Source organism: Prevotella scopos JCM 17725 (assembly GCF_018127785.1).
In the GTDB taxonomy this organism is placed as follows: domain Bacteria; phylum Bacteroidota; class Bacteroidia; order Bacteroidales; family Bacteroidaceae; genus Prevotella; species Prevotella scopos.
In genome coordinates this window covers 403,700-461,370 of sequence record NZ_CP072390.1, presented here as the reverse complement: position 1 = coordinate 461,370, position 57,671 = coordinate 403,700, and the positions used below count along the sequence as shown (strand labels likewise).

At 40.6% G+C, this 57,671-nt stretch carries 51 protein-coding genes, 1 tRNA gene and 1 pseudogene (2 of these 53 running past the window's edge); 19 read left to right on the top strand and 34 right to left on the bottom strand.

Going from position 1 to position 57,671, the window contains the following annotated elements:
• Together J4856_RS07295 and J4856_RS07290 are read right to left on the bottom strand one after the other, a co-directional pair.
• Window positions 1-704 carry the 5' end (the start) of an LptF/LptG family permease gene (locus J4856_RS07295; protein WP_025837925.1) on the bottom strand. The gene continues 1,219 nt to the left of window position 1, outside the view, so 704 of the gene's 1,923 nt are visible here — the first part of the coding sequence; its start codon is at window positions 702-704; the stop codon falls past the left edge of the window.
• Window positions 705-1,092: 388 nt separating this feature from the next.
• Window positions 1,093-1,485, bottom strand: coding sequence for an START-like domain-containing protein (locus J4856_RS07290; RefSeq protein WP_025837923.1), 393 nt, complete (start codon window positions 1,483-1,485; stop codon window positions 1,093-1,095).
• A 438-nt stretch (window positions 1,486-1,923) separates the two neighbouring features.
• Here J4856_RS07290 and J4856_RS07285 point away from each other — a divergent pair.
• Window positions 1,924-1,997, top strand: a tRNA-Met gene (locus J4856_RS07285).
• Between the two features lie 656 nt (window positions 1,998-2,653).
• On the opposite strand, the gene J4856_RS07280 is transcribed toward J4856_RS07285, so the two are convergent.
• A complete protein-coding gene (locus J4856_RS07280; RefSeq protein WP_025837921.1) occupies window positions 2,654-2,821 on the bottom strand; it encodes a 4Fe-4S binding protein in 168 nt (55 codons plus the stop codon).
• A 353-nt stretch (window positions 2,822-3,174) separates the two neighbouring features.
• Here J4856_RS07280 and porT point away from each other — a divergent pair, with 353 nt between their 5' ends.
• From porT to J4856_RS07265, 3 genes are all read left to right on the top strand, one after another.
• Window positions 3,175-3,921, top strand: coding sequence for a type IX secretion/gliding motility protein PorT/SprT (porT, locus tag J4856_RS07275; protein WP_065367851.1), 747 nt, complete (start codon window positions 3,175-3,177; stop codon window positions 3,919-3,921).
• Between the two features lie 199 nt (window positions 3,922-4,120).
• Window positions 4,121-5,284 carry an ATP-binding protein gene (locus J4856_RS07270; RefSeq protein WP_065367850.1) on the top strand — a complete coding sequence of 388 codons (1,164 nt, stop codon included), beginning with the start codon at window positions 4,121-4,123 and terminating at the stop codon, window positions 5,282-5,284.
• A 171-nt stretch (window positions 5,285-5,455) separates the two neighbouring features.
• Window positions 5,456-5,788, top strand: coding sequence for a hypothetical protein (locus J4856_RS07265; protein ID WP_025837919.1), 333 nt, complete (start codon window positions 5,456-5,458; stop codon window positions 5,786-5,788).
• Between the two features lie 599 nt (window positions 5,789-6,387).
• On the opposite strand, the gene J4856_RS07260 is transcribed toward J4856_RS07265, so the two are convergent.
• The 4 genes from J4856_RS07260 to J4856_RS07245 all read right to left on the bottom strand — a co-directional run bounded on the left by J4856_RS07260 (window position 6,388) and on the right by J4856_RS07245 (window position 9,653).
• Window positions 6,388-7,209 (bottom strand): IS3 family transposase, encoded by an 822-nt coding sequence (locus J4856_RS07260; protein ID WP_262503085.1) that lies wholly within the window; start codon window positions 7,207-7,209, stop codon window positions 6,388-6,390.
• A 38-nt stretch (window positions 7,210-7,247) separates the two neighbouring features.
• On the bottom strand, window positions 7,248-7,646 hold the full coding sequence (locus J4856_RS07255) for a transposase (protein ID WP_065368028.1): 399 nt from the start codon (window positions 7,644-7,646) through the stop codon (window positions 7,248-7,250).
• Window positions 7,647-8,028: 382 nt separating this feature from the next.
• Entirely contained in the window at window positions 8,029-8,868 is an 840-nt protein-coding gene (locus tag J4856_RS07250; RefSeq protein WP_025837593.1) for a bifunctional metallophosphatase/5'-nucleotidase, read from the bottom strand.
• Between the two features lie 20 nt (window positions 8,869-8,888).
• A complete protein-coding gene (locus J4856_RS07245) occupies window positions 8,889-9,653 on the bottom strand; it encodes a 5'-nucleotidase C-terminal domain-containing protein (protein WP_013263849.1) in 765 nt (254 codons plus the stop codon).
• 316 nt (window positions 9,654-9,969) lie between these two features.
• Here J4856_RS07245 and J4856_RS07240 point away from each other — a divergent pair, with 316 nt between their 5' ends.
• The gene (locus J4856_RS07240; RefSeq protein WP_065367849.1) at window positions 9,970-12,105 is read left to right on the top strand and encodes a TonB-dependent receptor; all 2,136 of its coding nucleotides are present in this window, start codon (window positions 9,970-9,972) and stop codon (window positions 12,103-12,105) included.
• A gap of 376 nt (window positions 12,106-12,481) precedes the next feature.
• Window positions 12,482-12,841 carry a 50S ribosomal protein L19 gene (rplS, locus tag J4856_RS07235; RefSeq protein WP_025837591.1) on the top strand — a complete coding sequence of 120 codons (360 nt, stop codon included), beginning with the start codon at window positions 12,482-12,484 and terminating at the stop codon, window positions 12,839-12,841.
• A gap of 226 nt (window positions 12,842-13,067) precedes the next feature.
• Here the strand turns inward: rplS and J4856_RS07230 are convergent, their stop codons facing one another.
• Window positions 13,068-13,352, bottom strand: a complete 285-nt coding sequence (locus J4856_RS07230) for a hypothetical protein (RefSeq protein WP_025837589.1) — start codon at window positions 13,350-13,352, stop codon at window positions 13,068-13,070.
• Between the two features lie 426 nt (window positions 13,353-13,778).
• The gene (locus J4856_RS07225) at window positions 13,779-14,153 is read right to left on the bottom strand and encodes a RidA family protein (protein WP_025837588.1); all 375 of its coding nucleotides are present in this window, start codon (window positions 14,151-14,153) and stop codon (window positions 13,779-13,781) included.
• Between the two features lie 220 nt (window positions 14,154-14,373).
• On the opposite strand from J4856_RS07225, the gene J4856_RS07220 reads away from it, so the two are divergent.
• Both J4856_RS07220 and J4856_RS07215 read left to right on the top strand, forming a co-directional pair.
• Window positions 14,374-15,564, top strand: a complete 1,191-nt coding sequence (locus J4856_RS07220) for a phosphoribosylaminoimidazolecarboxamide formyltransferase (RefSeq protein WP_394365378.1) — start codon at window positions 14,374-14,376, stop codon at window positions 15,562-15,564.
• Window positions 15,565-15,575: 11 nt separating this feature from the next.
• The gene (locus tag J4856_RS07215) at window positions 15,576-15,761 is read left to right on the top strand and encodes a hypothetical protein (RefSeq protein ID WP_065367847.1); all 186 of its coding nucleotides are present in this window, start codon (window positions 15,576-15,578) and stop codon (window positions 15,759-15,761) included.
• A gap of 110 nt (window positions 15,762-15,871) precedes the next feature.
• Here J4856_RS07215 and J4856_RS07210 read toward each other — a convergent pair whose 3' ends face one another.
• The 6 genes and pseudogenes from J4856_RS07210 to hpt form a co-directional block, all read right to left on the bottom strand.
• Window positions 15,872-16,939, bottom strand: coding sequence for a hypothetical protein (locus tag J4856_RS07210; protein ID WP_234967237.1), 1,068 nt, complete (start codon window positions 16,937-16,939; stop codon window positions 15,872-15,874).
• Window positions 16,940-17,203: 264 nt separating this feature from the next.
• The gene (pgeF, locus tag J4856_RS07205) at window positions 17,204-17,983 is read right to left on the bottom strand and encodes a peptidoglycan editing factor PgeF (protein WP_065367846.1); all 780 of its coding nucleotides are present in this window, start codon (window positions 17,981-17,983) and stop codon (window positions 17,204-17,206) included.
• Window positions 17,976-19,145, bottom strand: a complete 1,170-nt coding sequence (gene obgE, locus J4856_RS07200; protein ID WP_025837584.1) for a GTPase ObgE — start codon at window positions 19,143-19,145, stop codon at window positions 17,976-17,978. Before obgE ends, pgeF begins: the two co-directional genes overlap by 8 nt.
• A 56-nt stretch (window positions 19,146-19,201) precedes the next feature.
• Window positions 19,202-19,576: pseudogene (locus tag J4856_RS07195) on the bottom strand (four helix bundle protein).
• Window positions 19,577-19,624: 48 nt separating this feature from the next.
• Window positions 19,625-20,197, bottom strand: coding sequence for an adenylate kinase (locus J4856_RS07190; protein ID WP_025837582.1), 573 nt, complete (start codon window positions 20,195-20,197; stop codon window positions 19,625-19,627).
• Window positions 20,197-20,736 carry a hypoxanthine phosphoribosyltransferase gene (gene hpt / locus J4856_RS07185; protein ID WP_025837580.1) on the bottom strand — a complete coding sequence of 180 codons (540 nt, stop codon included), beginning with the start codon at window positions 20,734-20,736 and terminating at the stop codon, window positions 20,197-20,199. Before hpt ends, J4856_RS07190 begins: the two co-directional genes overlap by 1 nt.
• An 81-nt stretch (window positions 20,737-20,817) precedes the next feature.
• Here hpt and J4856_RS07180 point away from each other — a divergent pair, with 81 nt between their 5' ends.
• On the top strand, window positions 20,818-22,335 hold the full coding sequence (locus J4856_RS07180) for a bifunctional ADP-dependent NAD(P)H-hydrate dehydratase/NAD(P)H-hydrate epimerase (protein ID WP_025837578.1): 1,518 nt from the start codon (window positions 20,818-20,820) through the stop codon (window positions 22,333-22,335).
• Window positions 22,336-22,535: 200 nt separating this feature from the next.
• On the opposite strand, the gene J4856_RS07175 is transcribed toward J4856_RS07180, so the two are convergent.
• Entirely contained in the window at window positions 22,536-23,549 is a 1,014-nt protein-coding gene (locus J4856_RS07175; protein ID WP_025837575.1) for a class II fructose-bisphosphate aldolase, read from the bottom strand.
• A gap of 495 nt (window positions 23,550-24,044) precedes the next feature.
• Here J4856_RS07175 and J4856_RS07170 point away from each other — a divergent pair, with 495 nt between their 5' ends.
• Window positions 24,045-24,869 carry a Cof-type HAD-IIB family hydrolase gene (locus J4856_RS07170; RefSeq protein ID WP_025837573.1) on the top strand — a complete coding sequence of 275 codons (825 nt, stop codon included), beginning with the start codon at window positions 24,045-24,047 and terminating at the stop codon, window positions 24,867-24,869.
• Between the two features lie 330 nt (window positions 24,870-25,199).
• Here J4856_RS07170 and J4856_RS07165 read toward each other — a convergent pair whose 3' ends face one another.
• The 13 genes from J4856_RS07165 to J4856_RS07105 form a co-directional block, all read right to left on the bottom strand.
• A complete protein-coding gene (locus tag J4856_RS07165) occupies window positions 25,200-27,017 on the bottom strand; it encodes a MutS-related protein (RefSeq protein WP_025837572.1) in 1,818 nt (605 codons plus the stop codon).
• A 29-nt stretch (window positions 27,018-27,046) separates the two neighbouring features.
• Window positions 27,047-28,369, bottom strand: a complete 1,323-nt coding sequence (locus tag J4856_RS07160; RefSeq protein WP_025837571.1) for a thioredoxin domain-containing protein — start codon at window positions 28,367-28,369, stop codon at window positions 27,047-27,049.
• 498 nt (window positions 28,370-28,867) lie between these two features.
• Window positions 28,868-29,740, bottom strand: coding sequence for a hypothetical protein (locus J4856_RS07155; RefSeq protein WP_025837570.1), 873 nt, complete (start codon window positions 29,738-29,740; stop codon window positions 28,868-28,870).
• A gap of 23 nt (window positions 29,741-29,763) precedes the next feature.
• On the bottom strand, window positions 29,764-31,734 hold the full coding sequence (locus tag J4856_RS07150; protein WP_025837569.1) for a TonB-dependent receptor plug domain-containing protein: 1,971 nt from the start codon (window positions 31,732-31,734) through the stop codon (window positions 29,764-29,766).
• A 74-nt stretch (window positions 31,735-31,808) separates the two neighbouring features.
• Window positions 31,809-32,603, bottom strand: coding sequence for an HmuY family protein (locus J4856_RS07145; protein WP_025837568.1), 795 nt, complete (start codon window positions 32,601-32,603; stop codon window positions 31,809-31,811).
• 14 nt (window positions 32,604-32,617) lie between these two features.
• Entirely contained in the window at window positions 32,618-33,559 is a 942-nt protein-coding gene (locus J4856_RS07140; RefSeq protein ID WP_025837566.1) for a calycin-like domain-containing protein, read from the bottom strand.
• On the bottom strand, window positions 33,556-34,038 hold the full coding sequence (locus J4856_RS07135) for a hypothetical protein (protein WP_025837565.1): 483 nt from the start codon (window positions 34,036-34,038) through the stop codon (window positions 33,556-33,558). Before J4856_RS07135 ends, J4856_RS07140 begins: the two co-directional genes overlap by 4 nt.
• A 393-nt stretch (window positions 34,039-34,431) precedes the next feature.
• Entirely contained in the window at window positions 34,432-35,745 is a 1,314-nt protein-coding gene (locus tag J4856_RS07130) for a DUF58 domain-containing protein (protein ID WP_025837563.1), read from the bottom strand.
• Window positions 35,746-35,781: 36 nt separating this feature from the next.
• Window positions 35,782-36,756: an AAA family ATPase gene (locus J4856_RS07125; RefSeq protein ID WP_025837560.1), complete on the bottom strand. Its 975-nt coding sequence runs from the start codon at window positions 36,754-36,756 to the stop codon at window positions 35,782-35,784.
• A gap of 53 nt (window positions 36,757-36,809) precedes the next feature.
• Window positions 36,810-38,060, bottom strand: a complete 1,251-nt coding sequence (locus tag J4856_RS07120) for a DUF4350 domain-containing protein (RefSeq protein WP_025837559.1) — start codon at window positions 38,058-38,060, stop codon at window positions 36,810-36,812.
• Window positions 38,057-38,668 carry a DUF4129 domain-containing protein gene (locus J4856_RS07115; RefSeq protein WP_025837557.1) on the bottom strand — a complete coding sequence of 204 codons (612 nt, stop codon included), beginning with the start codon at window positions 38,666-38,668 and terminating at the stop codon, window positions 38,057-38,059. Before J4856_RS07115 ends, J4856_RS07120 begins: the two co-directional genes overlap by 4 nt.
• A 12-nt stretch (window positions 38,669-38,680) precedes the next feature.
• Window positions 38,681-39,673: a hypothetical protein gene (locus tag J4856_RS07110; protein ID WP_025837556.1), complete on the bottom strand. Its 993-nt coding sequence runs from the start codon at window positions 39,671-39,673 to the stop codon at window positions 38,681-38,683.
• Entirely contained in the window at window positions 39,648-40,628 is a 981-nt protein-coding gene (locus tag J4856_RS07105; RefSeq protein WP_025837555.1) for a stage II sporulation protein M, read from the bottom strand. Before J4856_RS07105 ends, J4856_RS07110 begins: the two co-directional genes overlap by 26 nt.
• A 101-nt stretch (window positions 40,629-40,729) precedes the next feature.
• On the opposite strand from J4856_RS07105, the gene J4856_RS07100 reads away from it, so the two are divergent.
• The 3 genes from J4856_RS07100 to J4856_RS07090 all read left to right on the top strand — a co-directional run bounded on the left by J4856_RS07100 (window position 40,730) and on the right by J4856_RS07090 (window position 44,057).
• Entirely contained in the window at window positions 40,730-41,455 is a 726-nt protein-coding gene (locus tag J4856_RS07100; protein ID WP_025837554.1) for an RDD family protein, read from the top strand.
• A 224-nt stretch (window positions 41,456-41,679) separates the two neighbouring features.
• Window positions 41,680-42,525, top strand: a complete 846-nt coding sequence (locus J4856_RS07095; RefSeq protein ID WP_044081028.1) for an SDR family NAD(P)-dependent oxidoreductase — start codon at window positions 41,680-41,682, stop codon at window positions 42,523-42,525.
• On the top strand, window positions 42,522-44,057 hold the full coding sequence (locus tag J4856_RS07090; protein ID WP_025837552.1) for a class I adenylate-forming enzyme family protein: 1,536 nt from the start codon (window positions 42,522-42,524) through the stop codon (window positions 44,055-44,057). The genes J4856_RS07095 and J4856_RS07090 overlap by 4 nt, the downstream gene beginning before the upstream one ends.
• Here the strand turns inward: J4856_RS07090 and J4856_RS07085 are convergent.
• The 3 genes from J4856_RS07085 to J4856_RS07075 all read right to left on the bottom strand — a co-directional run bounded on the left by J4856_RS07085 (window position 44,040) and on the right by J4856_RS07075 (window position 49,022).
• On the bottom strand, window positions 44,040-45,314 hold the full coding sequence (locus J4856_RS07085; RefSeq protein WP_025837551.1) for a type II toxin-antitoxin system HipA family toxin: 1,275 nt from the start codon (window positions 45,312-45,314) through the stop codon (window positions 44,040-44,042). The genes J4856_RS07090 and J4856_RS07085 overlap by 18 nt on opposite strands.
• A gap of 3 nt (window positions 45,315-45,317) precedes the next feature.
• Window positions 45,318-45,635, bottom strand: a complete 318-nt coding sequence (locus tag J4856_RS07080; RefSeq protein WP_025837550.1) for a helix-turn-helix domain-containing protein — start codon at window positions 45,633-45,635, stop codon at window positions 45,318-45,320.
• A 363-nt stretch (window positions 45,636-45,998) separates the two neighbouring features.
• Window positions 45,999-49,022, bottom strand: a complete 3,024-nt coding sequence (locus tag J4856_RS07075) for a PEP/pyruvate-binding domain-containing protein (RefSeq protein WP_025837548.1) — start codon at window positions 49,020-49,022, stop codon at window positions 45,999-46,001.
• A 256-nt stretch (window positions 49,023-49,278) separates the two neighbouring features.
• Between J4856_RS07075 and gdhA the strand changes: the two genes are divergently transcribed.
• Together gdhA and J4856_RS07065 are read left to right on the top strand one after the other, a co-directional pair.
• Entirely contained in the window at window positions 49,279-50,616 is a 1,338-nt protein-coding gene (gene gdhA, locus J4856_RS07070; protein ID WP_025837546.1) for an NADP-specific glutamate dehydrogenase, read from the top strand.
• A 158-nt stretch (window positions 50,617-50,774) separates the two neighbouring features.
• Window positions 50,775-51,569 carry a septal ring lytic transglycosylase RlpA family protein gene (locus J4856_RS07065; protein ID WP_065367845.1) on the top strand — a complete coding sequence of 265 codons (795 nt, stop codon included), beginning with the start codon at window positions 50,775-50,777 and terminating at the stop codon, window positions 51,567-51,569.
• Between the two features lie 866 nt (window positions 51,570-52,435).
• Here the strand turns inward: J4856_RS07065 and J4856_RS07060 are convergent.
• Together J4856_RS07060 and J4856_RS07055 are read right to left on the bottom strand one after the other, a co-directional pair.
• On the bottom strand, window positions 52,436-53,284 hold the full coding sequence (locus J4856_RS07060; protein WP_025837543.1) for a hypothetical protein: 849 nt from the start codon (window positions 53,282-53,284) through the stop codon (window positions 52,436-52,438).
• A 147-nt stretch (window positions 53,285-53,431) separates the two neighbouring features.
• The gene (locus J4856_RS07055; RefSeq protein WP_234967235.1) at window positions 53,432-54,865 is read right to left on the bottom strand and encodes a hypothetical protein; all 1,434 of its coding nucleotides are present in this window, start codon (window positions 54,863-54,865) and stop codon (window positions 53,432-53,434) included.
• Window positions 54,866-55,438: 573 nt separating this feature from the next.
• On the opposite strand from J4856_RS07055, the gene J4856_RS07050 reads away from it, so the two are divergent.
• The 4 genes from J4856_RS07050 to J4856_RS07035 all read left to right on the top strand — a co-directional run.
• Entirely contained in the window at window positions 55,439-55,675 is a 237-nt protein-coding gene (locus J4856_RS07050; RefSeq protein WP_025837541.1) for a hypothetical protein, read from the top strand.
• A gap of 673 nt (window positions 55,676-56,348) precedes the next feature.
• Window positions 56,349-56,582 (top strand): hypothetical protein, encoded by a 234-nt coding sequence (locus J4856_RS07045; protein WP_025837538.1) that lies wholly within the window; start codon window positions 56,349-56,351, stop codon window positions 56,580-56,582.
• Window positions 56,583-56,808: 226 nt separating this feature from the next.
• Window positions 56,809-57,030, top strand: coding sequence for a DUF6140 family protein (locus tag J4856_RS07040; RefSeq protein ID WP_025837536.1), 222 nt, complete (start codon window positions 56,809-56,811; stop codon window positions 57,028-57,030).
• A gap of 31 nt (window positions 57,031-57,061) precedes the next feature.
• Window positions 57,062-57,671 carry the 5' portion of a GTPase domain-containing protein gene (locus J4856_RS07035; protein WP_025837534.1) on the top strand. The gene runs 53 nt beyond the window's last position, so only the first 610 of its 663 coding nucleotides appear in the window; its start codon is at window positions 57,062-57,064; the stop codon falls past the right edge of the window.

Genomic DNA, 57,671 nt, shown 5'->3' with positions numbered 1-57,671 from the left:
CGATAAGGTACACTGGCACTATTACCCATTTCTTGCGAACGCATGTTCTCAAACCACTCTCCACTCCAGAGGTTAAGTACAAGGTGTTTCTTATCTACTGTTGACTGCAACATGCCCGAGTCGGCGAGGATAATAGCTTGATCTTCATAGCTATCCGTCATTCGATACACCATAATATTATATAGGTGTCCTGTCTTCAAGTCTTTCTTCTCTACGTAGAGATTTGTTTGTGGAATACCATCATAGAAGATTCCTTCTGGGATTTCCAGTTCAGGACTCTTCTGTTTCATAGAGATAAGTAGCTGGGCTATGTGTTTATGCGCGATTGGTCCTACATTATTCTGGAAGTAAAAAGAACCAAAAGCAATAAAAATACTAATAACTATCAGTCCTCTAAACGACTGAATCAACGAGATACCAGCAGCCTTAATAGCTGTCAACTCTGAACTCTCGCCAAGGTTACCATAGGAAATAAGCGATGAAAGAAGAATCGCCAAAGGAAGTGCTTGTGGCACCATCATCAAGCTCATATACCAAAAGAATTGTCCAAGAACGTCCATTGACAATCCTTTTCCAATCAAGTCGTCAACATATCGCCACAAGAACTGCATCATCAACACAAACAAGCTGATGAAGAATGTTCCCATGAAAAGCATGCCAAACTGCTTGGCAATGAAGATATCTAACTTCTTGATTCGAAACATGATATAAAAAACGAGACGTTTTCTCTCTTATTTTATGCGTAAAGCTATAACAAATAAAAACAAAGAAATCTTGTTTTCAATTTGTAAACTGCATCTTACCTTTTGCAAAATTACATAAAAATATCAGAGTAATGGTCTTTTTTAGTATTTTTATTCTTTAACCTGAGTCTTTCCTCTAAGAATACAAACCTGCATCAGATATTTTATTCTCATTTTACTCTTCTGTCTTATTACGAAGAAGAAAATTTAAAAAGAGACTCTTTTAGCATGCATGCATTATAAAACCCGATAACGCACATGCTGTCAGAACTACTGCATGGCATACATGAGCAACCGCATCAACAACGCACCACGCATGCTAATTTTCGCAAAGTTTTTTTAGACCACACTACATACCCGTGATACGATGTAGGCGGTCGATCTTCTTATTCCAAAACTGTTCCAATCCTTCTACATCATCGTCCTCTACAAAATCAGTAACTAAGAGATGATAGTTGCCAGCTATCTCACTATGAAACATCTTTATCTCCCAAAAAGAATCACTCTCTGAAGAATCCCAATGAAAACGTATGTAATTGTTTTTCACCATATCAACAATCGTTGCAGTATGGGTATCATGTTCGCGAAGCGGATCTCCCCAAATAAAAGTTGCCGAATCTTCCTCTATCGTTACATCATCTGCCAACCACTTCTTTAAACCAATTGGTGTACTTATCAATGCCCACACAGCACTGCCCGACCGCGTTTTCAATTCGTATTCTAGTTCTATCTTATTACTCATTTCAAATATTACGTTTAATATTATTCTATTCTTAACTCACCTTTTTGTGCCAGCAAACTTATTGTGACATCAAAACTAAAAGTCGTTCGTCATACAAGTTAGTTGCTATAAGCAGCAAAATAGCCACTTCCATTTCATCACGTACATCATGTCATATCTCTACCCGATAAGACTGAAAGACAACCTTTATAGGAGTAAAGTTCCTGTTTTATTCTCTTAATCTGTTGCGCTAAGCTAAATCTACAGATATTATTTGACCTACGTAATACTGATTTTATACAAAGCTACAACTTGTTATACAACCATACTCCCCCTCTTTTCAAATGCAAATATAAAACTTTTTCTCGGATATCCATTAAAAAATTGACGTAATATTTGCATGTATGACATTTTCTTCATACCTTTGCACCCGCTTTCAAGAACGAAAGTCAAATGGACGGCGGGATAGCTCAGTTGGTTAGAGCGTCGGATTCATAATCCGGAGGTCCGGGGATCGTAGCCCCGTCCCGCTACAGAAAGGTTGATAATCATAATGATTACCAACCTTTTTTGTTTATATATGAAGTTACGGGCAATCTGTCATATCAGGATTTCTCAATTAGAGCAATGAGCCCATTAGTTCTCTCAATATTGAAATTTATGTATGTAGTAAGTGTCATTATGTAATCATCGATTTTACTCACCTAACACCAATCGCTCATCACCTAACACTCGTCATACCAAATACTTCAAGACCCTTCTTTTTCCATGGTACAAATGGAAGAAAATATATCAATTAAAGAATTGTCCGTACCTTTTTCCAACATAGCCTATGCATCGTTTAATGGATGGAAGTCCCGAATTTAGTCAACTATAAACTCCCAACACCTTGTTAGGCCAAATACGGAACTGGGTGTCTAGTAAACTTTTGCGGGATTATGCGTATATAAAGAGAGATTAAGCACCCGCACCATTTGTGCTAAGCACCCGCACCAAACTACAAGAAATCTGTATAACAGCGAATGATGATAATCATTCACAACAGACAAGCAGTTAAAATACATAACTTTTGTTCATAAATGCAGAGGACATTTGGGAATTCAAACCATCCATAGGAATCGTTATAGAATAAAAAAAGCGAGCCTTACGACTCGCCTTGTGATTTTAATCAGTAACAGGTTATTAAACCTTATGGGAGGGAGATAGCCTCACTTGGACAAACAGATGCACAAGTACCACACTCAGTGCAAGCATCTGCATCAATATTGTAGATTTCACCCTCAGAGATAGCCTCTACTGGGCACTCATCGATACATGTACCACAAGCGATACAATCATTACCAATTACGTAAGCCATAATATAAAAATTATAATGTTAATAATGTTCTTGTATTACAAATAGGCCTCAATACCTAGATTTGATGATGCAAAGGTAGAAATAAATTCTTAAATACCTAAACATAATAGTAGAAATTACAAATATTTAGACAGCATAAAAATAGAAATGAACGAAAAACAAAACGTACAAAATACTGAAACAAAGACACCTAACTAAACATATACTTCTCAACATGGCGACCATTAAGGTCTCATTTAATAATAAAATTATTCTCAACGCCTACCTAAAAAGGATGAGTAGCCAGAAAAGGCGGATGATAACTTCATTTATATAGACAATAAAACAAGAACTTATACGTTTGAAGATTAATTATGAAAAGAACATTATTAGCCCTCACCCTATTGGCTTCCGTGCTGACAAGCCATGCACAGGAACGAAAAGTGCAGAATCGCCCTTATACGGATCTGCGTGATTTCCATTTCGGTGTGCTCGTTGGTACACATCTACAAGACCTTGAACTCAATAATATTGGACCGCAGATGGTCGATCTCGACGATGGTAATGGTTTGGTACAGAAAGTCGTTTCGGCGGATCAAGACCGCTGGGACGCTGGATTTACAGTGGGAGTATTGGGTGAGTTACGACTCAATTCTACCTTTCAGTTGCGTATGGCTCCTGCCATGTACTTTGGTACACGACATCTGACCTTTCGAAATATCACAGACCTTAATGCGCAAGGAGAGCCTACGGAGCAGGTGCAAGACCTCAAAACAGCATACGTCTCTTGTGCTTTCGACCTCATTGCAGCTGCTCCACGCTTTAATAATCATCGCCCTTACGTGATGTTAGGACTAAATCCTATGCTCAATCTCTCAGGTAAGAACAATGATTATATCAAACTCAAACGGGGCGATGTCTTCGTAGAAGTAGGACTTGGATGTGACTTCTACCTCCCTTACTTTAAACTACGCCCAGAGTTAAAGTTCATGTACAGTCTTATGAACAGTCTTGATAAGAGTCATGCAAAGAATCTCCAAGACAAGAATATGCTCATGTACACCAACTCTGTCAACGAAACTCGCGCAAAGATGATAGCGCTCACTTTCTACTTCGAGTAAATCCTTTATTTGTCAAGCAAATAGACATGGCATAAAAGATTTATAACGAAGAAAGACTTATCAAAAGCAAACAGAATCTATGCAATTTTGAAGTTGAACTCCAAAATTGCATAGTTTTTTTATTAAAACACACTTTTCGCTTGTACACATGCTTTTTTTTATGTAATTTTGGAGTTGAACTTCAAATTTACATAAACTTATGACCGATTATATACATCGCAAAATAGAGGAAACGATACTTGAGGCATCAAAATACTTCTCCGTGATAGCTGTCTCTGGACCACGTCAATCAGGCAAGAGTACATTGTTAACTCAATTATTCCCACTCTACGAGAAATACAGTCTAAAGGATCTCAACATTCTTGATTACGCAAAGAATGATCCCATAGCCTTCCTTAATCAGACAGATGAAGGAATGTTTATTGACGAGATACAAAGGTGTCCTCAACTATTAGACTACATACAAGGCATTGTAGATAACAATTCCAAGAGACATTTCGCATTGTCAGGAAGTTCGAATTTCGAGGTAATGAAGAACTTATCAGAATCTCTTGCTGGTCGTGCAGGGGTGTTCGAACTGTTGCCAATGTCCATACAGGAGGTTACAGGAAAGGTTGATTTAGACAATCTAAATCAAATCCTTTACAACGGGCTCTACCCTTCTATCTGTGCAAAGAAGAATATTGCTAAGTTCTTTTACCCCTCTTATGTTAGGACATACTTGGAGAAAGACGTAAGAGATCTCCTACAGATAAAAGACCAAATACGCTTCACAAAGTTCTTGAAACTGTGTGCAGCACGAATAGGCTCACTCTTCAACGCTTCTGAATTAGGTGCAGAGGTAGGCGTAAGTTCCAAGACTATCAGCCACTGGCTTTCTGTCTTACAGGCTTCTTACCTCATAACGCTCCTCCCACCCTACTATGAGAACATTCCAAAAAGACTGGTGAAGAGCCCTAAACTCTATTTCAACGACCCAGGACTGGCCTGTTATCTACTCGACATCGAGAGTCCTCAACAGTTAGACAGGGATAAGATGCGTGGTGCTATCTTTGAGAATATGATTGTTATGGAGGCTATCAAGCATCGCTATAACATGGGATTAGAGGGTGGAGTATTCTTCTATCGCGACTCTAATCAGAATGAAGTTGACCTCTTAATCAAGCAGGAAGGGGAACTAACAGCCATTGAAGTGAAGTCTTCTATGACTTATAGTTCATCTTTCGAGAAGGCACTCACGCAGATTGAAGGATGGATAAAGACCCCCATAAGTAAGAAGACTATAGTCTACTCTGGCGACTTTGAGAACACGAGTGGCAACATCAACCTTATCAACTATCGCCATATTTCTTCCATTCTCTGAGTCTTTATTATTCAAGACAAGGTACTATTTCTCTGTTACAGAGGCTCTCCTCTTCTTTTCTCTATGCCAAACAGGTAGATAATAAAAGATGTTAAAAAAACGGGGGCTTAGTTTCACAATATAAAGAAAACAGTATCTTTGGTGCATTTCTAATCGTAAACAAAAGTAGTTATGAGAAAGTTTATTATCCTTCTTTGTGCACTCGTTGCAAGTATAAACATCAGCGCACAGACTAAAGAAAAGCAAGATAGTCTGAACATACCAGTGTTTCTTGTAGATGGAGTTGAGGTACAGAACATCGATAACCTTGACCAAAAAGACATCATTAGTGTGAATGTTATCAAAAACGGTGACTTCAACAAGCTATTTTATCCACGTACTGGCGGCGTGATGCTGATTACAACAAAATCAAAAAAATATCTGAAGCCTATCATTCAAAAGTATCAGGAAAATATGAAGAAAGCAAAGGGCGACAGGAAGCCTGGTGAGATTTACATAAGATAAAGGTGCACACAAACACCTTTCATAATACGAGAACGCTATCAGGCTATAGCTTTTTACATCGTAATCAATGTCCAATAGTAGCTGAATAATCGTAACTGCTACTATTGGGATTGGTTCTTGTAAATAAACGAGATTGATTACATCAAATTAATACCATGCATAAAACAAAAAACAAATAGATACGATAGCTGCTTCAACAAACAACTTGTTCCCTTATTAAACACTATTTGTAAACTATTTTCACGCAAATCAAATCTAATATATGCTCTTTTGGCTTCTAAAAGACGCCTAATTGACTTGCAAAAGGTGCCCTTTTGAAGTCTTACTAACGCCCTTTTGAAGTCCAATTAAGCACCTTTTCTTCTACAATTGACTATGCCTAAATTTACTTCACACTTTTCTGGTTATTGTTACTAAATTGGTTTACACATTTTTTACTTGCTTCCTGAACAGCTTTACACCCCCATGGAAACTTTACTGATTCGCTTTACATAGTCATAAATCTTGACAATGAAGTCTGAACGTGTGTAGCACATGTTCAAAGTTAGTATTTTTCCTTCAACTTACAAAATTTAATACCATGAAACGCACAGAAACCCTTATGCTACATTGCAGTGCTTTTCTCTCATTTGTCTTGGCGTAAGCATGCCGTTGCTCATATGGGGTCTCTTATTGTTGTAGAAGTCTATGATACCAGCAATAGTGCATCGTGCATCATCGAGGTTCTTCGGTCGTTTCATGTGGTAGAGCCACTCTTGCTTTATTATTCCGTTCACTCTTTCGGCGATTGCATTATCTGTAGGGTTGTAGTCTTCAGTCATGCTTATGCCCGAGTGTATACTCTCCAGCCTTGCCACGTAGGCGTTGCTGCAGTATTGAACCCCACGATCAGAGTGGTGCGTCATCAGCGAGAGATTCATACCCTGTGAATGTTCTATTGCCATGTCTAGGGCAGCAAGCGTATTGACAGCCTGCAGACTGTCAGAAAGCTTCCATCCGATTATCTCATGAGTGAATGCATCGGTTATGAGGTGAAGATAGACCACACCATCCTCAGTATCTATATATGTGATGTCTGCTACCCAGAGTTGTGCAGGACGTGTAAGAACCATTCCTTTTGCCGTGTTCTTATACTTGAAATAGTTGTGATTGGAGTTCGTGGTGTGGCGACATCTGGATGGCTTCAGCATAAGGTGATGCTTGTGCATTAGCTGGTAGAACCTGTCGCGCCCAAGCATTAAGCCAGGATAGATATCCATAAGCATGTGCAAAAGTTTCTGTGCACCTATTCGAGGAGCATCTGCACGAACATCCATTACTGCACGTACGACAATTTTCTCAGTAAGTTTACGATGCTCCCTCTTCTCTTTACTCACAGAGTAATAGCCTTCACGAGTCTTGCCAAACAGTCCACTCAGCAGCCCAATTGATAAACAAGGGTTGCTGACTCGAAGGCTGTCTACTGCTTGGCGCCAGCTTTTTTTAGCAAATCCTCACCATATTCCTTACTGCTTATCTCTATGACTTTCATCAAACCTTGATTGCGAAGTTCAGAATACTCCAAAGCTTTCTTCAAATTCGATACTTGTTCTTCAAGCTCTTCCTCACGAGTTAGAGGGGCTTTCTCCATAGCTTTCTTACTACGCATAGCTTTTACTTTAGTAATAATATCATGCGACAAAGATAGCTTTTTTTCATCTAAATCATACTTTTTTTGCCATTGATAAAAGCTGGCACTATTAATGCCGTACTTACGACAGATGAAATTAATTGACACTTCTGATGAGTAATACTCACGAAGTAAAGTGAGAATAAAGTCCTCACTGAATGTTCTGTGTTTAGAATGTTTACTTCCCATTTTGAATTTTAAATGTTAAAATGATGTGAAGTAAATCTGCTATAAGACAAATTTTATAACTGATTGATTTTCTGTTGGTTGCAAACTTGTTCTTAATACGTATTTTCTCCCTTATTTATGGAAGTTTTATTTGAATTTATATAATGATTTTTCAATTCCTTATTTGCGTAATTTTCAACATATTAAAAGAAGGGGTTTTCTGTGTCGAAAGATGATAATAGAATAGACAGTGGACAGTTTTAGCTATGTATTCGCTTAATGATTAACTTTCAACAACGTTTTAGGAAGTATAAAAGACTGTGGGCTGCATCAATAAGATTGCTATTGGCAATCATACTGATACAGCCCACTTTATTCTATATAAGTCTATCGAACGAAAGACCTACTTTTTCTTCTTCATATCAAGCACCAACTTACCTACGTAAATAGCATGCTTACCATTCTGATCTTCGCCAACCATCTTGCCGTCAAGGTCTTTCACGTACTCTAACTTTGTAAGATAGGTATGTGAGTGACCGCCTAATACAAGGTCAAGACCACGAGTTCCTGCGATAACCTCCTCATCACTGACCCCTTCTATGTTCCAACCAAGGTGAGAAATACAGATAATAAGGTCGCACTTCTTTGCCTTTAATTCGTTGATAACCTTCTGTGCACAAGCGACAGGGTCGTTATAAACAATTGGACCATAGTTAGCTTTCACTACCAAACCATCCAATTTTGGAGCAAGACCAAAGACACCAATCTTCAGTCCGTTACGCTTCAAAATAATGTATGGCTTAACCAACTTTGCTAATTCAGTTCCTTTAAAATCATAGTTTGCACAAACGATTGGGAAGTTTGCCTTCTTAAAGAGGCGCACCATATTATCCAAACCAAAGTCAAATTCATGATTACCAATCGTAGCAGCATCATAGTGCATCTGATTCATCAGTCCCACTTCAACATCACCCTTAAACATTGTGTAATAAGGCGAGCCTTGCGAGAAGTCACCACTATCAAAGAGTAGCAAGTCAGGGTTCTTTGCACGCTCCTCTTTAAGCATTGCAATACGACGCACAAAACCACCACGATCAGCCTTCATCGTATCAGCAAGATTAGGACTGAGCGGATAAATCTGACTATGCGTATCGTTTGTATGGAGAATTGTCAGTTTCTTGTCCTGTCCAAAACCTACAACAGCCATGAAACAGAACATTATCAATAATATATTTCTTTTCATTTTCCTAACTCCTTAAATATTTATTCCACACGGATACGTCCTTCTGTGTGAGCATTAACCACCTTACCTTGAGCTGTCTGCTCCTTGAAATAGTTCATAATTATAAAACGTGTATTGTTACTGCTTTCTTGTGGTGAAACAACACTTGTTGCCGACTTAAACGCCTCCATCTTATCATTACCCTGTGCTAAGTAATCGAGCGTAGCAATACGATAACTTGCCTTTGGATCAATCTCCTTACCATGCAAACGAGCAGATTTAAGCTTATGGTCGCGTGTGAAAACAAGTTCTACGCCATGGCTAACAGCCTCACCACCAGTATGAGCCATCTGTGAGAACAGCTCTAAAAGTTTCTCACCAGAAAGTGTTACGAAGCAAATTTTATTCTCGAAAGGTGCGATATCCAACACGTCACCAAAGGTAATCTTACCCTTAGAAAGGGCTGCACGGATACCACCCATATTATAAACACCAAAGTCAACCTTCTCATTATAATCGCGTGCAGCCCACACCATGATGTCTGCCAACAGATTAGAGAGATCGCTCTCTGGGCGGTGTGCCACCATATCGTGGTCAACCTCTCCCACAACAGGTCCCATCACCGAGTCAACCTTGTGCTTAAATGGTTCCATAAACTTTGCAGCCCCTGCATCAGGAGTAGCATCATATCGATTATCAACCAGCACACGTGTACGCTGAATGCCTGCTAACTCATAATGAGAAGCACAGCCCGTCAACGCTAATAATGCTGTTAATCCAGACAGATAAACCGTTTTTTTATACATATATAATGACTTTTATAGTTCTCATAAATATTTATCAGAGTAGGAAATAGCCCTACTTTGATTAACTTCGAACGTCGCTCATCCTGTTATGTATAGGTTACATCACAAGCCGACAACGTTCAAAAAGATAATGCAAAAGTAAGAAAAAAAAACGAATCAAATGCTTGTCACATTATTAAAGATATACTGCCAGAGTGAAAAACACGTTCAAAAACAAAGTGCATAGAACTACATATACCTCATTTTAGGTATTGCATATCATAAAGAATATTAATACTTTTGCAGATGTTAATTAACACTCATAGGATTGTATTATATGAAGAAAGAAACAATTTATCTATCTCTCGCAATGCTTGCAATGGCAACAACACCTTGTAATGCACAATCAGAAGAGATTAAAGACTCCACATTACATCTCGAAGAAGTAACAATCAGTACCACACGTATGCCTGAAATAAAGCAGAATGCGGCTGCTACAGTTACGATTATTGACCAAAAGCAAATAGCAGAAATGAGCAAATCGGCTCCCGATATCACCCACCTCTTGGGTATGCTTACGCCTGGTATGGCTCTATCAAGTAATACTACAAGCTCGCGCGCACAATCACTTCGTGGAAGAAGTGCACTTATCTTGATTGATGGAATACCTCAATCAACTCCTTTGCGTTCAACAGATCGTGATATCCGAACCATTGACATCGCTGCTATCGACCATATAGAAGTGGTAAAAGGTTCTACCGCCCTCTATGGTAATGGTGCTATTGGAGGATTGATAAACATCATAACTAAGAAGAACACCACCAACAAGGCTATTGCTGGAGAGACGACTCTCTCGGGTTCAACTTATAACTTCTTCCGTCACGGAAAAGGGCAAGGTTATCGCATCAACCAGCAAGTTTATGGTCGTGTGGGACAGTTTGATTATCTCGTAAATGGTGCTTTCGGACGTACAGGTAGTGCTATTGATGGTGATGGAAAGTTTATCTCTCCGCGCTACGGACTCGGTGATACCTATACAACAAACGTACTTGTTAATCTCGGTTATTCCCTATCTCCAAAGAACAGAATCGAATTGATGTATAATTTCTATCGTAGTTTGCAAGATACGAAATTGATTCCTTTCGGCGGAAAGTACCTCCAAAGTCCTTCAATTGGTATAATTGGAAACAAGGATCCACAGGCAGTTGACGAGGGAACAAGATACAACCACAATGCTTACCTCAAATTTACTTCAAAGGATATATTCAAACATACCGACTTAGAAGCATCTGTTTATGGCTCGGGAATATATACTATTTTCGACTTCCGTAAGGCTAACCCAGCACAACCAAGATGGGAAGAAACAAGCGGACAGTCGGCTGTTAAAGACCACAAGTTTGGTTTCCGCACCCAGTTTAATACCCGACTTATTTTCTCAGAGAATGCGTTTGCACGTTTAGCTTATGGTTATGACTACCTTTATAATAAGACGTCACAACCATTGGTAGATGGTAGATATTGGATGCCATGGCTGACAAGTAACAACCATGCACCCTTTGTTCAAATGAAGACTACGCTTTGGCAGCACCTTAACGTCAAACTTGGAGGACGTTACGACTTCATTAATGTGAACGTACCAGACTATGATGTATTGCGCAATAAGCTTTCTGACCCACAGGTTCAGGTCAAGGGTGGAAAGCTAAAGTATAATAATATGTCTTTTAATGTGGGTATTTCTTATAACAAATATCCTGCTTTTCAACCCTTCGTAGCCTATTCTCAAGGTTTTTCTATCTTTGATTTAGGTCGTACACTACGTGCTGCTAAGGCCGATGTACTCTCTAAGATATCAACAGAACCTGTAAAAACAAACAACTACGAGATTGGAGCCTACTCTAACATAGGCAATTGGCTACAACTCAATGGGTCGTTCTTCTACACCTACTCTAAATTAGGTAGCGACCTCAAAATAGAAAATGGCTTCTGGGTTGTTAATCGTACTCCGCAGAAGGTTTATGGAGTTGAGTTCAGTGCAGATGCAAGACTAACAAACAACTTAAAAGCTGGAGCAAATTTCTCTTGGTTAGAAGGAAAGATTAAGTCGGCTTCTGGAGAATGGGATACTTACATGTCAAATATATCTATCCCAGCCTCAAAACTTTCAATGTATGTCAACTACACTCCAATCAGAAACACATATATCCAATTGCAATATCTGCACACAGGAAAGCGCGATCGCTTTTCACCAAATGCTGCAGGAATATACCAAGAGGGAGAAGGACCTATCAACAGAATCAACCTAGTCAATCTGACAGCTGGTGTAAAGTTGAAAGTATGTGATCTCAGTTTGGCAGTATCTAATCTTTTCAATTACACATATTACACACCTTCATCTATGCTAATGGCGCGTAATGCAGAGTATGCACATGGTGATGGTAGAAAAGTAACCCTCACGGCTATCTTTAAATATTGATACAAGCTATACGACAAACGACTTCGTTAGATAAAATCAGATCAGAATAAACATTTAAAACAACTTTTACGATAAAGCCTTTGTATATGCTCTGAAATATACAAAGGCTTTTATAGTGACAACACCCAAAGTTTTGTGATGAGTGCAGGCTAAACCGCCGTTCATACATCTGAAGCTTTCCAGAAACAAATGGCAAAAGCAAAGAAAGAGATTACTAACATCTTGTCTGCAAAGGAGAAATAAAAGCAGACAATTACTTTGTTGGTTCAGAAAAAAGCAGTAACTTTGCACCGCTTTTCGGCGTAACCGCTGATTGTGGAAGAGTCATGGATTATGTTACGTTGGAACGACAAACAATATTTAATTAATAAAAACAATGGATTTAATTAAAGTTGCTGAAGAAGCATTTGCAACCGGCAAACAGTTCCCAGAGTTCAAGGCTGGTGACACAATCACTGTCGCTTACAAAATCGTCGAGGGTAACAAACAGCGTATTCAGCTCTACCGTGGCGTAGTTATCAAGATTTCTGGTCATGGTGAGAAGAAGCGTTTCACAGTTCGTAAGATGTCAGGCACCATCGGTGTTGAGCGTATCTTCCCAATCGAGTCACCAAACATCGATTCTATCGAGGTGAACAAGCGTGGTAAGGTTCGTCGTGCAAAACTCTACTACCTCCGTGATCTTACAGGTAAGGCTGCACGTATCAAGGAAAAGAGAAACGTTACTGCAAAGTAAGCCCTTGGAAATCCAAGAAAATAAAAGTCCGAGACTATCAGTTTCGGGCTTTTTTGTTTGCTGGTCAATGAGCCATATAAACAATATAGGGACATACACTTTATTTATCTTATGGCTTATGTTACCTACTGATAAACATAACGTATATCCCTATAATTTTTCTCTGATAATCTATCCAGGGATTCCCTTTCAAGACTACCCCTTACTCCTTACACGCACTGAGCGATTAATCATCATAATTCAACCCTGCGTCGTTCTCACCATGCAAAGCAGCACTCAAATCCTTCCAGTTTTGAAAACCAGCAAAAAGAGCCAGTCTATCCAAAGTCTTTTTAGAAGGTTTCTCCTTCCCCTTGAAATAACCTATCAACTTCTTCAAAGAAGACGATTCCAAGTGGATGTGATAAAGAGCCAATCTGCCTGACAATCTCTCTAGATCTGAAGCCAGTTCTTTGCGGATATGCGCCTTTTGACCAAGCTCCTCGATAATGGTTCTAAGCTTCTTCTTCATACCACAATTTTCAACATATACTAACGTAGTGCAAAAGTAACGAAAGATTGTGTAATTATGTAATATCCACCGACTTTTCTTACCTTTTCGATTGTTAATTAAAGTTTCTTCCAATAGGTATCATAGTGAAAGAAAGAAGTCAATCCTTTTGAATATCTTCTACTGTCACCAGAATATAAAGACAAGTTTATAATTGAGAAAAAGAAACTGAATAGGAAGAAGCGTAATCACATGGGATTCTAAAAAAACCACGTAAAAATCATTAACACTACAGAAGAAGATTACAATCCGTTTATTTAAAATAAAGAAGAATCCCTTTATGATGATAAGAACATTACACTTACCATGATAAAGGGATTCTAAATTAGTCTGAATCAGACAAGGAAAGGATAACTTGAGCTTGTTGTCCCAACTTCATCTCAGCATTTACTTCACTGCAATGCACTCAATCTCTACAAGTGCACCCTTTGGCAAAGCCTTAACAGCAAAAGCTGAACGAGCTGGATAAGGCTCCTTGAAAAACTCTGCATAGACTTCATTCATTGCTGCGAAGTTCTCCATATCAGAAAGGAAAACGGTTGTCTTTACAACATGAGAAAGATCAACGCCTGCTGCAGCCAATACGTTGCGTGCGTTTGTGAGCGACTGACGCGTCTGCTCTTTCACTCCACCTTCAGCGAAAGCGTTAGTAGCAGGGTCAATAGGGAGCTGACCAGATGCGAAGATGAAACCATTGGCTTCGATAGCCTGACTGTAAGGACCTACAGCTGCAGGTGCCTTGTCTGTGTGTAATGCTTGCATATATTTAAGAATTTTATAGGAGTAAAAGGAGGCTATATTATGTTTGTCTAACAAGAAGATAGTTCTCTCACTCCATAGATTGTTTTCTATTCGAGTGTAAAAGTAATGCTTTTCTTCAAAAGAAACAAACCTCTATAGCTAATTTACTTAAAAACAACAAGCGTATCGACGTATTCCATTATTTTTCCTTATCTTTGCACTACCAATTTACATATACCACATAAGTTATATGAAAGAATTAGCTCTTAAGTACGGATGTAATCCGAACCAGAAGCCTTCACGTATCTATATGGAGGAAGGCGAACTCCCAATCACAGTTCTCAGTGGCCGTCCCGGCTACATTAACTTTCTTGATGCACTCAACAGCTGGCAACTCGTTAAGGAGTTGAAGGCCGCTACTGGTCTGCCTGCTGCAGCATCGTTCAAGCATGTCAGCCCTGCTGGTGCTGCAGTTGGTCTTCCTTTGAGTGATACTCTTAAGAAGATTTACTTTGTCGATGATGTTGACTTCGAGCTTACACCGCTTGCAAGTGCATACGCTCGTGCGCGTGGAGCCGACCGCATGTGTTCTTATGGCGACTTCTGTGCTCTTAGTGATACCTGCGACAAGGAAACAGCCTTACTCATCAAACGTGAGGTCAGCGATGGTGTGATTGCACCTGACTATACCCCAGAGGCTTTGGAGATACTGAAGGACAAGCGTAAAGGTGCTTACAACGTCATTAAGATTGACCCTAACTATGTGCCTGCTCCTATCGAAAAGAAGCAAGTTTTCGGCATTACCTTTGAACAAGGCCGCAACGAAGTGAAGTTGGATGACCCAGCACTCTTTGAGAATGTACCTACAAAGAACAAGACATTCACCGAGGATGCAAAGCGTGATTTGATTATTTCATTGATTACATTGAAATATACTCAGAGCAACTCTGTCTGCTATGCTAAGGATGGACAAGCTATTGGTATCGGAGCAGGACAACAGAGCCGCATCCACTGCACTCGCTTAGCTGGTAGTAAGGCTGACGAATGGTGGTTGCGCCAGTGTCCAAAGGTGATGAGCCTCCCATTCAAAAAGGATATCCGTCGTGCCGACAGAGACAACACCATTAACATCTATATATCTGATGAGTATGAGGATGTACTGCAGGATGGCGTATGGCAGCAGTTCTTCACAGAATGTCCAGAGCCTCTAACTCGTGAAGAACGTAAGGAGTGGATAGCTAAGAACATAGGTGTTGCACTCGGTTCTGATGCTTTCTTCCCATTTGGCGACAACATTGAGCGTGCGCATAAGAGTGGTGTAGAATATATAGCACAGGCTGGTGGCAGCATTCGTGACGACCATGTTATTGATACTTGCGACAAATACAATATCGCAATGGCATTTACTGGCGTCCGCTTATTCCATCATTAAAAAGATTGTATATGACTGAAATAGACGATATTATTGAAACCGGAATGGTCTTCAGAAGTGCCTCGAAGCCCAAAAACGATGATGGCAAGGTAAAAACCAAAGCCAAGAAAAAGAAGTATATTACTGGTGCACACGGCTCTGGCAGTGCAAAGCAGAAGGCGAAATATCGTCAGCAACGTGCCAACCGACACAAGTAAAGAAAACAACGAATGCCCTCATTTCTCCAGTTCTCTTTGATAGAGACGGACAAATGAGGGCATTTGTTATTGATGATGCAGCTATTTACTCATATCCATCACCAAAGTTTTCACCAGGATACTTCCCTAACCAAACTATAAAAACGAGGATTATAATGAGACAACATAGCCGAATGAAAGCTTGTTGCCATCGTTATATCAGATGCAGACTCATGGTCTTTCTTTTTTGAAGATAAGGCAAGTGTTGCGTCAATGAAGTTGTATGACCACTGATTATTATATGCCATTATAGCCTCAAATAAGTATTTCCTACGAGGCAGCATGCTACAATCATGCTTCTTTATTTCATAGTCTCGGATGTGCATTAGTAAAGGTATGAAATCTTGACAAGGCCAAACCGTAACTGCCAGCAAGGCATTATTGGTTTCATCATCTTCACTATCAACATCTTCATACTCATTATCATAGTTTGATAAAGCATCTAATAAGATAGCTTTATCCTCCTCTCTACGATAGGAAGCTAAAGCTTTCAGTGCTTGATAGGTTCGTTCTTTAAGAACTATCTCCTTTATCCTTGGGTAATAGTTTTTTTTCGGTGAAAGTCGCAATAAAAGTTTCTTTGTATATTGATATTTGGATAATCCAGGTGTATAGAGTGCTAAAGAGTCATTACGCAATGAATCTTCCTTACTAATAACCGTCTTTTCTCTGCATGACTGAACATTACGTAAGAACACACTACCAGCATACTCCTCTTCTATTACATCATCTGAACGCACATAAATCTTCGTCGTATCAGTATAATTCGAGCGTAATATTTCCTCTAAATGTGCATACTTTCGACGTATCAAAGCATCTGTAGCTGCAAGTCGAACACCCACAGAATAACTCCTATTAGTGAGTTCGCAAAGTTCTTTCGTAGTACATAATGAATCTAATAAAGACTGCACCACAGGAAAGGCTCTTGGTCTTTTGCATGTTTTAATATAAGTCGTATCAATACAATCCAACAGACTATCCACATTCAGATAATACTGTCTACCGTTAGTATTTTGCATTTCATTGTATGTTCCAGTTCTATTCAACAGAAAGAGAACCTTCGCTATCTGCTCCTGTCGCTTGTCTGTACAAGCAACCAACAGCATACATATTGAAAGGAAAAACAGGATTTTCTTCATACTACACAATAAATATCTTTGCACAGAATAAACGCTTCCGAAGACAACAAAGGTACTAAATTATTGATAAAAACATGCTTTTCAATCTCTTTTCTTCATCTAATTACCTTCCAAATAGAAGGTATAAAAGTATTGCAAAGAACGTCTTTTCGAATTATATTCATGAAAAAAAAGAATTATATTCATGAAAAGAAATATTTATTTTCACGACAAGAAATATTTATTTACGTGAAAATAATTCCGTAAAGAGCATAAAATAGAGATTTATTTCAGAGCAATACCTGTATAGATAGTGCCAAATCCTTCTTTAAGAATACGTGCTGAGAAGAAGTCGGAAGCGTTGTCGTAGGTGCAAATAGCGGACTGAAAGATATTAGCAGACGGAACACCGAGTTCTTCTAATTGGAGTTGATTGCAGAGCGGAAGGTCGATATGCCATTTCTCACACATACGTGCAATGCGTTCCATAGGGAAGCCTGCAGCCGAAAAAGCATCATAAACCTCCTGACCTACCTCAAAGTTCTTCAGCGAAATACATGGACCAACAACCGCCTTGAGTTCTTTTGGGTCAGTACCATATAGTTCTGTCATCTTGCGAAGTGTGTGCTGTGCGATACGCTGCACCGTACCACGCCAACCAGCATGGGCTGCACCAATGGCATGATGAACTGAGTCATAAAAAAGAATAGGAACACAATCAGCCGTATGAACACCGATGCAGACGTTACGACAATTGGTAATGACAGCATCTTTTCCTTCTTCCATCTCGTACTGCTCTACTGCTGAAAGACGGAGAAAATCATCCGTCACGGTCAGACAATGCGTTTCATGTATCTGATGCAAACGGATAATCTTATCAGCCTCAACACCAATCTCAGTAGCCACAGCGTGTAAATTCTCGGCTACAGCAGATGGTTCATCACCCCTATGAGGGTTGATGTTGAGCGTAGCAAGCTTTCCTTTGCTAACACCGCCATGACGGGTAGTGCTAAAGCTAACTACCTCGTCGGCAAGATTAAAGTAATGTAGAACAGGCTTAATCATTCGTGTATTCAAAATCTTCGAGGTCTTCTACCTCATCCAATTCGTCTATACCCACCTCTTCAACATCATCAATATCTGCATCCTCAGCGGCTAACTCGGCAGCAAAATGCGACATATCCTTGTCACGATGAACAAGTGTATCTTCTGAAAGAATACTCTGCAACTTATTGCTTTCGGCATTAAGTTCTTTCCAAAGAATATCCTTTAAGTCATCAATTCCCTGTCCTGTAACAGCTGATATGAAGACAACAGGAAGATCTGTTGGCAACGTTTCACGTAGCATCTCAATGAGTTCATCATCAAGAAGGTCGCTCTTAGTTACCGCTAAGACACGATGTTTGTCGAGCATCTCTGGATTAAACTGCTGCAACTCATTTAGTAACACCTCGTATTCGCGCTTGATATCGTCGGCATCTCCTGGTACCATAAAAAGCAGAAGAGAGTTTCGTTCTATATGACGCAGGAAACGCAAGCCGAGTCCCTTACCTTCACTGGCTCCTTCGATAATACCAGGAATATCAGCCATAACGAAACTTTGGTTGTCACGATAGCTGACAATTCCTAACGATGGTTCCATCGTCGTAAAAGGATAGTTTGCAATCTTTGGCTTCGCACTTGAAAGCGTTGACAACAATGTTGACTTTCCAGCATTTGGGAAGCCCACAAGACCGACGTCAGCCAGCAGTTTCAATTCAAGGATGACAGTCATCTCTTGCATTGGTTCACCCGGCTGTGCATAACGAGGAGCCTGATTCGTAGCTGTACGGAACTGGAAGTTTCCCAGTCCACCACGTCCACCTTTCAGTAGCATCACTGTTTGCCCGTCGTGCATAACATCGCAAACGTACTTACCTGTTTCGGCGTCATAGGCTACAGTTCCACAAGGAACATCGATATAAACATCCTTACCATCCGTTCCATGACACTTATCACGCCCACCATTACCTCCATGCTCAGCATAGATATGACGCTGAAACTTCAAGTGCAACAGCGTCCAATAATTGTGGTTACCACGTAAGTAAACGCTTCCACCCTTACCACCATCGCCACCATCTGGTCCACCATTGGGGTTATACTTCACATGACGAAGGTGCATAGAACCTCTACCACCCTTACCAGAGCGGCAGTATATCTTTACGTAATCTACGAAGTTACTTTCCATCTTTGAATTTTGAATTTTGAACTTTGAACTTTATGATTTGTATTGAGTAAGAAGTATTATTGATTAAGGGTAGAACGAGTTGATTTAACTATCTTCGTCAAGACCGCTTCAATCTTTCGACAATCATCTGACAAGGATTTATACTCTGACTCATTAATAAATTCTGCTTCCCTTAATAAATCAATCCAATAGTTTGACTCTGTTGCTTCTTTCAAAGCGATATTCATCTTACTACAGAAGTCTGCACGACTTTGTCCGTTCTTACCTTCATGAACATTAGCCCCAATACTCGTTCCAGAACGAAGAAGTTACTTTGATAGGACATACTCCTTATACTCATCTGTCAGGTATTTATATAACCGTACAACCCTTAGTGCAAAACTTTTTGATAAGATATAGATATCATTCTCTACGATTTTTCTCTCCAACATACGGTACAAATCATAAAGTTCAAAGTTCAAACCTCAAAGGTCAAAGGTCTACAGAGCTTCAATAACAGACTCTATACGTGCGAAGATTTCGTCTATAGTACCAAGCCCCTCTACGTGGTGATGAATATTCTCACCCTCATACCAGTCAATCAATGGAGAGGTCTGGTTGTTGTAAACATTGAGACGTTTCTTGATAGTTTCCTCGTTGTCATCAGAACGACCGCTCTGCTGTCCACGGAGAAGCAGACGCTTCATCAATTCATCCTCAGGAACAAAGAGTTCTACCATCGCTGCAATGCTGTGACCACGTTCTGCCAACATATTTTTCAAAGCCTCAGCCTGTGGGATTGTACGTGGGAAACCATCGAAGATTACACCCTTGTGATCCTTGCCAAAGCTATCATAAACGCTTGCAAGAATATCAATCATCAACTCATCTGGGATAAGCTGACCATTGTCAATGTATCCTTTTGCAGTCTTACCAAGTTCCGTACCATTCTTGATTTCATTACGAAGTACGTCACCTGTTGAAATATGACCGAAACCATACTTCTCAATCATCTTGTCGCTCTGAGTACCTTTACCAGCACCTGGCGCACCGAAAATTACAATATTCTTCATTATTCTTGTACTAAAGTATAAATATCTCTTAAGTTACGACCCTGCTGGTCATAGTCAAGTCCATAGCCAACAATGAAGTCATTTGGTATCTCCATTGCTGCATACTCAATATTCAAAGGAACAGTAAGCTTACCAGGTTTTAACAATAAGGTGCTGATATGCAAGCCTGCAGGCTCACGTGTACCTAATGTCTCGAGCATACGCTTCATAGTTGCACCTGTATCAACAATATCCTCAACAATAATCACCTCTCTACCACGGATATCTTCGTTCAAACCGATAATCTCCTTAATCGTACCCGTAGAGGTAACACCCTGATAAGAAGCCAACTTTACAAATGAAATCTCACATGGGATTGTGATATGCTTCATCAAGTCAGAGGCATACATGAACGAACCATTCAGCACCGCAAGAAAGAGTGGAGTCTTACCTTCAAAATCCTTGTTTATACGATCAGCTACCTTCTTTACTCTCTTCAGAATCTCGGCTTCAGGAATAGAAGTCTCAAACGTTTTATCCTTAATTGTTACTCGGCTCATGCTTGTTTAATTATAATTTAGCGCAAAATTACGAAAATAATACCAAACTATCCGCATTTATTTTGTAAATTTGCCATCGTTATGAAGATATTTACAAGTGCCCAGATTCACGAACTGGACAGATACACTATAGAACACGAACCAATCAAGTCGATTGATTTGATGGAGCGTGCAGCAAAAGCCATTACCCGTGCTATCATGGAGGAATGGTCTATACACACGCCGATTGTTGTCTTTGCAGGACCTGGCAACAATGGTGGCGATGCCCTTGCTGTGGCACGCTTGCTAATCAACGAAGGCTATAAGGTAAGTACATTTCTCTTTAATATTACCAATCACCTGTCAGAAGACTGCATAACAAATCGTCAACGTCTGCTCGAAGGCAAACATGCAAAAGACTTTACAGAAATCACAGCAAAGTTTGATCCACCTGAATTGACCGCAGACACATTGGTGATAGATGGTTTATTTGGCTCTGGACTCAACAAGCCATTGGCTGGTGGTTTTGCCTCTTTGGTGAAATATATCAATCAAAGTCCTGCAAAGATTGTGAGTATTGACGTTCCATCTGGTCTGATGACAGAGGACAACACGTATAATGTACGTGCAAATATCATTCACGCTACTCTCACCCTAACGCTACACGAGCGGAAACTATCCTTTCTCTTCGCTGATGCACAGCAATTCATTGGTAGATTGAAAGTGCTCGACATTCGCTTAAGCCAGGAATTCATCAGAAAGACGGATGCACAATATTACATCTTAGAAGAGAACGACATTCGATCACGTCTTCTTCATCGCGATGACTTCTCACACAAAGGTAATATGGGTAATGCCCTTATCATTGCTGGTAGTTATGGCATGTCAGGTGCTGCTATACTGGCCACACGTGCCTGTTTGCGTAGCGGTGTGGGCAAGGCTATAGTACATACGCCAAAGAAGAATTATGATATCATGCAGATTTCTGTACCAGAGGCAATCTTGCAGATGGACCATGAGGAGACTGCTTTCACTGAAGCCGTTGATACAGATGATTTCGATGCACTTGCTATTGGTCCAGGATTAGGCAGACAGGAGCCTACTGCTACAGCAATGATAACGCAGATAAGACGTGCACAATGTCCTATCGTTGCGGACGCTGATGCCTTGAACATTCTTGCAAGCCATCGTGCATGGATGCAGCAACTGCCAAAGGGAATCATTATGACGCCTCATGCAAAGGAACTCGACCGTCTTACAGGCTCTCCTGCTAATGCGGACTATGAGCGTCTCCATCGTACACGTGAGTTGGCAAAGTCCTTACAGGCTTATATCATCCTTAAGGGACATAACAGCGCACTCTGCTTACCTAATGGCAACGTTATCTTTAATTCAACAGGTAATAGTGGTATGGCAACAGCTGGTAGTGGTGATGTACTCACGGGTATCATCACAGCACTCCTAGCTCGTGGCTATCATCAGCAGAACGCTTGTATGGTGGGAATGTACCTCCATGGTCTTGCTGGCGACTTAGCAGCGAAAGAATTAGGTAAGGAAAGCCTTATTGCAGGAGATATTATCAATTATCTGCCTAAGGCTTTCAAGCTTCTGGACGATTAATCGCCTACCAAAAGCATAAACAGCAACTCAACCAAAGCACACCGCAGCCCCGTATGGTTCAACCCATGCGGGGCTGCGACATTTCCTGCTCTACCCTACGAAGCCCTACGAAGCACTGCCTCGTAAAAACAAAAAGCGGCAGCTCCCAAAAGGAAACTGCCGCTATTGTTTTATTCTGTCAAGCCGACCTCAACAAATGATTAGTCGAGGTTAGCAAGCTTGTTCTCAGAACCAAGAACGTCAATGATCTTGTGCTTGTAAAGTTGCTCCATGTACTCACGAGCCTTACCGCAGTACTGACGTGGATCGAAGTACTCTGGGTGCTCATCAAATGTCTCACGAACACCAGCGGTGAATGCAAGACGAGAGTCAGAGTCGATGTTAATCTTACAAACAGCACTCTTAGCTGCCTGACGGAGCTGCTCCTCTGGAATACCAACAGCGTTAGGCATCTTACCACCATGCTCGTTGATGATATCAACATACTCCTGAGGAACTGAAGAAGAACCGTGGAGAACGATTGGGAAACCTGGAAGCTGCTTCTCGATAGCTGCGAGAACATCGAATGCCAATGGAGGAGGAACAAGACGACCACTCTTTGGGTCACGTGTACACTGCTCTGGAGTGAACTTGTAAGCACCATGAGAAGTACCGATTGAGATAGCCAAAGAGTCACAACCTGTGCGAGTAGCGAAGTCAACAACCTCTTCTGGCTTTGTATAGTGAGAAACCTCAGCTACAACGTCATCCTCAACACCAGCGAGGACGCCGAGCTCAGCCTCAACAGTTACGTCGAACTGGTGAGCATACTCAACAACCTTCTTTGTCAAAGCGATATTCTCCTCATATGGAAGAGAAGAACCGTCAATCATTACAGAAGAGAAACCGAAGTCTACACAGCTCTTGCAAGTCTCGAAGCTATCACCATGATCAAGGTGAAGTGCAATCTCTGGATGATGGCAACCCAACTCCTTAGCATACTCTACTGCTCCCTCTGCGAGGTAACGGAGAAGAGTCTGGTTAGCATACTTACGGGCACCCTTAGAAACCTGAAGGATAACTGGTGACTTCAAATCAGAAGAAGCCTTGATGATAGCCTGAAGCTGCTCAAGGTTATTGAAGTTGAACGCTGGAATAGCGTAACCGCCGTCAATTGCTCTCTTAAACATCTCACGGGTGTTCACGAGACCTAATTTCTTGTAATCTACCATAATTTCTTTTATCTTTTAAAAATTAATAACTCTATACCTATTTACACATGCAAAAGTACGGTTTTATTTTCTGATAGCCAAAACATCGTACATATTTAATAAACCTAAAGTGTTAAAATCCGTAATAAAAGACAATAGTTTTTGGAATAAAAGATAATTAGGCTTATTAGACATGACTGCCTAATAAGCCTAACCAAACATTTATTTGATAAATTAATTACTTCTCAGATGGCTCAATAACACGCCAAATTACTGATGCAAGTACACCACCAGCAAATGGGCCTACGATAAAGACCCAAAGGAAAGTTAATCCTTCACGTAAACGTTTGCGATTTATTGTATCGCATCTAATTTTTTTTCATACTTATCATTTTATATCAAGGCAAACACAACCTTTAGTCCATAAAAAGCCGTACCTTTGCACAAGGATTAATGGTTTTCGATAAATATAAGTCATTATCCATATGGGAATTACAAAGTAATAAGAAGACAAACAAGATGAAGTATAAGATGATTGTGCTCGATTTGGACGGCACACTGACCAATAATAAAAAGGAGATTACCCCACGTACAAAACAAGCTCTCATGCAAGCACAGGCTGCTGGGGTACATGTCGTATTGGCATCTGGACGACCTACATACGGCATCGTCCCTTTAGCAGAAGAATTGAAACTAAAAGAAAATGGCGGTTTCATCCTCGCTTTCAATGGCGGAAAGATTATTGATTGCACTAACAACGAAGTTCTTTTTGAACAGAAATTGAACGAACAGCTTGTACCTATCCTCTTTCAAGAAGCCAAAAAAGCTGGAATGGAAATCCTAACCTATCAAGGTGAGGGTATTGCTGCTACTAATAAAGATGACGAATACGTACAACACGAGGCTTTTATCAACAAGATGCCTGTCACGCAATATGACGATTTCCTCAATCAGTTGGTCTATCCTATCAACAAATGCTTGATTGTTGGCGACCCTACCCCTCTCCACAAGTTGGAGATAAGATTGGCCAAAGAGTTGGAAGGGAAGATGGATGTATATCGTTCTGCCGACTTCTTCCTTGAATGTGTACCACTTGGTATCGACAAGGCACGCTCTCTTGACCGTCTCATCTCATCACTCGGTATCAGCCGCGAAAAGGTTATTGCCTGTGGCGATGGCTATAACGACCTTAGCATGATTCGCTTTGCGGGACTTGGTGTTGCTATGGCTAACGCAGCAGAAGACATTAAAAGTGAAGCTGACTTCGTTACTTTATCAAATGAAGAAGATGGTGTTGCACACGTCATTGAACACTTTATCCTCTCACCAGAGAACATGAATTAAGAGGATATCTTCTACGAACAACTCATCTGATTATTAGCCGTATTGTAAACTATTTTCACATAGTTCAAAACTAACACATGCTCTTTTGGCTTCCAAAAGACGCCTAATTGGCTTGCAAAAGATGCCCTTTAGGAGTCTAAGTAACGCCCTTTTGAAGTCCAATTAAGCACCTTTTACTTTACGGTTTTGTAACTAATTGAATACATGATACTTACAAAAGCAACAAAAATAGCCATTTTTACCCTAAAAATAAGGTAAAAACGGCTATTGGATTGTAAATAAATTTCTAAACAAACAAGCGTTTAAACTACGATCTGAAAGGGTTATCACTCAAATACGATTGGGGTTTAAGATTCCTTTCAACAAGAATGTAGCATTCTGATTACGTGCTACTCCCTTTGTAATCTTATACGAATAAGTGATATCCTCGCCTAACTCGATCTCAAAACAATAATTATGAAAACGCCCTGCGTATTCCTCTTCCATCTTTGAAAGTTCAAGGTCGTGAGTAGCAATAACGCCTGTTACATTGCGTTCAGCGATATATTGTAAGAAAAGACGAGAGCCATTCAACTTATCGAGAGAGTTTGTTCCCTTCAAAATCTCGTCCAAAATAATCAGACTTGGTACATCATCACGCAGCGATCCTAACAACTTTTTCAAACGAAGCAACTCAGCATTGAAATAAGAGATGCCATGCGTAAGGTCGTCTGTCGTACGCATACTCGTAAAGAGATGGAATACTGAGACCTTCAACTGCTTAGCAAAGACTGGCAAACCATTCATCGCCAAGAGGTAATTTATACCCAACGAGCGCAGGAAAGTACTCTTACCTGCCATATTCGCACCCGTAACAATATAATACTCATGATCATGGATTGTGAAGTCGTTTGCAACAGCCTTCTCGCCAAGGAAGGGATGATAAAGATTTTTCGCATCATAAACCACCTTATTCTCCTCGCTGATTTCTGCCTGTACTGCCCTATCTTCATTCAATCGGAAGTTACCCATTGACACCAAAGCATCAAAGAGATTTAGACTATCTATCCACTCATTCGTGCGCTGCTCATAAGTATGTTGCCAACGAAGGAAGAGTCTTACGATTGCAATGTCAATCAAAGCAAAACTGTTAAAGACAAAGACACCCACCTCGTTACTTCTGTTATCAATCTTTTGTAAGATAAGTTCTAATTGTTCAAAAGACTCCTCCGCACCCGCAAGTTTCTTTTTCAAAGCTTGTAGTTCGGCAGACTTAAACTCAGTCTTATTAACCAATTTCAATACACGTAAGTAGCCATCTACCTGCGTATGTACCTTTGCTATCAGTTCAGAAATGACACGCATGTGCTTATGCCCACAAAGGAAAGAGAACATAAAGTTAAATATTCCCCACCATACAGGTAATAAGAAAGGAACCAATCCCACAATGGAAAGCACAATACTCACATAGAAACCGAGTAAATCAGCATAACAGAAATAACGTAAAAGAGAGCTATGAAAAAACTTTGGAAAGCTCTGGCAATGAACATCCGTCAATGCTTTCAGCACTTCTTCCGTATTGATTCGTTCCTTTACACCTAAAGATTTGAATTCTGACAAGAATAGTTCTGCCTTCCCCAATTCGTCAACAGAAGCCATTCGTTGACGTATTTGCCCAACAAGTTCCTCTCTCTTTGCACTTCCCCACTCCGTAGATAGACAAGCTGCCAACTGGTCACTACCACCAGTTGAGATGGTGCGATTCATTCTTTGAAACAACGAACCTGTGCCGAAAACATCCATATCAAAGGTATAAGGATGTTGCGGATTAACATATTGTTCGCCAGCATCAAAGCCAGAGAAGTAGCCATTTAGATAGTCTATCTCATTCTGATAAACTCGCAGCAGAGCCTCTGCCGTCTTTATCTTTCGGTCGTTCAGCACGTCACGACGACGAATATAAAGATAAAACAACAATGCAGCTAAGGCGCAAAGAAGCGTCCAAGCTGCATTATCTATTAAGGTGTAGAGAACTACAAAACCAATGGCTACTAAAAAAGAACCTATCTCTGATAGGATAAAAACACGACTTCGATTACGGAGAGAGACGAGTAGCTTGCTCGTCTCTTCTGCCTTCTGCTGGTACGATTCTCTCAAACGCTTGTTCATAATGTAAACATATATCAAACCCGAGGACATTACTGTGTCACTACCTCTTTACGAACACTTCCATCACTAAACTTCACAAGATTAATACCCTTTTGTGGAGCCGTAATACGACGACCATCAAGGGCATAGCGTGCTGTCTCAACAACTCGGCCCTCTCCCTGTGACAATGAAGAAATTCCTGTGGTATTAAAATCAGAGATAGCACACTTAGTAGCGTTCTCAATGTACCCAGTTTCCGTATTAATCAGGAATATACATACGCTTAATTTAGACTTGTCTTGGATCATGCTCTTGTTAGAAATATTCTGCAAGATGAATGTATGACTTTGTGGTTCATCTGCCTTAATGGGAGCTGTTATCTTGCCTGTAACAGGATTTTTCACCCCTTCAGCTGCAATAGCGACAGAGTTGTTTTTAAGGTTATAGATAGTACTAGCCGCATCGACGAAATAATCGAGTTCACTTGATATACCGCGAACTTCAGTATTACCACTTTCTATGTTGGCTTGCGCCCATCTAGGATTAGACATTCCGTCCTCCGTCAGCACGTACGCAAAACCATACGGAGCTTCTTTCCGGTTTAGACGGAAGGTAACTCGGGGAGTAACGGTAATATTGTTCTTTTCCTTATCCCACATCGCTGACGCTTCAATATCCATATAAGCTCCTTTTGAACGTTCCTCTTCAAATTCAGTTTGCGCTATGTAAGATGAGAGAATACGACTTCGATTCATTGTGAGTGTAGGATAATTCTTGATTTCTGCAATATTCCAGGCATAGTCCTCACAATATAACGGCTCATAACCACGTCCCGTATGAACAGCTATACCTATGAAATCATCGCCATACTTATGTGCAAGATTCTCCATTAATGCAATGCCACGTGGACAGTACCTGCACCACATTGCCGTGTAATCTTCAACAACAACTCTCCTATGAGGCACCTTTGTGACAGTTACTCTCGGGAGTGTTGAATAGTTGACAGTAGCATTATTACGAGTTCCATTTACCTTCGTAATCGTAAATATCAGCTCATCCTCACCTAATTCTGTGTAAGGCGGAACATCAATCTCTATCGTAGCATCGTCATAACGATTCAGCGCTTGTGGCAAGACATAATGTTTTGAATACAACTCCGTACCATTGAAAGATAGTGTATAATCAAAATTATTAATGGCGGGTCTGCCATAATTGGTGATGTTCATCTTTCCCTTTACATTCGTTGCCGTAATGGGCACATATACCTTTTGTCCTGCAGCTGCAATCAGACTATACTCTTGTGCCTTAACCTTCAAGGTAGAAGAAAAGACAGCAACGATGAAAAAAAATAGTAAATAAAACTTACGTAACATATCTGCTTTATGGTTTTACGATTTTTTTTAACGGACAATATACTTCTTAGCTGAGGTAGCACCCTCCTGCTTCACAATGTGAACGTCCTTCAGGAAATTTGATAAAAACTAACAGTTCAAGAATAAAAAATACAAGAATAGTTTTGTTTTAGTTTGCTGTCATTTTTAACATTTCCTATATCCGGCTGTAATCTAACAAGTTAACTTCCTACTATACATGACAGGAATGACAGGAAATTAAATTTCCGGTTTCAACCCCTCCCCAGCAGGGAGGAGAATAGAAAGCGAGATAATCCTCGTGATGGTTGAAAAGTTTCTAGTTGAACCATTATTCGTTTCAGATTCTTCTAAAATATTGTGTGATAAAAGTCAGTCTCCCGGTATAATGTAGCACACAGAGAAAAGGAGGATACATATTTGAACAATATCACCCAACGATAGTAAACGCTATCAGCCAACAACATTAACCACCAACACCCTCCTCAACGAAGAGTCTTGTTATTTGTTGTTATGCTTCTTTCTAGAGCCTTTCACCCACATATAAACCAGCAGAAGGACGAACGCAGCCAAGATACAAAGGAGTTGCACGGCATATTCTTGTGGATTAACCCAAAACTCCTTGAAGAAATTGATACGTCCGAGTATCTCCACTGGCGTCCAAAAAACAATCACAGTTGCAACCGACATACGGATATTTGCACCCCACGAAGCAATATAAAGCTGCTTCTTAAACATATAGATTGCACCGATGAAACAGCCTATACCAACGAGGAAGGTTACTGGGTGGTGATCGCCAAGGAAGTTCTTATCATAGCAGAACATCAGCAGAAGATAAGAAGCCCAAAGAATCATATTCACCTCCATAAAGGTGACAATGGAAGTGTGGCGTGTCATTGGCTGAAAAGCAATCTCATTCTTGCGATTTCCAAACAAACGTTTCTGAATCCATGTGATAAAGTTACAACCATTACGTGTACTGAAGATGTACATTGTCATCATCATCATCCAGAAACCGAAGGACGCTGGAAGAATAAGATACTCAGGTTTCGTGACAATCACTCCGTTTTCAATCTCAGGCTGCACACCAAAGCGGTGAGCATAATATTGGAAGAGAAACTCTACCCAACCTGTCCAGAAAAGCAGACCACCAATAAGTCCCCAGAGTGTTTGACGTGTATCACCTTTTACAAAAACACCAATGATTACCAGTATCAAGCCCACGAACCCCATTGTAAAACCAGCATAATGCACAGCTTCTGGTGTCATCGTCTTCTCCATTATAATCATCAGTGCATGACCCAAAGGCATCGTGAACAACACAAGGATAAACGAGGCGAGTGTTCGCCATAAATAGATTTTACTTTTTCCCATAAATTAAAAAGGTATTGAGAGCTTTAAAATAGTTTATCAACATCCACTGACATTCCCACCATAAGGTTTGTCCCATCAGTCAATGGACAATTCAAATAATAATATTCTGGTTTATAATTAAATATGTTATCGAGAATGACACTTACCTTCACCGCCTTACTGATGCGCTGCACCAAAGAGAGTTTGAAGAGTGCGTATGCGGGGTAATGTATTGTTTTTATACCCTTAGAGATGTCATAGTAATCAACAAACTCTTCATTGTCGACAGCTGAGAGAAAACGTCCATCAAGTCCGATGTTTGTACCATAGTTCTTCGACCACTGATGATCCCAATCAATGTGACCTGTCATTGAATGCTTACGGGCAGGTATATACTGATTGTTAACGGCGTTATCATTCTTATCCTTCGGTAGGCGTTCGTGGGTAAAAGCATAGCTATAGCGTGCTGTGATACCATTTGTCCAACGAGCCTGTGCTGTTGCTTCACCACCGCTAACAATGTAATGATTCAGATTGATATAAGGAAGATGTGGTACAACATCCGATGGATTCTTGTAATAAGGTGCTCCGGTGGCTATCTTGTTTTCAATCCGATTGCAGTAAGCACTTACTGTAAAATTATAGTGTCCCTTTGTATAGTCAACCGAAGCATTGAAATTCTGGCTTACCTCTGGTTTCAAAGAGGGATTACCTTCAACAATCCATATTCCTGACATATCAAAGTTGTAATACTTCTCTTTCAATGTAGGCGCACGGAAACCCATACCATAACTGAGACGAACATTCAAGTTATGAATTGGCTGATAACGTGCGCTTACCTTCGGAGTCAGCCGTGAGATGCGTCCATCTGAGAAGTAGTCGTAACGCAAGGCACCCACAACCTCCCACTTTGGACTGATATTCCAGTCGTATTGTGCAAAGGCATCGAAAGAGTCCTGCTTACGGATTCGTCCCTCTAAGTTCGTGTTAAAGAGATAATCATGCATATAATCTGCACCTACAGAAAGGACGTTATCTCCCTCAAAAGTGTGATTATAAAGTAAGCGAATACTATTCTGTACATTTGAATAATCGCGTATATCAAGGCGAGTGATACGCTGATAGTCTGACTTATCATACTGATCAAAAGCATAGGAGAAGTCAACACTATTGACAAGGTCTGGTGTCCACATTCCACGAAGACCACCTGAAAAGTCACGATAGCGTTCTGGAACCTCTGATGTACGTACCAACTGGCGATAGAAATAGCCTGCACGCCCTGTCAAACGAAGCTTTTCATTCAACCTAAAAGTAAGTTGTTCCTTAAAGTTCCAAACAGCATCACCATAGATAGTTGAAACTACTCGCGTAATTGGATTGGGTCCATTGTGTACGTTGAAGTTGTCAGAACTATTCCTATTAACTGTAAACAGATTGTTCCACTTACCTCTTGCGTATTGCCATGACATACCATAACGTTGCTCATTGTGGCGACCAAAGCGCATATTTAAGTTGAGTGCACATGGATTTGGCTTTTTCTTGGTGATGATATTGATAACTCCACCAGCAGCATTAGAGCCATAAAGCGCAGACGCAGCACCTTTCACAATCTCAATGTGATCAACATTATCCATACCAATACGATTGAAATCGACATCATCCATCGTCTCACCTGCAAGACGTTCACCGTCTACAAGAATCAACATACTCTGTCCACCAAAGCCTGAGAAGTTCATGTGGACCTGCTGATTCATGGCATATGAGAACTCAATACCTGGTATCACCTGCTGCAAAACATCACGCAGATTGGTGGCATCCGTCTTCATGATATCATCAGCTGTGATGAGTTTCGTCAACACAGGGGTATTGGCAAGTAGCTTCGGTGTACGTGTTCCCGTCACTACAACCTGTTCTAACTCTAAGGATTTGTATATAGAATCAAGCAACTCATCCGCCCACATCGTTGTAGGAAGCAGACAAACAAGAGCTGATAGTATAATGTTTTTTTGTTTCATAACCAATCAAAAGATCTCATAACCTTATCTCTATTCTTCAAAAGAACCGATTGCAAAAAGGTTTTGTGTTCTGTTTAATATGGATATTTATAATTGATTCTCAACCAACATTTGGTTCCATCGGCACCAATATAGTTCTCCAACTGCAAAGCAGCATACTTACCATTCTTCAGACGAAGAATAAAGACATGATTGTTCATGGTAAAAGCTGGAGGCATTGGGGGTATTTCGATCTTCAACCAAGAAGAAAGGACCTTATTGATTTTTATCCCTTGACACCCTATTAGGCTCGAGAGCATCTGCGACTGGTCTTCCCAAACCTCGTTCTCTGTCCATTCATCTTCTTGAAATGTTGCTCCTAAGAAATAGGAACTATTCTTTGGAAGTTCATTTAAAGAGGTGTATTTCGTTTCAAGCACAGCACCACCATTCGTTCTTACATTGTTACGATGGAAGGCTAAGCTCCATGACTGAGGTTCAGCTTGTGCATCGGTAGCTGTGAAACTGCGCTTCTCATTAACCGAGATTCCTTTCCCGAAAACATCAAACCAGTAAGTATATAAACCTGTCTTTCCATCATCACTACCCGATGTTAGACTCGTTGGAATGGCATAATGCGTGAAGTTCGTCTGTGCCTTAAGCAATCCTGCAGTATCTTTACGCTCGATATACATCTGTAAAGAGTCAAAGTCAACATAATACCAGTCCTTCCAACTGGCGGCATTAACAAGAAGTTGACCTTCTGTTGTTACATTTGCTGTGGCTGGAGCCTCATCATATATATCTTTAAAAATGCCGTTGCAGGCTGTTACCATTAACATAATGGCACAGCCTGCAAGGATAGAAATAGGGCGAAATACTCTGTGCATGAGCGTATAACGTTTTACTTAGCCTTCTTACCAGTATATGTTGCTGAGATTGAGAGTGGCATATGTGCAAGCTTATAGCTATTTGTAATTATCAAAGTCCCATTCTCATCAAGTTTAACAATAATCTTACTTGGTGACTCGAAAGCATAGTTCTTATCAAGACTCATCATACCTCCTTCAGACTTAAGATAAACCTTGAGATCATCACTGCTATAATCACGACTAAAGCTATTGGTTTCCTTATCGTAAGCAAGGTTCTTTACGGTGTATGTTCCTATTGTCAAGTTTCCTACCATAGTAACTCCTGTGTACTTCTCTTCAGATGCTGTCACATTGATAGAGCCATCTTCATTAGCAGTAACCTTATACTCAACCGTTGCAGATGTGAATGAACCAGGCACTACACCCACCTTCAAAGAGGTCGTACCAGTATAGTTTCCTGCCACCTTAGACGCTGCTGAAGCCTCAGCATAATGCCAAGTAATATCAGTACCACCCATGAGTGATGGGATTGAAATCTTTATTTCTGTCATCGAACCACTCATTGTTGCATCATACTCCTTCGCTGCGCCACCACCATTTGGGTTTGCAATCTTCATCTTTCCAGTACCGTTAATAGCATGATTAGCCATGGTTATCACGAAAGAACCAGTACCCCACTGAGTATCGGAGAACTCTGCAAGGAACTTACCACCGTCCTGCAACACCTTAATCTTAGCGCCATTGTCATAACGCACATTATTAATCATCTTGTTCTTTACAGTCAGATAGCCTGTAAACTCGTGTATCAACTTTGGTTGTGAAGGGGTTTCACTTGGTAAGAACTCAATCTTTGAAATATCAGATGCATTATAAGTTACAACGCTACCATCTGTCTTGGTTACCTTTAATGACTGTGCCTGTACTGCGAGTGCACTCAAGAAAGATACGATTACTAAAGTAAAAATCTTTTTCATTTACGTATGAATTTAAATGTCTTAGATAATGATTTAACTACAAAAACGCCTGTTTGTCCGTCGAGAGGAATCTCAACAGTACCGCTCTGGCTTACAGTGGAGCGGCCTACTAACTGTCCATTGATGGTGTAAACAGCGACTTGGCTACCAGCTTTCAGGCCTTCTCCCTTCAAGGAGTTACCAAAAGAAAAGACAGCATTGTTGCCTTCTTCATCCAGCGATCTAATACCAGCTGGTTGTGGATTAGCAAAAGCAAAAGCACGGAAATCTGTCAGAGGATACTCTACTGTTTGACTTCCAGCAGTCAAAATCATAATGGTGGAAGTGAAAGTAACAATAGGTTTCTCAGACAGAGCAAAATAAGTGTCTTTGCCATCTTTGTCACTTACTTTCACATAGTCAGCCGCAGAAGCAGAAAGTGCATTCATGGAAGCTAACAGTGTAACGGTAAGTGTAAGAAATAAAGTTTTAATTCTCATGTTACTAATTCTGTTTATATTAAATTCTAATTAAGTGCAAAGGTATAAGAAACACTATTATAACACAATACCTATTAATAATGATTTTAGGAAGAAATAGGCTTAAAAAGCACAAACACATACCTACAAATATAAGATAGATTTATGAAAAATGTGATATAAACCATTCCGCTACCATGCTCCGAGATTTTAGTTATATGAGCCCCTCCTCAAACAAGCTTTGCCTTTTAATGATGACAGGACACATCTTTGCTTGTAATTAGATACCAGTTTGATATTATTCTACATAATGTCCATAATCAACTGTATTCGTGCATACCATCCGCACCATTCGTGCGGAGCCTCAGCACCACGCGTGCGGGGCCTTAGCACAAGTTGTGCGGAGCCTTAAGACTAGGTTAAGATTTGCCTTTGCTTCATCTCTAAGTATTTGTTGATGACATCAATGCTTAGCTTATCAGGAGTGGTCAACACGCTAAAGATACCATGCTGGCGTAAGGTTGAGACAATCAGGCGCTTCTCATAGGCAAACTTTTCTGCGATAACATGTTGATAATAATCCTCTACCGAGTGTTTCGGCGAACGAATATAGTCATTCATCTCTGCATCTTCAAAGAAAACAACAAGTACACGATGCCACTGACTAAGTAGCTTTAAGTAAGCCAACTGGCGATTAAGAGCTGTTATGCCCGAAAAGTTCGTATAGACAATAAACAAACTGCGCTTGCTCACCAGTTTATGAACATTGGCACACAAACTACTAAAGTCACTCTCACCAAACTGGGTCTCCTGCGCATAAAGCGACTCTAAGAGAAGTTGCATCTGACCCGTACGCAACGAAGGAGCGACAAAGGTATCCAACTTGTCAGCAAAGGTTATCAATCCAGCTTTATCATCACGGCGCATAGCAACATAAGACAATACTAAAGCAGCATTAATACTATAGTCAAGGAGTGTCATACCTCGAAACGATTGTTGCATAACACGCCCCTTATCGATGACTGAGAAAATCTGCTGCGAACGCTCATCACGATAGACATTAACCATCAACTGATTACGACGTGCACTCGCCTTCCAGTTTATGTTTCGGTATTCATCACCTTTCACATAGTCTTTTATCTGCTCAAACTCCGTATTATTTCCTACCCGACGGATCCGTTTAATCCCCATCTCAGTGAGGTTATTGCTTATAGCCAGGAGTTCATAGCGATTCAACATCATGTAAGATGGATAAACCTTTACATCCTCAGCCTCGCCCAAAGTATATCGGCGTTCAACAAGTCCTAAGACAGTACATGTAAAGCAACGAATCTTTCCAAAGGAATAAACGCCGCGTTTTTTAGGTGTAAGCGTATAACGAATTGTATTCTTGCCCATCGCTACAAGATGACTCTTATAGCTAATGTCTCTCCGCTGAAACACTTCAGGAGCCTCATCTATAACCGTCAGCCATACAGGGAAGGAGTACTTACTTTCAAGGCTTATCTTGACGACATTCTTATCACCATTAGAGAAACGTTCAGAACAGGTTCGCTTTGCTGTTATTCCACGACGATGATAGAGCATAACAGCATCTACCACAACCATAGCTGCAAAGATAAACAAAAGTACCTTTACCCCCATGAAAAGCAGTGGATACACATAACCAAACCCTGCGAGCAGCGTAAGGCTTGCTAATATAAAATAAAACCTTTTAGTAAGGAACATTTCTTCTTTATTTGTCTAAGATTTTCTCCTGTCACGTTATTTAGGAACTTCCACCTTGTCAATCAACTTCTGCGCAACCTTCAATGGGGTGTAGCCCTCCATTTCTGCCTCAGCAGTGAGGATAAGACGATGTTGAAGAATACTTGGCGTAACAAACTTGATGTCTTCTGGTGTTACAAAGTCACGACCACCCAATAAAGCTGAAGCCTTAGCAGCATTAAGCATAGCCACAGAAGCACGTGGACTAGCTCCAAGATAGACAGCCTTTGAAGTGCGCGTCTGCTCCACGATATTTGCAATGTAACGTAGCAGACTGTCTTCGACATATACTGTATCAAGTTTCTTACGCATATCCAAAAGCTCATCGATAGTCAATACTGGTTTGACATCTTCCAACCTGATGAGGTTTCTCGTCTCCTGATGACGTTTGAGGATTTTCACTTCCTCATCAACAGAAGGATAACCCATTCTTATCTTGAGGAGGAAACGGTCGAGTTGGGCTTCTGGGAGTCGATAGGTTCCCTCCTGCTCTACTGGATTTTGTGTTGCAATAATCGTATAGACATCGCTCATAGGGTGAGTGGTACCATCAATTGTCACCTGGCGCTCTTCCATTACTTCAAAGAGAGCTGCCTGTGTCTTTGCAGGAGCACGATTGATTTCATCAACAAGGACGAGATCTGAGAACACAGGACCTTCATGGAAGTCAAACTCAGAGGTCTTCATGTTGAACACTGTCGTACCAAGCACATCGCTTGGCATAAGGTCTGGCGTGAATTGAATACGACTAAAGCGTGCATCAATCAGCCGAGACATCAGACGTGCCAACAAGGTTTTTGCAACTCCAGGTACACCTTCAATTAACACATGACCGTCTGCAAGAATCGCTGTTAACAGCAGGGCAACTGTCTCCTGCTGGCCAACAATAACCTTACTAATCTCTTCACGCAACTGCAATACCTTTTGGCTAAATGCAGTGAGGTCGGTTCTTTCTTCTTTATGCTCTTCCATCTTATTTTTTGTTTGCTCATCAATTACATTCTTATTTTGCTCATCCATAGCTATTATAGCTTATTGATTATCATATCCATTCCGTCTATCGCCTTTCGCAAAGCAGCATCTTTCAGTTCATCATTACCCTGCAAATAACGTTCAACACGGTCGAGTATCATACGCACTTCAGCCTCTGGCATTCCCGTTCGAATGGCTATCTGTGCGATATTCTCCTTCCTTGACTCAACATCTTCGACATCTATCATCGTCATACGACGTAAGGTCTCTGCAAAGTAACTAAACTTCTTCTGCAGCAGGTCTCGATTAATATGCTTCTGGTGATAAAGAGTTCCTATCAACTTCACAAACTCCAACGAACGGTTCGCAGGCTCTTCCACTACTGGGATAACACGTTGTCGTCTTCGTGCATAGAATACACAGAAGAGTAATAACCCTCCTAAGGTGAGATAGATAGCCCATCGTAAAGGTTCGTTTTGTAGCCAAAAACGCAGTGGAGTATCTGTTTCAAATTCTGTTTCAGGTCCATATGCCTCAGTACGAACAATTGGCAACCCTCGGGATTGTGACACCAAACGGAAGATGAGACCATTAGTCTGAGTATCAAGGATACCATAATTAGTCATCAATAATGGTTCACAAGAAAAGAAGAGTTCACCCTTTCCTCGTTTAATGCTGACTATACGTGGCTCCCAATAGCCTTCTGTAGAATCAGATTCTTCCTCTGAAATCCAACTTTTGACCAAAGTATCACATGCAGCCTTCCCTTCTACAATCACATTATAACCTCCCATAGCAGAATAGACGGAGTATTCTTTTTTCTGATATGGCAACTGCTGAGACCAGACTAAGGTATCATAAGGAATTGACTGATTCGCAATGGATGACTTAACCTGCATAGGAGAGAAACCATTTCCCCCATTAATAGATATTTGCAAATCAGGATATAGAGAATCAGGTTCAATATAAGACGCAGCAATAAACACCTTATTACCAGCTTTCAACAGTCTATCCAACGAACGAATATCTGTCGCAGAAGGACGAAAACTAACTGCTTGAATTAAGAAGGCATGCGGTTTCTTACCATATTCGTCACGTTCCAACTGTGCTATTGTTTTCCTTGTTACTTCATAGCCAGCAGGAACAGACTTCTTCATCAGTGAGTCGAACACCGCACAACCAAATGGTTGCTTATCGTAATGATTAAAGGTAGGCTCCCAAACAAACTTTGAAGGCGCATTCCACTCTAATAGAAAGACGAAGACAAGGAAGCCTGCTACGAAGAACCAAAACCGCTTGTTCATCCCTGACCTCCTTCCTTTATCTTGCTTTCCAAGTCTATCAGTAGTTCTACGAGTTCTTCAGATGCTTGATAATTACCATATCTTACACGCATGAAAGCTGTCGTCATTCTTTCAAATTCTACTGATAGATACTCACGAGTGTATTGAGTTGGCGTCTTGTAGAGCTGCCAACTAATCTTATTACCATCCGATAACCAACGAAGTGTACGCAGATAGACAATTCGAACAGCCTTATAATAATCCTTCTGTACCATTGCTTTGGCATAGACAGCCTCAAAATCTACACCATAAATATTATCTTCTTCATCATTTTCATTCGTTACCTTACCCACTCTACCGAAGAGTTTGAATTGATAACGGTACAAAATGAAAGCGATTAGGGCAATAAAAGCAAGAGCAATAACAATGTATATCACGATACGGAAGTCCCCCTTGCTGTGAATATTGAATATCTCAGACAAGAATTCGCCTATCTTTGACATCAGCCAATCCCACCAATCAAGTTCAGGTGCCTGCAACTCTCGCGCATAGTTGTACGCTTCATCAGCACGATACTGATGAAGCAACGCTGAATCACACGACAAAGTATCACTTAATGGCTGTAACATAGAACCGCTCTATCAGAGTTTATCAAAGTTATCAATGTCGGTATCTTTCTCTGCCAACTCATCAAAGTGCTGTATGTCTTCCTCTACAGAGAAGCCATCTTCCTCCTCTGCAATGCTTCCATAGTGAAAAGCTAAGGCAAAGGTAGAGAGTGTCATCGTAAGATACATACCAAAGTTCATAAATACGGATGACAAATAAACGAAGAAGCTATACACAGGACTTGTTGCAAAAGAGCTCTGAGTGGTATCAGTAGCCACTAAAACAGACTTTACAACCGTCAATATATACCAAGGAATTGATGTGAATGAAGACAGGATATTAGTCAAGAATCCTATCACAAACATCAAGCCAAACAATGACCAGAATGAATGGAAGCCAAGTTTTAAGCCACGAGTTATTGAGCTAAACAACGTTTCCTCATCTTCAAAAACATAGACAGGTAACGCCATAGAAACAGGCAAACAGCATACTACTAACGCAAGAATTGGTATAACGGCCAGTATCGGTGCACTTGTGATTGCAGCAAAAGAAATGATAAGAACCAAAACTCCTATAAACAAAGCAACAAGCACCAAGGTCATTAACAACGAGCGTTTAATCACCTGAATGATTATAGGTTTTAAGTCACTCAGGGTCGTATTACGAAGTCTATTTGGACTCTTATGATAGTATTTCACCATACTATAGCAGATTCCAGCCAACAAAGTAGAACCTATCAGCAGACAAATACCATATCCCACGTACGAAGCACCTAATCTAAGGAGCATCCCCTGCGCTACATCTACATCCTCCCCCATATCGAAGGTATTGGTATAATAAGGTGCTAAGACCTTCATCATCATCTCCATTGCGAAACCTTGTACCAAACAAAGTGGCAAGAGTAAATAGGTACATGCACGCAACAAAAACTTAAAGTTCTCACGAATAAACTCAAAAATCGCTGAGAACTTCTCGCCGAAACTACGAACTTGATAAAGTTCAATCTTTGGTCTTTCTATTTGCATCTTCTAAATGATAATTACGTTTATAAGGTAAGTAAATAAAATAATACACGACAAACGCCAATGATACGAGTATGATACCAAGGCGGATAAAGTCATTCAACTCTGTATGACGAGTAATAAAGCCTTCGATAAAACCTGCCATGATAAAGATGGGCACCGTTCCAACAACAATCTTCATTCCTCTCTTTGCACCTCGCTGAAAGCTGACCAAACGCGAGTAAGTACCTGGGAATAACCAACCATTACCAATTGCTAAACCTGCAGCACCAGCCACAATGATAGCTGAAAGTTCCAACGTACCGTGCAACATCGTCGCTAAAAGGCTTTCACCTAATAATCCATGTTGATAAAAGAAAGTATCAAAACAACCAACCATGATACCATTTCGGAATAAAAGGAAGCCTGACATAAAACTCGTCAATACGCCCGAAACAAACACATTAAACGATACCATGATATTGTTCAGCGTAATACTAATAAACAAACTTCCCTCTTCTTCATTGCCATACACGCCCATCGGCTTTCCCTTCGCAATATTCTCAAGGGTCATATCCATATAGCCATCGCCAAGAATCAAGCGTGGGAAGGATTCGTCTCCTAAGGTTGAAACAACGCCTATCAGCACACTCACCATAAAAATGATGAATGAGAGAAGCAACAACTTACGCTCTTTCCACATCACGTCAGGAACCTCCTGCGTCCAGAAAGTTAACAAACGCGACCACTTCTCCCGCTTATTACGGTAGATTTCATTATGAAGTGCAGAAGCAAGTTTGTTGAGATAGATGGTAATACGTGAACGAGGATAATGTGTCTGTGCAAAAGCGAGATCGGCTGTAAGCTCTGTATAAGCATCAGCCAACTGGTCAGGCATCTCAAATTTGACATTATCTATCATGCCTTCTATTGCCCGCCATTTCTCAATATTATTTCGTATGAAAAGAATTTCTTTCATGCAAAGACCACAAGTGATTTACACATTATTATCATTTACGCAACAAATTTAGAGTTTTTTTCTTACATTTGCAACAGAAACAATATTTAATTATTAAGAAAATGCCCGAAGCCAATATCATAACAGGCCAGTACGTCCAGATAAGTCAGTCGCCGGCAAGTTTAGGAGAACGTATCGTTGCGCAAATAATTGATGACTTTCTAATTATCTGCTATATAGTTGGTGTGACACTCCTAATAGCTGAAATGAACCTTTCTTTTACCTCGAATGAATTATTCTTCCTAATAGCCGTCTACCTTCCTGCCCTCTTTTATCACTTCCTTATGGAACTTTTCAACCATGGGCAAAGTGTTGGTAAGATGGTGATGCATATCCGTGTTGTGAAGAAAGACGGAACGACACCGGGCATTGGTGACTTTTTTATGCGTTGGCTTTTACAACTCGTCGATCTTGGTTTCTCGGGGATTGGTGCACTTGTCATTCTTATCTCTAAAAATTCACAACGCCTTGGCGACCTTGCAGCAGGAACGATGGTCATCCAACTCAACGATTATCGCAAGATTCAAGTCTCACTTGACGAGTTTTATTACCTTGACAGAAAGTATAAACCAGTCTATCCGCAGGCAGAAGACCTATCTCTTAACCAACTTGATGTTATCCAACGTACGCTCAATACTGAATACGGATACGAGCGCGAACGTCGTATTGCCTCCCTCGCTAAGAAAGTACGAACACACCTCAACATCTCTGACACTAATACTGCTGATGAGAAGTTCCTTTATACTATCGTACGTGATTACCAGCATTACAGCATGGAAATAATATAAAGAAATAGGAAAAAGGTAAGTATAAGACAGCATGGATATCTAACAGGACTGCGCTGTAGATTTTAGTATTTGGGCCTTACACTATCTTGTTATAACGACAAGAACAAAACGTTTTACCCATTTTCTTCCGCTGTGTTATTACTCATCACATGATGTGCAGAGCATTAATCACATTACAATTAGTTATCAAAACAAGTACTACTGATTGTAAGAAAAGAGTTATAATGACGTCTCTCAGAAAAAAGATAATAGCTATTGGAGGGGCTTTGGCTTACCCAACCATAAGTCTTTCACCTGACATTACAAGAGAATACTTCTCTGGGAAGTGGGTACTTGTGACGGGTGCATCGCATGGAATAGGTAGGGCATTAACCGAAAAACTAATCAGTGCAGGTGCAAATGTCTTCCTCATTGCTCGTAGTGAAGAGGACTTACGTCTCTTATGTGCCAAGGCTAAACAAACGGGAAGTAGTGCAGACTACTGCGCAATAGACCTAAGAGACAGAGAAAAACTGAAACAGCTTTGCCAAAGACTAAGGAAAACACTACCACAGTTGGATTACTTCTTTTGCAATGCGGGTAAATCTATCCATCGCAAGGTTAATGATGCGCAGGACCGCTTACACGACTATGACCGCACCATAGACCTCAACTACCGTTCCCTAGTGGCGCTTTCATTGGCTATCTTACCTGTCTTGAAGGCAAGCAAAGGACGAATCATCTACTCTTCATCAGTGAGCACACTCTACCCAATGGCACCGGGCTGGTCGGCTTATCATGCTTCAAAAAGTGCTGCGAACACATGGTGTGAAACGGCAAATAGCGAGTTTGCCCCATTAGGTGTCCGTGTACAGATAGCTTTTTTACCCTTGGTTCACACAGCAATGTCGGATGTTAACGAACAATACAAGCATCTACCTGCTTACGCTTCATCTGACGCAGCCAACATTCTGTTGAAACTCGCCATACGAAAGAACAAGAGTTATAAACCATGGTGGGCTAAGTTATCTGCTCCGATAGCCCACATCTTCGCACCTATTATACAGCTATATTATAAACGAATGACATGAAAAGCAGAAACGCCTCTATCTTTTCAATTCTCTATCGATTACACATAATCTCACCAAAGGGCTTATTTATGTGGGCAAAAAGTCTCATCTTGGAAGGTATTAGCCTAATGGCGCTACTTCGCTTTGTTGCTTACTTCTACCCACAACGCTGTGCTGTCATTGATGACTGCCAATCTCTGACCTATCGAGAGCTCTACGCTCGTACACGTCAACTCGCACAAATTCTCTACACAAAATACCACCTCCAACCAAAAATGAGAGTGACCTTGATAGGACGTAACAGCCTTACCTTAACTATCCTTCTACATGCACTTTCACGATTAGGCATACACACCACCTTGCTTAGCACAGACTTAGCCACTGAACAGATAACAGCAGCCTTACAAAAGCATCACTATCATCTCTTTATATATGACGAAGACCTCAAACAGATTCCCACAGAAACTCCTTGTATGGCTGTCACAACAGAGGCACTAAGCGACATCCTTATATCTAAGGAGGCACAAACAAGAGATCTAAAACTCCCTAAAATATGGCGAGGAGGAGAAATAACCATTCACTCAGGAGGAACAAGTGGCAACTTTAAGAGTATTGCTCGCCGACCTTCTGTCACCTCTTTTCTCCCTCCATTGCTTGCGTTACTACACAACATCAGAATCTATCAATATAAGAGTGTGCTGATTTCACTACCATTCTATCATGGTTTCGGACTTTCAACACTTATCATCTCCTTACTCATGGGTAAGAAGGTATACCTACAAAAACACTTCGATGTTATCAAAACCTTAGAGATTATTCAGCGTGAACAGATAGAGGTCATGCCTATTGTTCCTGCTATGCTCGCACGTTTTTGGCAGATTGAAAATGCAAAAGAGAAGATGAAGAGCCTGCGCTGCCTGATAAGTGGTGGAGATAAACTTCCTAAAAGCCTCATCAACATGACTCATCAACAAATTGGTGAGGTACTCTTTAACCTTTATGGTACGTCTGAAGCAGGATTCTTTATGCTGGCAACACCGAAAGAATTAGCATCTTTCGAAGAGACAACCTTAGGGAGACCGATTCAAGGTGTCACCTGCAAAGTAAAAGACCTTAACGAGAAAGGAATAGGAACACTTTGGGTACGTTCTCGTTGGGCTATGCATGAAAAACAGAATCAATGGCAAAATACTGGCGATTTAGTTTCTCAGAATAGCGAAGGTTACTTCTTTCATCATGGGAGAGCCGACCGAATGATTGTATGCGGAGGTGAGAACGTACAGCCAGAACACATAGAACAGGTTCTTCTTTCTCACCCTATGATTATTGCAGCACGTGCCTTTAACGTTCCCGACCCTAACTTTGGCAATGTCATCCACACGGAAATAGAATGTACACCAAAGGCAACTCTAACAGAGGCAACACTCCTCAGCTGGCTCCGACCACAACTTTCACGGGCAGAAATGCCACATCGCATCCGCTTCAAAACCATTGAAATGCTCTCAACTGGCAAGCAGAAGCACCCTCGTTTAACCTCACCGACAAAGTCCTGACCCATATTGAAATTCCATACCTTGTTCAAAACGATTCGTAAAGTATGTTATTTCTCTTCGGGGAAGTCCTATATCTTCTGCCATATTCTCCCAGAACTTCATGCTCCTTGTCACGTCCTTGATAATACCTCTTGCTGTCGTTTCATCCAGCATATAAAACTCATGGGCATTATAAAGACTATTGAGAGAACTATCGTTCGATTTGGCATCAATAAGCAATGCCTGAAACATACTGTTTGTTGGATTTATGTCGTAAGCAGGGGACAACTCCCAGCCTTCCTTACCAAGCAGGAACGAATGATTTCTAAAGTGATCGTCGGTATTGCCAATGCAGATATTAAAGGCTACTCGCTTGTATAGCTCTTCTAAATTAGTCTCTATGTGGTTACCACCTCCTGAAATGACAAAATCTACAATATCCAAATAGCCTTTTCCTGTTCTTTGTCCGTCGCCATCAGTGAGTCCGAGAACGGTAAGGGAAGAAGCCATGTGGATTCTCTTTTTTTCTTCGGTTCTATCAAACCTCTTAGATAAAAGTATATCCTGACCAGCGCCAGCCTTTATTACTTTTGTTTCAGCTACATTGATACCACATTCCTTAGCCATCAGATGTGCGAAGTGTTCCCATCGAGATACGTTGATGTCGTCATTGATGGAAGGAAATTTGGCAAGATAAAGATGACCACCACTTTGGACACAAGCTTTTGGGCGGGCGCCACCCATTGAAGAACCAGGTTGGAAAAGCCTTTGTACCCATTTCTTTTCAGGCGCCAAATGTTTATATTCGCTTTTCTCAATCTCCTTAGCAGCCTGTAAAAGTTCGTCAATCTGTATGACAGGCGGAACGCTGTAACCAGGTGTAGAGCTGATAAACGCTCCATCATCTGGTTCTTGAAAGCGAAAACCACCCATGCGCAGTTCATCTTCCACGCCTTTGAGATAGTCCCAATCAGATAAGGTACGGCTTGCTTTCTCTTCTGTCTCTAATGAAGTACGCAGGTCTATCAGTCGTCGCCCCCATCTGTCAGGGAGTGCATCAGAAAAACAACCGAAGATGTGGTTATCTCGACTATATTGTACCCCTGTATATGGGCGGAGGTCTTGCCCAAAGTTAATTTTAGGAAAGGCTTTGAGCCAGCTTTTATCGAACTCAAAAGAAAACACGTCAGAGCCTCTTAGATATTCATGTCCAAGAGTGCCTACCTTTTCTTCCTCATCCATCCAGTCGAAACTAGCTATCACATCTAATTTTTCCATGTGTCATCTTTTTGAAGCTCGTTTCTTATTCTTAATACCTAAGTCCTGTATCATGTGCCCTAACTCATCGTCTTTGGCCAAATGGAGAATATCATCTTCAAGCTGCAGGGCATTGAGTACACGCATTACTACACCGAGCGACACGGTAGGCTCCCCCTTTTCCAAACGTGCGAGAGTAAGCCTTGTGCATTGCGCACGTTGTGCCACCTGATCCATTGTCAGGTCTCTTCGTAATCGGGCAAGGCGAAACTGCTCACCCACAATATTCAACTTCTCTTGCAGTGCTCTGGTCATCCAGTTGGCTTTGGTGAATTTTGTCATAACGTATCTTTTGTGGCACAAAGATACAATAAAATGTTTAGTTTATAATACTTTATTTGTTTTTCTTATAATATTTCTTCATACTGGCGCTTTCTCCATTAGTCTATGCCATCTGAAAGTTGTCTCTTGACATATTTGTTCAATTCATTGAATAGTGGCTGAAAGTCTTTGTCATCTATGGCAAAATTCCATTCAAAGTCCTTTGATATAATGTATTGCGATAAATCTCAATTCCTGGTAATAGATATTCTGCAACCTTTTTTACCGAGTCAAAATATTTTGTATAAAAGAAGATCAGCAATCTATAAAGCCATCACCCACAGACAAAAGTCGTAGATGATGGCTTTACTTTATAGAATTATTCTACTCATCTACATCCTGAGGAAGCAATACCACACCTTCTTGTTTCTTGCCATCCATCATAATCTTCAATGGTTTTGGGAAACGAACATGGCGCACCCATTTCATTTCTTCTACAGCTGGCAGAGCATCAAGTACACTGCGCTGATAGAAGCCATCTTCTTTATAAGGATTAATAGTGAAATAGCCAACACCGAAAGACGTGAGGTTTTGGAAGAAGTGAGTTCCCTGACTTGGATCTACTCGATAATGCTCAAGCCCCTCCTCAACGATAACACGGGCTGCAGAGATGTGTGGCCACTTCACTGGAATACCCAACCAAGGATCGCTTGACCCCCAACGACCAGGACCAATAAGCACATAGTTCTTGTCAGTATCAAGGAACTTACGGTTTATCCGTTCTATCTCGTCAGCAATGGCAGGATTGTTGGATGCCGTGAATGATCTATCAGTCTTTACATAGACAACATCTACCACATCATCTGACACACCATGTCCCAAAGAGTTATGACTCCGCAAAAGACATTGGTCATCAGGTATAGCCGTGAGATCTTCATCCAACATCTGCTTTGAATCAACGATTGGACGGACCTGTAAGAGATAGAACTCACCCGTACGATCATTGTTCAGATTAACAGCAAACTCAATCTCAACAGGACGACGCATAGCCTCTGCACCATATGTCATTGCCATCTGCAACAACTCTGGAAGTGGGAAAACATTCTGTTGAAGTACGCCACAGAAAGAGATAATCTTTCGTCCACCCTCATAAAGTCCATCGTAAATGGTGTGATCCTCGGGAGAGTAAGTGGAAGTAATATATTGTAAACTGCCATCAGCCTCAGCATCCTTTACTTGTAGTTTGAGAATGTTAAAGCCATCATCCACTTTAAAACTTTCGCTGATATGCTTCATGTCAAGTGCATAAAACTGGGTTTGGGTTTCGCGTAGAGCTATTGCCATCTCGCTCATCTGTAACACTTGATTCGGATGGAACGGACAAACACGCAGAGTCTGACCACCATCTACTATATACTTACCCAAGCCCAATGCCAAAGAGGCGATACCTTCCTCTGCTTTCTCTTCTCCTATAGGGTAATAGTTGAGAGAACGAAGAACGCCAGATATGTTCGGATAGAAATGATTTCCATACTCCTTACCGACAACCTGCTGTAAGATAACTGCCATCTTCTCCTGATCAATGACATTACTTGTGGCTGTCATATAAGCCTTGGAGTCACGATAATAAACCGAAGCATAGACAGCTTTAATCGCACAAGCCAACATTCGGAGCATTTCATATTTATCCTCAAGATAAGGAATCATATAGGTAGAATAGATGCCTGCAAACGGTTGGTAGTGACTATCTTCCAACAACGAACTGGAACGAACGGCTATTGGTGAACGAGTAGCTTCAAAGAAGGTAAAGAAGTCGCCTATGAATTCATCTGGCAGCTGAGCACGAAGGAAGGCTTGGAGTATCTCTTCATCACTCGCATCACTCAAAGCAATCTGGTAAAGATTGTTTTGTTCCATAAAGCTATCGAAGACATCCGTACAAAGAACAACTGTCTTCGGTATCTGCACCTTTGCATTGGGGAAGCGATTGAAGTCTGGTCGGAGTTTAATAACATTATCAAGGAATGCCAAACCACGTCCTTTACCTCCAAGCGAACCATCTCCAATACGAGCAAAATGGGCATAGCGGTCGAATTTTTGCCTATCAAACAGGGCTACAACACCCACATTGCGCATCCTTCGATAGGCAACAATAGCATCAAAGATAATCTGTCTGTGCATATCTACATCCTGCAGTTTATGCCAAGTGATACCTTTTAGGAAGGAAGAAACGGGGAAGATGGCACGTGCAGAGAGCCATCGACTCATGTGATTGCGGGAGACATGATAGAGCATAGAGTCACGTGGAATCGTAAAGATATTATCCTGCAACTCTTTCAAGCTTCGAATTCGCATCACCTCTTGACGTGTTTCAGGATTACGGAAGATGAAATCTCCAAAGCCCATGTGTTCCTCGAGTAGGTGACGAAGATCTACACTCATCTTTTTTGAGTTCTTATCTACAAAGCGGAAACCTTCCGCCTCTGCCTTCTCACGGTTCTCGCTCTCTGAACTTTCAATAATCAGAGGAAGATATTCATCTTCTTCCCTAATGGCACGTAGTAGTTTTAAGCCAGCTTCTGGATCTTTCTCCGCTACAGAAAAACTCCCTTCTGTCGCAGAAGAGCCCTTCCCATCTACATTATTAATAGGGAATCTTACATCAGAGATAACACCCAAACAGTTATCCTTATAACGTTGATAGATATCCCAGGCTTCCTCATAGGTACGCGCTAAAACAACCTTTGGTCGTCCTCGCTGACGCAAAGACGCATCGTGTCGGGTCAAGGCTTCAGTGGCGAAGTTCTGACTCTGCGTCAGAATGTAGCTATATAAATTAGGTAGAATAGATGAGTAGAAGCGGATAGAATCTTCTACCAGCAATATCATCTGCACACCAACCTCATGAATATCATTATCAATATTCATTTTATCCTCCATCAGTTTGATGATAGAGAGTATGAGATTGGTATTACCTAACCAACAGAAAACATAATCAAAGATGCTGAGGTCCTCGTGTTGGATGCGCTTCGTGATGCCATGTGAGAATGGCGTAAGTACTACACAATGGATGTCGGGGAACTCTGCCTTCACAGCTCTCGCCACATCAAAGGCATCATTATCAGCATTACCGGGCATACAGATAACGAGGTCGATATCCACTGTGTTGAGCACCTTAGAAGCTTCTTCGGTTGTTGACACCTGTGTAAAGGTTGGCGGATAACGCAAACCTAACTCCATATACTCATTGTAGATCTTCTCCTCCACACGCCCATCATCCTCCAACATGAAAGCATCGTATGGATTGGCTACAATCAAGACATTGTAGATTCGCCGCATCATAAGATTGGCAAAACTCACGTCCTTGAGGTAAAAATTACTCCATTCTGCAGGAACTTGTTCATTCATAACCCAAAACTTAATTTTGGACAAAAATACAAAATAATTATAAGGAAACCTATCTTTTCGCAACTTAAATAATATATTTTTTATTACTTTGCAAACTATTACCTGACATTTGTAACCAAAAATGATTTACAAAATAAGGAAAGAAAATAAAAAAAATCGAATTTCATTTGGTGCTTTGACAGAATTTGGATATATTTGCCCTACCATTCTAACAGAATGATACTATCTAACATAAACAAATAAAAGTCAATTTACTATGGAAGTCGAAAAAATCATGCAAGCACTGGAGCAGAAGCATCCAGGTGAGTCAGAGTATTTGCAGGCAGTACATGAAGTACTTATGTCTGTAAAGGATGTTTACAATCAGCACCCAGAGTTTGAGCGCGCAAGTATTATTGAGCGCATCGTAGAACCTGAGCGTATTATCACATTCCGTGTTCCTTGGGTTGATGACCAAGGTAAGGTACAGGTGAACATCGGTTATCGCGTACAGTTTAATGGTGCTATTGGCCCTTACAAGGGTGGTCTGCGTTTCCACGCATCTGTAAACCTAAGTATCTTGAAGTTCCTCGGTTTCGAGCAGACATTCAAGAATGCACTCACCACATTGCCTATGGGTGGTGGTAAGGGTGGTTCAGACTTCTCTCCACGTGGTAAGAGCGATGCTGAAATCATGCGTTTCTGCCAGGCTTTCATGAACGAACTTTATCGTCATATCGGTCCTGATGAGGACGTTCCTGCAGGTGACATCGGTGTTGGTGGCCGTGAAATTGGTTATCTCTTCGGTCAGTATCGCAAGCTGACTCACCAGTTCCAGGGTATGCTCACAGGTAAGGGCAGAGAATGGGGTGGCTCTATCCTCCGTCCAGAAGCTACTGGTTATGGTGCACTCTACTTCGTTCACCAGATGATGGAGACTCACGGTCTTGACATCAAGGGTAAGACCGTTGCTGTCTCAGGTTTCGGTAACGTGGCTTGGGGTGCTGCTAAGAAGGCAACTGAACTTGGTGCAAAGGTTATCACATTGAGTGGTCCTGATGGTTACATCTATGACCCAGACGGAATCAGTGGCGAAAAGATTGAGTACATGCTCGAACTCCGCAATAGTGGTAATGATGTTTGTGAGCCATACGCAGAGAAATATCCTGGTGCACAGTTCTTCAAGGGTCGCAAACCTTGGGAGCAGAAGGCAGACATCTATTTGCCATGTGCTACTCAGAACGAGCTTAACGGTGAAGATGCAGATAAGATCCTTGCATTCAAGCCATTGTGTGTAGCTGAGGTTTCTAACATGGGTTGTACAGCAGAGGCTGCTGATAAGTTCACTGCAGCAAAGATGCTCTTTGCTCCTGGTAAGGCTGTTAACGCAGGTGGTGTGGCTACATCAGGTCTCGAAATGTCACAGAACTCTCTCCGTCTCTCTTGGAGTCCAGAGGAGGTTGACCAGAAGCTCCATTACATCATGAGCTCTATCCACGAGCAGTGCGTGAAATATGGTAAGCAAGCTGATGGTTACATTGATTATATCAAGGGTGCCAATATCGCTGGCTTCATGAAGGTAGCGAAGGCTATGCTTGCACAAGGTGTAGTTTAAAAAAGACCAGTCTTTCTAATCCCTCTCCTGCTTGGTAAAGCGGGGAGGGAATAAAGTTTGTTCTATAAATTAACTTTGAAGGTTTTACTATTTTAGGCAATTTATAGAACTAACTTTTCCTCTTTATTGAGAGAAGGCTGGGCGATTAATTAATCATTATGTATAAAACCAAACTTCTCTTTATAGCGTTATTATGGCTATGCAACTTCTTTACTCTGACAATACAAGCACAGTCAGATGGTAAAGCTTCTTATTATAGTAACGGATTACATGGTCGCCGAATGAGTAATGGCGAACGTTACGATCGCAATGCTTTTACATGTGCACACCGCACACTTCCCTTTGGTACACGATTAAAGATTACCAACCCACGAAATGGTAAGTCTGTCATTGTCCGCGTAACGGATCGTGGTCCATTTGTACGTGGCCGCGTCGTGGACTTATCCTATGCTGCAGCACGAGAATTAGGTACAATCTCAAGTGGTGTAGCTTATGTAAAAGTAGAACTTGCACGAAAAGAAACCGAAATTCCTTTCCCTACTGAATCAACAGGCTTAATTGATGTGCCAGAAGTTGAATATGGTACAGCTGGTATATGCTATGAGTTTATCCCTGAATGGGAAAAGGTTGAAGAAGACAAACCGAAGGAGATTGAGCGCAAAGTGGATACTCGCCTAAACAAAAAAAAGACTTTACAGCAGGCTAAGGTGGAGAAAGAAAACATCACTGAGACACGCAAGCAGCTACAAACTTCTACGCCAGCTAACCAGCAGACTAACAAGACAAAAAGTCAGGTGACAACCCGTACCAGTCCGGCTACAACCAACCGACAGCAGTCTGTCCAGCAGAATAAGTCAACCACACAATCAACTACATCAAAGAACAACTCAAGTAGCAGTTGGACCAACTTCTTCAAACGTGTGAAGGATGGTGTGACTGGACTCTTTGAATAGGATAAAGTAAGTGCTAGCACCTCCCACGTCCCCTCCCCCATTGGGAGGGGCGTAAATATCGTAATACACATATAATTTCTATCAAGTTTCGTTCTTTCACCTTCTCCTTTACTATCTTTCATGTGCCGTACGTTCCCTTTACTTTCTACTTTTTCATTTTTCCCTAAGCTTTCTCCCATTTTAATTTCTAGAAGCTTTTTTTACTTTTCTAGAAGTCTCGATTCAGAAGGGAAAGGGTGTGGAAATAGGCACATAAAAGATTAATGATAAAAAGTTCTTTCTAGCTTCTGATTAACAAGTATTCCAAAATAAGAAAGAAATTATCGCATAAAATACAAGAGAAGTTTTATTTTAAGTTGCTGTCATTTTTAACATTTCATGCATCCTGCTGAGATACAACAAGTTAAGCACCTATCACAAATGACAGGAATGACAGGAACTAAGATTTATGTGTTATCTGGTGAAACTAAATCGGCTAATTGCCATAAACTTCTTTTATTCCAAACTATGAAATGATGAACTTAAGTCTCCCATTGTCATTTGGCACACAGAGAAATGTAGTGCAGAGCTAAATGTCACAATATGGAGGTGCCAAGAAGTATCAGTAATAGATATTTTCCCCACCTTTTTCTACTGAGCCGAAATCTCTTATATTTTATGAAATTGTTTTTACTTCTTTACTTTTCAAAAGTTCAGGGGGCACATCATTGGAATGATGCGCCCCCATTTTGTCATTTAAAGCCTTAGTTATCAGTAGTTAGTACTTACACAATAATATCTTTATAATCTCTATCATTATCAAATCCTTTGTTTACATGCAATAAGATGACAATTGAATTTGCCTTCCTGACATGTGCTCAACAATCTTACTTGCTAGTTTTTATATTAAATTCTGTCACCTTACTTATACTCTTCTGACCCTGCAGAACCGTCAAAGCAAAACGTGCCATTCCATTCTTCAATTTCTTATCAGCCTTCACAAGTGCCGTATAACGAACGCCCTTACCGGGTGCAATACTTTCAATGTGAATAGATGGACTGATGTAAATGTGTGTATTACCCGTTGTTTCCAACACTGAAGGTTGTACATCACTAATCGTCTTATCTCCACGATTCATTACCTCAAAGATAATCTTACCTACCTCATTGCGTGACAAGACACCATCTTGGTTGTCATCAACAAAACGGGCATTGACAATCTCAATATTAGGAGTATATTGGTAATTACCAGCTAACTTATCTACACTTGACTCAGCAGGTGCCTTTGTATCTGGCTGTGCAGCGCTGTAACTACCTGTATAATCACTACCTTGGAAATCGTAAATACGGTCATCGCCAGAGTTGGTGCTATCAAAGCCGCTGCCGTCTACACTGCCTAACCGTCCATAGTCGTCAGTCTGATTATAATAGTCGTATTCTGTTCGGTTTCTCTTCTCACGTGCCTTACGCTGTTGCACCTTCTCATAATGGTCGTGTACATCCTCTTTTGCACGTCTGTCAGCCTTTGCACCAGTAGAGGCACCAATAATAGCACCACCAGCCATACCGACAATCGTACCTATATCTGAGCCTCTCGCTCCACCAGCTATACCACCAATAGCACTTCCAAGAATGCTTCCTAGCGAACCACCTGTTATAGCACCTGACCCTGTATAGGTATCGCAACTACCCAGCACAATAGCTGCAGAGATGGAGAGAATTAAAACCTTCTTCATAATTTTCAAATTCTTAACGTTGGCAAAATTAGCTACATATTTTCACACTTACAAAGATATTTCCCTACTCAGCGAGGGGAAAACCCTAAAAGACCTAAATTGTTTCTTCTATTCTTTTACGACCTGAGCATAGAACGCCCTCTCCTACTACGTTTCTATCGGAATATACAACATCAGATTGTCAAAAGCAATATAACGCTTATCCCTAAAAGTAATGATTCCGATAGGGTCGTCCAGCGTACAACTTCTCAACCCTTCGTATTTGGATAACGGCACATGGTGCGACTCTCCACCTTCATCCTTCACTAAAATATGCGTTGGCGTTATTGCCTCCAATCCCAGATAGAAACTATAAGAGTATTCCTCATAATCATCGATTACCTCGAAATCTTTCTCTACAGGTGATACCCAATCTTCTTTTGCACGCACCAGTTGCATCGGACGAAACCACGATACATCCATCATAAACGACTCAAAAGCTATCTTCGTTGGTTTTTCTCCTCCCCAAAAAACAAAGTGTGGATAAGTGATATCATCCTTTGACAGCTTTTCATTGTTCAACCATTGCAACACTGAACGGGGGTGCTGCACACAAGCATAATCCTCACCATTACTATAGAAACTTACCGTAAACTCTTGCTGATGCAGTTTACCAACCTCACCTTCCTTCTGAAAATAATGACAGAACTGGTAGCTTGTTGCTAATTCTTCTACCCGCCAATAGTCTGGACATTGCTCACTATGCTGCTCACCCAGCCAATAACCATCAAGATCAGGATATAACTGGTCCCACTGAACACGCCGTCCATTCTCTGCTATCTGCTCTGCACTTGCAAGAATTGACAGATTGCAAAGTACATCAGCCGTAAACTTAACCAATCTAATACGTGTCAGTTTCTCTTCCGACTCCTTTAAAGCCTTATGAAAGAGTGTCATCCTTGGCGTTTGCACAAAAAGAATATTACGATGACATACGCGCAGAAAGAAGTTATAAACCTGATCGTATTTTACCTTCATCTGCCTCGCATCACCTTGCCGAGTTTCAAAAGACGAAGGCAATACGCCAAGCAACATCAACAACAAAACCGCAAGGCAATAAGTATCTTCTTCCTGCAAACGCAAAAGAAGTTCCCTCATCTTCGCACCTTGCTTATCTGTTATCTCATCATCAAAAATACAAACATTGACAATTTGCTCACAACATTCGATCCTCACACCCTCTTCTTCATCCTCATGCATAGGCTTATACCTCTCCATAAACTTTGTTGCTTGTGCATAAGCGTCTAACAACCCATTAAGAATAATGCCCGTTTTGTCATACCACTCACGCTCCAACTCGTGATAAACAGCCTTACGCAAAAAGGCATCTTTTCCACCAACACGACCAAAAGAGTTATTTCCACCACCCGACTTTCCGATATGCCTCCATAGCTCTTCACCACTATTATATAATAGCCTGAGTCGAAACACTGCATTCAGCTTCTCCTTCATCGCCTCGTCATCAGCAGCAGCCTTAGACATTATTGCCTGAGTTTCATCCCGCTTATCTACCATCTTAACAGTCTTATCATTTCTATTCATATCTTTCATCCTTTACACTATCATCTTATCTGAAAGTAATAAACTATCTGACAGATTTCCACCTTTTCATCTTCAATAGTTTTTACAGCTACAAAGTTCAATCCTTAAAGAATGTCCCAACAAGACATTTCATACATATCCAAACTTCCTTTCTTCATATATTACTAATTGCAGCAATAAAGCTACTCTGTCACAAAAATACAAATTAAATCCTTTGTGCCTCTCACAATTAAGCATTTATTTTGCAAACAGAAACAAAATAGTTAAAGAAAATGAACAAAAAACAAACATTATTCGTAAGCAAATATATCTTGACAGCCAAAAGCTATCAATCAAATAAGACGTATTCTCAATGCTGCAAAAAAACTCCTAACAACTAATTGTACCCTAACTCCACAACATCTTGCGACGTGCTAAGCCTCCGCACCATTGGTGCTAACCAACAGCACTACTCGTGCTAACCAACAGCACCACGTGTGATGAGCAACAAGGCATCAGCAATAAAAGCAAAGAATAACGCTTTAAGGTCATTATATCATAATAAAGTATTTATACTTTAAAATCACATCACTTATGATTAGAGGTCATATCACTTTCACATGCGACAACTGCAACAACACCTTTCGCGCATTCGACATTGAGTACAATGCAAGTGCATTCTCTGTTCCAATGCCTTGTCCAAAGTGTAACAGCCGACACACTTATATCCCAAGTCTAAGTATATTCGGCTTTTACCCTTTCGGCAACGACCGTGACATATATAAAAAGATTTGGGAAGAAATGGACAAAAATAAACTTAACGAAGTCTAACAAGTATATCTCGTTCTGTTGAAAACAGGACAGATTTCCATACTCTTCAAATGATTCAACCTATATCAAGCAAGATTATAACTCCACTCTCTTCGAAGATGGCATTTTTGTTTTTCTTTACTTTATTTCGATATTATTTTGTTATGTCTAACAATTTCCTTATATTTGTGCCATATTTGGCGGATGACCTACAAATCACTCGCCATTCACTGCACAAAACTTGCAAACGAGGTTATTCGACCCGGTTAAATCTGGAAAATTCAACTAAGGAGTCGTCACTAATCGAGTTTAGGCAGGTTCTGTGCCCCTATCCTATATGGGGGCATGGACTGTCTTTACTTTATTTTGACTCCAAGGTGTTTTCCAGAACCGAACCGGATAAATAAAGATAAAGCGGGCCGTGTCCCCTTTCTTCTTTTATCCTCGTCTAATACAAACATAACTAAAAACAATATAACGGCAATGGAAGACTTCGCACATAGCTATGTTCAACTTTTTGATGAACATTGGCTCATCATCTTCATTCTGTGGGCTATTAATATCATTTGGATGTACAATCAAGATGAAACAAGAAAGTCTGCTGGATGTGGGTGCATAACACCCATAATAGCATTTATACTTTATATTCTATTTAAAACTCACTAACAAGTTTCAAACAGATAAAAGTCACATTATGATTAGAGGATTTACAAGATTTAAGTGCAACGAGTGTTCTAAAAAGTTTTGGGGACTTGACGTTGAATGGAGAGCTACTGCATTCACCGCACCATTACAATGTCCCCAATGCAAAAGTTTCCACACATACCCTGTTGGAATATTAGGCTTGGGGACAGGAAAGGCAAAACTATATAAAGAAATATGGGAAAGTATAGACGAAGATAAAAACAGCATAATACCTGACAGATAGCTATCCAAGGGGCTGCTAAAAGAAAGAGCGAAAGACATCACGTACTTCTAACGAGCATAACAGCACAGAAGGGTGAACGCTCTCTCCGCACAACAAAACGCCCCTGCACACTCCTTTTATTTTATAATTATTTTGCTATTCATAACAAAGCCTTTACGTTTGTAACAGATATTATAGAATAATACGAGTCAGCCACTCGAGTATTAGTAAACCTTAAAAACAAAATATGGCACTTTTCAAAATTACCGTAAAGATGTCAAAGCACTGTGATGGTATGGTTATAGAACCAGGCATGAGCATCCAGTATGCTTCGATGTTTTCAAACATTCTTTCAAACATTCAAGAACGAGAGAATATTAACAGCCTCTTCTTTACGCATTTCAGTGTAGACCTAAAGAAGATGAATGCTTTAAACCCAGCGTATTTGAATGTGAAAAAGATTTGTTAGAATTATTATATAACACACTAATATTTAAATTATGGTAGAATTATTATTAAACACTATTACACTTCCAGCCTATCATCAACAAGAGGCTTGGGTCTGGATTCCATTTTTAGCCATTGCAACAACAGTAGTAGTGGTAGTAAAAACAATTAAGAAATTCTCTGGTACTAGTATTGGAGTTTTAGGTATGCCAGAATCTGGAAAGACTCAATTCCTAATGAATTTGCAAGGGAAAGGAGAGAAGTATAAAAATGAAGGGTATCAAGGTACAAGTAAAGATGAATATAAAAAATTCACCTATACTACTAATGACAACAAGAAATATAAGATAAAAGGTGGAACGGACATTGGAGGAGATATTTACAATATTAAGCCTTATTATGAGACATTCTTAAAAAATAAAGATATCTGTATATTCCTATTTGATATACAAAAATACAAAGATAATTCTAAATATAGAATGGAGACTAATGTACGTTTAGATTTTATCAACAACCATGTTAAAGATGCATCCGAATGTGCTATTATAGGCACCCACGTTGACAAAGTAAAGATTGAGGAACGACTATCTATTATAACAATTGTACAGAAATTCGTAGAAGGAAAAGAATATGCAAGACTGCTAAATAATAACTTCTTTGCAT

What these genes read in the sequence shown, in the direction of transcription:
- J4856_RS07290 (WP_025837923.1), bottom strand. Translation starts at nt 1,485, where the DNA reads ATGAGTAATAAGATAGAACTAGAATACGAATTGAAAACGCGGTCGGGC.
- J4856_RS07280 (WP_025837921.1), bottom strand. Translation starts at nt 2,821, where the DNA reads ATGGCTTACGTAATTGGTAATGATTGTATCGCTTGTGGTACATGTATC.
- porT (WP_065367851.1), top strand. Translation starts at nt 3,175, where the DNA reads ATGAAAAGAACATTATTAGCCCTCACCCTATTGGCTTCCGTGCTGACA.
- J4856_RS07270 (WP_065367850.1), top strand. Translation starts at nt 4,121, where the DNA reads ATGACCGATTATATACATCGCAAAATAGAGGAAACGATACTTGAGGCA.
- J4856_RS07265 (WP_025837919.1), top strand. Translation starts at nt 5,456, where the DNA reads ATGAGAAAGTTTATTATCCTTCTTTGTGCACTCGTTGCAAGTATAAAC.
- J4856_RS07255 (WP_065368028.1), bottom strand. Translation starts at nt 7,646, where the DNA reads ATGGGAAGTAAACATTCTAAACACAGAACATTCAGTGAGGACTTTATT.
- J4856_RS07250 (WP_025837593.1), bottom strand. Translation starts at nt 8,868, where the DNA reads ATGAAAAGAAATATATTATTGATAATGTTCTGTTTCATGGCTGTTGTA.
- J4856_RS07245 (WP_013263849.1), bottom strand. Translation starts at nt 9,653, where the DNA reads ATGTATAAAAAAACGGTTTATCTGTCTGGATTAACAGCATTATTAGCG.
- J4856_RS07240 (WP_065367849.1), top strand. Translation starts at nt 9,970, where the DNA reads ATGAAGAAAGAAACAATTTATCTATCTCTCGCAATGCTTGCAATGGCA.
- rplS (WP_025837591.1), top strand. Translation starts at nt 12,482, where the DNA reads ATGGATTTAATTAAAGTTGCTGAAGAAGCATTTGCAACCGGCAAACAG.
- J4856_RS07230 (WP_025837589.1), bottom strand. Translation starts at nt 13,352, where the DNA reads ATGAAGAAGAAGCTTAGAACCATTATCGAGGAGCTTGGTCAAAAGGCG.
- J4856_RS07225 (WP_025837588.1), bottom strand. Translation starts at nt 14,153, where the DNA reads ATGCAAGCATTACACACAGACAAGGCACCTGCAGCTGTAGGTCCTTAC.
- J4856_RS07215 (WP_065367847.1), top strand. Translation starts at nt 15,576, where the DNA reads ATGACTGAAATAGACGATATTATTGAAACCGGAATGGTCTTCAGAAGT.
- J4856_RS07210 (WP_234967237.1), bottom strand. Translation starts at nt 16,939, where the DNA reads ATGAAGAAAATCCTGTTTTTCCTTTCAATATGTATGCTGTTGGTTGCT.
- pgeF (WP_065367846.1), bottom strand. Translation starts at nt 17,983, where the DNA reads ATGATTAAGCCTGTTCTACATTACTTTAATCTTGCCGACGAGGTAGTT.
- obgE (WP_025837584.1), bottom strand. Translation starts at nt 19,145, where the DNA reads ATGGAAAGTAACTTCGTAGATTACGTAAAGATATACTGCCGCTCTGGT.
- J4856_RS07190 (WP_025837582.1), bottom strand. Translation starts at nt 20,197, where the DNA reads ATGAAGAATATTGTAATTTTCGGTGCGCCAGGTGCTGGTAAAGGTACT.
- hpt (WP_025837580.1), bottom strand. Translation starts at nt 20,736, where the DNA reads ATGAGCCGAGTAACAATTAAGGATAAAACGTTTGAGACTTCTATTCCT.
- J4856_RS07180 (WP_025837578.1), top strand. Translation starts at nt 20,818, where the DNA reads ATGAAGATATTTACAAGTGCCCAGATTCACGAACTGGACAGATACACT.
- J4856_RS07170 (WP_025837573.1), top strand. Translation starts at nt 24,045, where the DNA reads ATGAAGTATAAGATGATTGTGCTCGATTTGGACGGCACACTGACCAAT.
- J4856_RS07165 (WP_025837572.1), bottom strand. Translation starts at nt 27,017, where the DNA reads ATGAACAAGCGTTTGAGAGAATCGTACCAGCAGAAGGCAGAAGAGACG.
- J4856_RS07160 (WP_025837571.1), bottom strand. Translation starts at nt 28,369, where the DNA reads ATGTTACGTAAGTTTTATTTACTATTTTTTTTCATCGTTGCTGTCTTT.
- J4856_RS07155 (WP_025837570.1), bottom strand. Translation starts at nt 29,740, where the DNA reads ATGGGAAAAAGTAAAATCTATTTATGGCGAACACTCGCCTCGTTTATC.
- J4856_RS07150 (WP_025837569.1), bottom strand. Translation starts at nt 31,734, where the DNA reads ATGAAACAAAAAAACATTATACTATCAGCTCTTGTTTGTCTGCTTCCT.
- J4856_RS07145 (WP_025837568.1), bottom strand. Translation starts at nt 32,603, where the DNA reads ATGCACAGAGTATTTCGCCCTATTTCTATCCTTGCAGGCTGTGCCATT.
- J4856_RS07140 (WP_025837566.1), bottom strand. Translation starts at nt 33,559, where the DNA reads ATGAAAAAGATTTTTACTTTAGTAATCGTATCTTTCTTGAGTGCACTC.
- J4856_RS07135 (WP_025837565.1), bottom strand. Translation starts at nt 34,038, where the DNA reads ATGAGAATTAAAACTTTATTTCTTACACTTACCGTTACACTGTTAGCT.
- J4856_RS07130 (WP_025837563.1), bottom strand. Translation starts at nt 35,745, where the DNA reads ATGTTCCTTACTAAAAGGTTTTATTTTATATTAGCAAGCCTTACGCTG.
- J4856_RS07125 (WP_025837560.1), bottom strand. Translation starts at nt 36,756, where the DNA reads ATGGAAGAGCATAAAGAAGAAAGAACCGACCTCACTGCATTTAGCCAA.
- J4856_RS07120 (WP_025837559.1), bottom strand. Translation starts at nt 38,060, where the DNA reads ATGAACAAGCGGTTTTGGTTCTTCGTAGCAGGCTTCCTTGTCTTCGTC.
- J4856_RS07115 (WP_025837557.1), bottom strand. Translation starts at nt 38,668, where the DNA reads ATGTTACAGCCATTAAGTGATACTTTGTCGTGTGATTCAGCGTTGCTT.
- J4856_RS07110 (WP_025837556.1), bottom strand. Translation starts at nt 39,673, where the DNA reads ATGCAAATAGAAAGACCAAAGATTGAACTTTATCAAGTTCGTAGTTTC.
- J4856_RS07105 (WP_025837555.1), bottom strand. Translation starts at nt 40,628, where the DNA reads ATGAAAGAAATTCTTTTCATACGAAATAATATTGAGAAATGGCGGGCA.
- J4856_RS07100 (WP_025837554.1), top strand. Translation starts at nt 40,730, where the DNA reads ATGCCCGAAGCCAATATCATAACAGGCCAGTACGTCCAGATAAGTCAG.
- J4856_RS07095 (WP_044081028.1), top strand. Translation starts at nt 41,680, where the DNA reads ATGACGTCTCTCAGAAAAAAGATAATAGCTATTGGAGGGGCTTTGGCT.
- J4856_RS07090 (WP_025837552.1), top strand. Translation starts at nt 42,522, where the DNA reads ATGAAAAGCAGAAACGCCTCTATCTTTTCAATTCTCTATCGATTACAC.
- J4856_RS07085 (WP_025837551.1), bottom strand. Translation starts at nt 45,314, where the DNA reads ATGGAAAAATTAGATGTGATAGCTAGTTTCGACTGGATGGATGAGGAA.
- J4856_RS07080 (WP_025837550.1), bottom strand. Translation starts at nt 45,635, where the DNA reads ATGACAAAATTCACCAAAGCCAACTGGATGACCAGAGCACTGCAAGAG.
- J4856_RS07075 (WP_025837548.1), bottom strand. Translation starts at nt 49,022, where the DNA reads ATGAATGAACAAGTTCCTGCAGAATGGAGTAATTTTTACCTCAAGGAC.
- gdhA (WP_025837546.1), top strand. Translation starts at nt 49,279, where the DNA reads ATGGAAGTCGAAAAAATCATGCAAGCACTGGAGCAGAAGCATCCAGGT.
- J4856_RS07065 (WP_065367845.1), top strand. Translation starts at nt 50,775, where the DNA reads ATGTATAAAACCAAACTTCTCTTTATAGCGTTATTATGGCTATGCAAC.
- J4856_RS07060 (WP_025837543.1), bottom strand. Translation starts at nt 53,284, where the DNA reads ATGAAGAAGGTTTTAATTCTCTCCATCTCTGCAGCTATTGTGCTGGGT.
- J4856_RS07055 (WP_234967235.1), bottom strand. Translation starts at nt 54,865, where the DNA reads ATGAATAGAAATGATAAGACTGTTAAGATGGTAGATAAGCGGGATGAA.
- J4856_RS07050 (WP_025837541.1), top strand. Translation starts at nt 55,439, where the DNA reads ATGATTAGAGGTCATATCACTTTCACATGCGACAACTGCAACAACACC.
- J4856_RS07045 (WP_025837538.1), top strand. Translation starts at nt 56,349, where the DNA reads ATGATTAGAGGATTTACAAGATTTAAGTGCAACGAGTGTTCTAAAAAG.
- J4856_RS07040 (WP_025837536.1), top strand. Translation starts at nt 56,809, where the DNA reads ATGGCACTTTTCAAAATTACCGTAAAGATGTCAAAGCACTGTGATGGT.